Genomic DNA, 40,557 nt, shown 5'->3' on the forward strand with positions numbered 1-40,557 from the left:
TTGTCAAAGTGGCTGTCAGAGAGAGTCAGATGCTTCTCTTCGGTCGCGGTGCCAATCACGGCATAGGGGGCGCGCTCGCGCTCGCACAGCGCCTTGAACAGCGGCAACTTATCTTGCGCCACTGCCAGCACGTAACGCTCCTGGGATTCGTTGCACCAGATCTCCAGCGGGCTCATGCCCGGCTCGTCGCTTTGGATAGCACGCAAATCAAAACGACCGCCACGCTCGCCGTCGTTGACCAGCTCCGGCATGGCGTTGGAGAGACCGCCCGCCCCCACGTCATGGATAAAGACGATGGGGTTGTCGTCACCCAGCTGCCAGCAGCGGTCGATCACCTCTTGGCAACGGCGCTCCATCTCGGGGTTGTCACGCTGCACCGAGGCAAAATCGAGATCTTCGGCCGACTGACCGGAGGCCATGGAGGATGCCGCGCCGCCGCCCAGACCGATGTTCATCGCCGGGCCGCCCAGCACGATCAGCGCCGCGCCGACGGGGATCTCCCCTTTCTGGACATGTTCGGTGCGGATGTTGCCAATACCGCCCGCCAGCATGATGGGTTTGTGGTAGCCACGCACCTCGACGCCGTTGTGGCTCGGCACCTGCTCTTCGAAGGTACGGAAGTAACCGAGAATCGCCGGACGGCCAAACTCGTTGTTAAACGCGGCGCCGCCAAGCGGCCCCTCCTGCATGATGTCAAAGGCACTGACGATCCGGCTCGGCTTGCCAAAATCCTGCTCCCAAGGCTGCTCGAAGCCGGGAATGCGCAGGTTGGAGACAGAGAAACCGACCAGACCCGCTTTGGGCTTGGCACCGCGACCGGTGGCCCCCTCATCGCGGATTTCGCCGCCAGAGCCAGTCGCCGCGCCCGGGAACGGAGAGATGGCGGTCGGGTGGTTGTGGGTCTCCACCTTCATCAGGATGTCGACCTGTTCCTGGTGATACTGGTACTCGCCGTTGGCCGGGCTCGGGAAGAAGCGGCCCCCCTGGCTCCCTTCCATCACCGCAGCGTTGTCTTTATAGGCAGAGAGGACATGATCCGGCGTCTGCTCGAAGGTGTTCTTGATCATCTTGAACAGCGACTTGGGCTGCTGCTCGCCATCGATGGTCCAGTCGGCATTGAAGATCTTGTGACGGCAGTGCTCGGAGTTCGCCTGGGCGAACATGTAGAGCTCGATGTCGTTGGGGTTGCGGCCAAGCTTGGTGAAATTCTCCACCAGATAGTCGATCTCGTCGTCGGCCAATGCCAGACCGAGCGCCACGTTGGCCTCGGCCAGCGCGGCGCGGCCACCGCCCAGCACATCCACTTGGCTGAAGGGGCGCGGTGAGTGCTGAGTAAACAGGGCGGCCGCCTCGCTCATCTGGGCAAACACCACCTCCATCATCCGGTCGTGCAACACCGCCGCAATGGCGTTGCGCTGCTCATCGGTGAGCTCGCTTGGCCCCTGCACCCCTTTAATGGTCAGGTAATAGGCAATCCCGCGCTCTAACCGCTTGACCTTGCTCAGGCCGCAGTTATGGACGATGTCGGTGGCTTTGGAAGACCAGGGAGAGATAGTGCCTGGGCGGGGGGTAACGAGAAACAGCTGACCGCTGGGGGTCTGTTCGGTACTGACTGGGCCATCTTGTGCACCAGCCTGTAGACCCGAGTGCAGCAATTGGCCCAACCTCGCTCGTTCGGGTGGCGTTAACGGGCTCGTCAGCTCAGCAAAGTGCACATATTCGGCATAGACATCCTCGATCTCTATTACTCTTGGCACTCCCAGCTCTTGTTCAATCTGCGCGAAGCGTTGCAACAACTTTTGGACACGAAATTCCGACAATGCGGGGGCACCACGCAAGATATCCATATGACCTTTCTCACCAAATTGTAAAGTGGGGGGGAAATTGAGACGCGCGTATTATAGGGAGGGCACCCAAGACGGACAAACGTTTTTCTCTTTTTGCTAAATGTGACTCGCTGTGTGCTCTCTGGTATAAAGGTGCCTCCTTTCTGGTCAATGTCGATTTTTTCAACAAAGGCATCCACCCACTTGCACCTCATTTTTCAACTGTTTCTTGGGCTACTGCTGACCCTCAGTCTGGTGGGCTGCGAAGGGCGCAACACGCTCAACCAGCTGGAGCAGATCCGCCAGCGGGGTGAGATCCGAGTTGGCACCCTCTATGGTCCCACCTCTTATTACCAGCGTGATGAAGTCGCTCAGGGGTTTGACTATGAGCTGGCACAAAGTTATGCCGACTGGCTAGGGGTTACCCTGTCGATCGTGCCTGTTAACTCCACCCACGAGCTGCTCGATCTACTCCAACGCAATAAGCTCGATCTGGCTGCGGCCGCACTCATGGTGACCCCTGAGCGACGCGCGCATTTCCGCTTCGGCCCTGGGTTTTACCAAGTGTCACCCAAGCTGGTCTATCGCAACGGGAGTAACAAACCCGCCTCGCTGGCCGAGGTCAACGGCAACTTAATGGTCGCGGCAGGCTCAAGCGCTGAAGATCTACTCAAAGCGATCAGCAAGCAGCACCCTAGCCTTACCTGGCGCACTCACCCCGATGCCGATGTGGAAGAGCTGCTCAAGAAAGTGTCAGATGGCGAGATTGACTACACGGTAGTACAAGACACCGTGTTGGCCCGCACCCAACGCTATTACCCCGAATTAGCAGAAGGGCTGACGCTGGCAAAAAATCAAACCGTTGCTTGGGCGATGAATAGACGCGCCGATGACAGCCTCTATGCGAGCGTCATCGACTTCTTTGGCCAGCGTTTTATGGACGGTGCCATCGCCAAGCTCGATGAGAAGTACTTTGGCCATGTGCAAAACTTTGATTTCGTTGATACCCGCACATTTTTGCAACGCGCTAAAAGCCTGTTACCCAAATATCAGGCGTTGTTCCAAACCCATGCTCGGGAGATGGACTGGCGACTATTGGCGGCCATCAGCTATCAAGAGTCGCACTGGGACCCCCAAGCACGATCGGCGACAGGGGTGCGAGGCATGATGATGTTGACCAACCCAACCGCTAAAGCCATGGGGGTCAATGACCGAACCCACCCAGAAGAGAGCATCAAGGGGGGGGCCCTTTATCTGCAACAAATGATGGCGAAAGTGCCAGATTCGGTGCAAAACGATGAAAAGGTGTGGTTTGCCCTCACCGCTTATAACATCGGCTATGGCCACATGATGGATGCACTGCGCTTAACCAAAAGCCTTGGTAAAAATCCCGATGCGTGGAGTGACGTGAAAGAGGTGCTGCCACTGCTGCAACAATCGCGCTGGCACCGCAAAGTACGCTTTGGCTATGCCCGTGGCAGTGAGGCCCGTAATTACGTCAACAACGTCCGCCAGTACTATCAGAGCCTGCTATGGCTGGATAATGAACGGCAAAAAGCCCAGCAGCGGGAACGCTTGGATAACGACAGTGATCCAGAGAGCAGCACACCACCCGCACGCCCGACCGCGATTGCCGATATTGTTACCCAAATTACTCGGCGCTAATCGGTCATATCGGCCATTATGTTGCTGTTTTCAGTCTCTTTTCTCTGTTACCATCCAGCTCAAAGGAGCCTATCGGAAATCGCGTTGACCGCTATCACGACTCCTATTTCTGATGGGCTTCATTCGGCCTAATTGGCCACGTCATGGAGGAGACCACTATGCAAAAACGCCGAGGAGCCAGTCTGGTTAGAAAGTCAAAAATCAGATGGAGCCCAAGACGCAAGCTCAAGCTTAACGATGTGAAGCGTAAAATCTGGCGTAGGAACCGCTCCTATACCCTACTTATCGCAGAACACACAGCATAAACCCGGCATCAGCCGGGTTTTTTATCTTCAGAGATGCTTGATTACCGTCTTACACCAGCACAGCCTTGAACTGCACCGTCCGCTTGGAGATCAGCGAGTTGCAGTGGTTGCAGAAGTAATCCACCGCACCACACGCCCTGAGCCGTTCTAGCTCCTGCTGGCAGGTGGGGCAGATGGCCGTGATATGAACAGGGATCTGACACTGGCCACAGATTTGTTCGTTGCGGCGGGTGTCCAGTTCTGCTTGGCATGCTGGGCAAAGCAGCGCTTCCATTGTCGACTCCTCATAACGTCAACCCGCGATGGGCTTAACCATGGCGGGTTCCCCTCCCCGCCTGACATCACGCCACTGCTGGGGGAAATAACAAAACGGCTACCGCTGAGGGCAGCCGCTAGGGCTTATTGCTTCTTCATCTTCAGCAGGCGTTTGCGCTGCCGCTCTTGACTTAGGGTCAGGTTGTTCTTCTTGCCTTCAAACGGGTTGACCGACTCTTGGAACTCGACTCGGATCGGTGAGCCCATGATCTTGAGAGACTTACGGAAGTAGTTGATGAGATAACGCTTGTAGGAATCGGGCAGATCGTTGAGCTGATTGCCGTGGATCACGATGCGTGGCGGGTTGTAGCCACCGGCGTGGGCATACTTGAGCTTGACGCGACGCCCGTTGACCATCGGCGGTTGGTGATCTTCCTGCGCCATCTGCATGATCCGAGTCAGCATCGCCGTGCTGGTGCGGCGGGTGGCGGACTGGTAAGCCTCCTGAATGGATTCAAACAGGTGGCCCACCCCGCTGCCGTGCAGAGCGGAGATGAAGTGGACGCGGGCAAAATCGATGAAGCCCAGACGTCGGTCCAGCTCGCTCTTCACATCCTCTTTCACCTTTTGATCCAAGCCATCCCACTTGTTGACCACCAGCACCACCGAGCGGCCAGAGTGGAGCACGAAGCCGAGGATGCTGAGATCCTGATCGGTGATAGTCTCTTGGGCATCGATCACCAGCAGACAGACGTTGGCATCTTCGATGGCTTTCAGGGTTTTTATGACGGAGAACTTTTCCACCGTCTCGTGCACCTTGCCACGCCGACGCACGCCGGCGGTGTCGATGACCACATACTTCTGCTCGTCGCGCTCCATCGGAATGTAGACGGAGTCACGGGTGGTGCCGGGCATGTCATAGACGATGACCCGATCTTCACCCAGCATCCGGTTGGTCAGGGTCGATTTACCGACGTTGGGGCGACCGACGATGGCAAACTTGATGGGCAGGTCAGCAAAGGGGGTCTCTTTGGTATCTTCCTTGGTGTCCAGCTCACCGGCAGCGACCATGCGCAGCAGGGCCTCTTCGTCGAACGCCTCCTCTTCTTCATCCTGCCCATCTTCATCGACCGCCGCGTCGACCAAGGTCTCCAGATGGGGAGCTAGGGCCAGTTCCAGCAGGCTCAGCACGCCACGGCCGTGAGCCGCCGCGATCTGGTAAACCTCGCCGAGCGCCAGACTGTAGAACTCGGAAACCGCAGAGTCACCGTCAATACCATCGGTCTTGTTCGCAACCAGAAAGACCTTTTTGTGGGCCTTGCGCAGGTGCTCGGCGATAGCTTGATCCGCCGCGGTCAAACCAGCACGGGCATCGACCATAAATAACACCACGTCGGCTTCTTCGATAGCCAGCAGGGATTGCTCGGCCATTTTCAGCTCGATCCCCTCTTCCGTGCCATCGATACCGCCGGTATCGACCACGATAAATTCCAGCTCACCCAGCTTCGCCTGACCGTACTTCCGATCTCGGGTTAGGCCTGGGAAATCGGCCACTAACGCATCCCGAGTACGAGTTAAGCGGTTAAATAGGGTGGATTTCCCTACGTTGGGACGGCCCACCAGGGCTACTACAGGAGTCATAAAAGCCTCATTCTTAAGACGACAAAGGCTCCGGGTCCGAAGACCAGGAGCCGGATATTCACATTATCAGGCGATCAGGGACGCTTAAGAGCGTACAACTTGCCGCCACGGCTCTGCACATAGAGGGTCTCGCCATCCACCAAGGGGGCGGCATAAAGGCCACTACTGTCGAGCTGCTGCATCGCTTTGATGAACCCATCGGTACGATCCAGCCAATACAGGTATCCTTCCACATCGCCCACCACCACATAGTCACCGAAGATGACAGGGGCGGTGACGGTACGATTCTCCAGCTCAGTATTGGACCACAGCTCCAAGCCGTTGCGCCGATCAATGGCAAACAGATGGCTGCGACTGTCGGTTAAGACAATGGCATCACCGGTCACGGCCATATCACGATAACCAGTGTACTTACGCTTCCACACTTCATCGCCAGTCATCAGCTTACGCGCCATCAACTGCCCGTTATAAGCAATCGCGTAGAGTTCATCGCCAACAATTAAGGGGGTCGCATCCACATCCACCATGCGGTCCAACTCGGTGGCGCCACGGGGATCTGCCACCTTGGACTGACGCACCGGCTGACCGTTGCTGAGCAGCACAATGCCCACCTTGCCATCAGCACGGCCATAGATAACGGCACCATTGGTGATGACCGGTGCTCCCACGCTACGCAGCGTCAGCGGGGGTTGCTCCTCGGAGAGGGACCACTGAACGCTCCCTTTGTCAGTATCGAGCGCAATCAAGCGACCGGAGGTGGTCAGCACCACCACGCGGCCATCTTCCACCGCTGGGCTCGCCACCACTTCCCCTGGCACGGTGGTTTGCCACAGTACCTCACCGTTCTCCTCGTTCAGGGCATAGACGATGCCGTTCTCAGAACCGAGGAACAACTTGCCGTAACGGGAAACCAGACCACCGGACAGGCGAGGACTGCGCTGGGCCGCATTGATCGGTAGCTCCGCCAGATCGACGGTCCAAAGGCGTTCACCACTGGCACGGTCAAAGGCAGTGACATCACCGTCGCGGGCAGCGGCATAGATGCGGTTCTCTTCTACCACTGGTTTGAGCTGAGAGTAAAAATCGCCAATGCCATCACCCACGGAAGATGACCAGTCGGGGTCAGCAGTGAAAGCAGATTCAACCTGTGGCAACGGTGCCATTGGGTTGAGATCTTCTTCCGAACTAAACAGGGAACATCCCTGCAGGGCAAAAGATACCGCTACGCCGAGCGCTACCTTCTTGAATAGATTACGCATCCGGTGCCTCACCCGTCACAACAGCTGGCAGAGCCAGATTGTCCATTTTCATTTTTAGCTCTTGGCTAGTTTGCAGACCGCCGGCATCGGCTGCAGCCTGATACGCATCACGGGCCGCGTTGGTATTGCCTTGCTTGAGTAGAATATCGCCGCGCACTTCCGCTATCTGTGCGGTGAATCCGTCGGCGCTGAGCTTAGCAAGCTGTGCCAGCGCATCATCGGCTTTCCCCGCATCACTCAACACACGAGCTAAGCGCAGCAATGCGATAGGACGAACACTCTCATCCCCGGTATCCGTCACCAGCGTCAGCTGCTCAATCGCTAAGTCCAACTTGCCCGCTTTCACCGCAGCACTCGCCAGTTGCAGGGAGGCAAGGTCGGCATAAGCGCTGCCTTTATTGGCGGCGACAAATTGCAGGGTCTGTTTAAAATCAGCATCTTTATTGCTCGCCAGCAACTCAAGCACCTGGTTGTAAGACTGGGACGCCCCTTCCATCTGCGCCTGCTGATACTGATTGTAATAACGCCAACCAAACAAACTGGCCAGCCCGATCACAGTCCCAGCAAGCACTGATACCCCGTTCTCTTTCCACCAGCTTTTGATGACCTCAACCTGTTGTTCTTCGGTAGTATAAACATCCACAGCTTATTCTCCTTTGGCTGCCAGCAGGGCTATGGCGGCGTCAACCTTAACGGTCTGTTGTTCAGCCTGACCACGCAAATATTTGATAGTGACCTCCCCGTTTTGCATCTCGGTCTCACCAAGGATCAGGGCGATGGACGCACCGCTCTTGTCGGCACGTTTGAGTTGTTTATCGAATTTACCGCCACCACAGTGACTCATTAGGCGCAAAGTAGGCAAGGCATCCCGTAACTGCTCAGCGAGCGCAAAACCCGCCTGCTCGGTCCCCTCACCCACCATTGCCAGATAGACATCCACCGCTGGGCGAATGTCGGCGTTAAGCTCCAGGGTCTCCAGCATCAGCACCAGACGCTCTATGCCCATGGCAAACCCAACGGCAGGGGTCGCCTTACCACCTAGCTGCTCTACCAGCCCATCGTAGCGGCCACCAGCACAGACGGTGCCTTGGGCTCCCAAGCTACTCGTTACCCACTCAAACACGGTCAAGTTGTAGTAGTCGAGACCACGCACCAGACGCTCATTCACCTCGTACTGGATACCCGCAGCATCGAGCAAACGCTTGAGCCCCTCGAAGTGAGCCAGAGTCTCTTCGCTCAAATAGTCATACAGTCGCGGTGCATTCACTAAGATGGCCTGTACTTTTTCCACTTTGGAATCAAGCACTCGCAGCGGATTGCTGTACATGCGACGCTGGCTCTCTTCATCCAACTGATCTTTGTACTGCTCTAGATAAGCCACCAGCGCATCGCGGTAAGCGGCACGCTCGGTGCTCTGGCCCAAGGTGTTAAGCTGCAAAGTCACATGGTCACTGATGCCAAACAGACGCCACAGGCGGTGGGTTAGCATGATTAACTCAGCGTCGATATCCGGCCCATTGATGCCAAACAGCTCGACCCCAAACTGGTGGAACTGGCGATAACGGCCCTTTTGGGGACGCTCGTGACGGAACATCGGGCCCATGTACCACATCCGGCGCTCTTGGTTATAGAGCAGACCGTGCTCGATACCGGCACGCACACAGCTGGCGGTCCCTTCCGGACGCAGACTCAGGCTGTCGCCGTTGCGATCTGCAAAGGTGTACATCTCTTTTTCGACTACGTCGGTCACTTCGCCGATCGCACGTTTGAACAGATGAGTCTGTTCGACAATCGGCATACGCACTTCGCTGTAGCCATAGCTGGCCACGACTTGGCGCAGGATCTGTTCTACTTTCTGCCACACCGGACTCTGCTCCGGCAGGCAATCATTCATACCGCGAATCGCTTGGATCTGTTTTGCCACGTTGATACTCGAGAAAAGAGGTAAAATTTGGCCGCATTATAGAGATTTCCCCCACTAAGGTAAAATCAGGGGGTCCAGATACGGGTTGTAAAATCAGTCACCTGGAAAGAGGACCATCCCATATGGCCCCTTTCGCTTACTCTTTGCCTAGCAGGATCTGGTTGGCTGGGTCCAGCATGGCAGCCCGAGCACGAATCCGACGCTCCAGCACGGGGATCAGATCCTTGTTGTCGAGCCGATCGACCCGCTGACCCCCTTCGTAGAAGGCACTCTTGTTGGCGGCTCCCGCCAGACCAAGGTCAGAAACCAGCGCTTCGCCCGGGCCATTGACCACACAACCGATGATCGAGACATCCATCGGAGTAATGATATCTTCGAGCCGCTCTTCCAGTGCGTTGACGGTGGCGATCACATCGAACTCCTGACGGGAGCAGGAGGGGCAAGCAATAAAATTGATGCCACGGGAACGAATACGCAGGGATTTGAGAATATCAAATCCCACTTTCACCTCTTCCACCGGATCGGCGGCCAGCGAGATACGCAAGGTGTCACCGATACCATCGGCCAGCAACATGCCAAGGCCAATGGCGGACTTCACTGCACCAGCGCGGAAACCGCCCGCCTCAGTGATGCCCAAATGAAGTGGCTGTTCGATCTGTTTGGCCAGCAGGCGATAGGCACCCACCGCCAGAAACACATCGGATGCCTTGACACTTACCTTAAAATTTTGGAAATCGAGCCGCGTCAGGTAATCCACGTGACGCATGGCAGACTCCACCAATGCCTCTGGGGTTGGCTCGCCATATTTTTCCTGAATATCTTTCTCCAGCGACCCACCGTTGACCCCGATCCGAATCGGGATGTTCAAGTCCCGTGCACAGTCAACGACAGCACGTACTCGCTGCTCATTGCCAATGTTGCCTGGGTTGATACGTAGGCAGTCTGCACCGTACTCGGCCACTTTTAAAGCGATGCGGTAGTCGAAGTGGATATCGGCGACGATGGGAATACGGGTTTGCTGCTTGATGAGGCGAAAAGCCTCTGCGGCTTCCATGGTGGGTACTGACACTCGGACGATATCAGCGCCGACTCGCTCGATACGCTGAATTTGCTCGACAGTCGCGGCGACATCAGTGGTTTTCGTGTTGGTCATGGTTTGTACTGTGATGGGAGCGTCGCCCCCAACCGGTACTTTACCCACCATGATCTGCCTAGACTTTCGACGAACAATAGGGGATACGTGAGCGGACATAACGAGCAGATTACTCCTGCGGCAATGAGAAACGGGCAGTGCGGCCGTTATAACGACTCATATCAAATGCAGTGCCCTTGTATTCCAATTTGACCGCGATGGGGGCACCGACAATGAGTCGCAGAGGTTCTGCACCTTCGAGCAGGAGTTCATCATTAGCTCTTTTGAGCCCACTGAATAGCGTCTTGCCATTGGCATCTTTCACATCTAACCAGCAGTCAGCGGTAAAATTGAGTTTGAGCTGTGGCGTCGCCGCTGGTGGTACTGCAGCTGCTTCGGCCACCACTGTGGCTGATTGCGCCGCATCAGGTGCGCTGCTGCCCGCCTCACTGGCCGTAGTAGCAACGGTATTAACCGCACTGGAAATAGATAAGTCTGCTGCCTCAGTGGGCACACTCTGGGCATCTGCCGCCACAGGAGCAGGATTGGCAGGTAGGCTATCTACGGCCGATGTGTTCGAGGCCGCAGGCTCGCTTTGTGGCGTCGCCACCACATTCATCTCAGTGGCAGCCAACGCGACATCCCCCGCTGAGCGACGAGCCGTACTCTGCCACCACCACGCAACGGAGAGACCGATCAGTACGAGGATGACCAACCAAGTGACAACCTTCAACTTACTATCGTTGGCTTGCTGGCGAGAGCGACGAGAAAAAGTTTGCATATCTATGTTATCAGGAGGCGTCAATCCCAGTTTTTCATAAGCAGCTAAGATCGTCTCCTCTGGAATACCGACCAATTTGGCATAGGTGCGCAAATAGCCCCGAATAAAAGTATGCGAAGTGTGTTTATCGTATGTATCTGATTCAATTGCGGCGATCAGGGTCAGACGAAGGTGAAGGCGAGACGCAACTTGTTCCCGTGTCCAGCCAAGCTGTTCACGAGCATCGCGCAGCAACTGGCCTGGGCCTGCTGCCTGAGAATCGTCTTGAAAATCATATTGCTGTTCAGTAGTCATTGGCTAAATAACGCTTGGCTTGTTGCGAAGTGGGATATTGCCTTACCAGCTCAGTCCCGAATTTGTGAAGTAATGCTGGTTTGTCCATGGCCTGCGCTAACCGCAATCTCAACCAGAGACTGCTCTGCGTCTCAGCCGATACATCGGCAAAACGCGAAAGATAGGCTTCAACATCAGGTAGCTTACCATCTTTCATGGAAAGCTCAGCCAAGTCCAGCAATAACCTTGGATTAAGAGGATTATACCCCAAGGCCAAGCGATAATACTCATTTGCTTTATCATTTCTGCGATTTTGCAGCGCACAAAGTGCTGCATTTTCATAGGTATCGGCAATTTTGACATACCCAGGCTGGGCGACTGCGTTATTAAACGCTAAATCTGCCTCATCGAACCTACCGCGGTCACAAAGAAAAGCGCCATAATTATTCATCGCATCAGCATTGAGCGGATCAATATCAAGGGTTTTTTTATAACTCTCCTCAGCCGCTTTAAAATTCCCGACCTGTTGGTAAAAATAGGCAAAACCGATTTGAACGCGGGGGTTATTGGGATCGTATTGTAGGGCACGATCAAGGTTAAATTTGGCTTGTTCAGTGTTGCCTTGACGAAGATATTGAATCCCCAAATCAAGCCGAGTTTGAGCCGCAGCCTTAAGATCTGGCCCCACTTCACGCTGAGTTGAGTTTTGGCCAGTGTAAGTTGTCTCTGTTACACAACCGGGTAGCGCACAAAACACAGCCAAAACGATTAATGCACGTGTATTCATTCCCTGACTATACAATGGCTTAGCAATCAGACTATTTTGACGGAAATTCCATCCTGTTGCATCCGATTTTTAATAGTGCGTTTAGTCCGATCAATCACATCCCCCACCAACTGGCCACAGGCCGCGTCGATGTCATCACCCCGCGTTTTGCGTACGATCACCGTAAGCCCATACTCCATCAGCACCTTGGAGAACCGATCGATACGGCTATTACTCGGCTTACCATAAGGGTTACCTGGGAAGGGATTAAACGGGATCAAATTGATTTTGCTCGGGGTGTCTTTAAGCACCTTGGCCAGTTCATGGGCATGTTGCATATCATCATTGATGTGATCGAGTAGGACATACTCAACCGTCACTCGACCACCATTGGCGTTAGACTTACCAAGATAACGGCGCACCCCTGCTAAGAAGGCCTCAATATTGTACTTATCATTGATCGGCATGATCTCTGAACGCAATTTGTCATTTGGCGCATGCAAAGAGATAGCCAGCGCCACATCAATCTGATCGCCCAGCATATCCAGCGCAGGCACCACACCGGAAGTTGATATGGTCACGCGACGCTTGGAGATGCCGTAACCGAAATCATCCATCATCAGACGCATCGCGGGCACCACGTTAGCCAGGTTGAGTAACGGCTCTCCCATTCCCATCATGACCACGTTAGTAATAGGCCGTTTGCCTCCGACCACCTTAGCCGCTCGCCAGACTTGCCCAATGATCTCCGATACTTTCAAATTTCGATTAAAGCCCTGCTGAGCCGTAGAGCAAAATGTGCACGCCAGCGCACAGCCTACTTGAGAAGACACACACAGCGTGGCCCTGTCATCTTCAGGAATATAAACAGTCTCTACCTCTTGATCGCCTACCTGCAATGCCCACTTGATGGTGCCATCGCTAGATCGCTGCTCACGGCTGACGATAGGCGCCCGAATCTCGGCAATGGCCTTGAGACGTTCACGCAATACCTTGTTGACGTTATTCATCTGATCGAAATCATCACAACCAAAGTGATAGATCCATTTCATTACCTGATCTGCCCGAAACGGCTTCTCGCCTAATTCAACGAAAAAAGCACGCATGGCATCCCGATCAAGATCCAGCAGGTTGGTTTTTGTTTCGCTCATCAATGGCCTCAGTTCACACACTTCATGAATGATTAGCTGACGGTGTCAGGGGGCGGCATTGTACAAATTATGGACCTCCCTTGCTACCTAGAGAAGTGCCCTGCCGTGAATACCAAAAACAACAAGGGAGCCGAAGCTCCCCAAAACGGATATCACACTGACTCGATCAGCTACGTGGGCAAATCTCGTTGTCAGAGAAGAAATAGGCAATCTCACGAGCTGCCGAGGCGGGGGCATCAGAGCCATGGACCGCATTGCGATCGATGCTCTCGGCATAACATGCGCGTAATGTACCAGCCAGCGCCTCTTTAGGGTTAGTCGCCCCCATGATTTCGCGATGACGACGAATCGCATCTTCCCCTTCCAGCACCTGAACCATCACCGGGCCAGAGGTCATAAAGTTGACCAAGGCTTCATAAAAAGGGCGCTCTTTATGTTCGGCATAGAAGCCCCCAGCCTGCTCACTGGTCATGTGCAGCATTTTAGCGGCAACCACTCTTAATCCAGCACTTTCAAAGCGGCCATAGATGGCGCCAATCAAGTTTTTACTAACCGCATCCGGTTTAACGATAGAGAAGGTACGTTCGATGGCCATGGCGTTCTTTCCTTAACGACAGTATTTTATTGTTAAAATTGATGTTCGGCGGCGATTATACGTAAACAAGATTCGAAAAAACACACAATACAGTAACTTTTTATTAAAATCAGCCTCCTTCAAATCAACATCACAGCGCAGTTTAACTACACATCATGATAAAAATGTGCGCTTGAGCACGATTACGCATTGAGACCGTCGAAAAGACACATTTAGCTCACTATTTAAGCACCACAACGGCAAGGCTCAATGAGCCTTGCCGAGTCACATCAGTTGATCTCTGCCAGTAAGGTACGTGCGATGGTGCGCATCCCTAGGGTGTTAGCCCCAGGCGCCCAGCTCGCATCGCCGTTGTCACTGAAACAGGCGGCCAGATCGATATGTAGCCACCCCTGCCCTTCTTCACCGACGAAACGGGAGAGAAAACCCGCCGCATTAGAGGCGCCACCAGGCCCGCCACCCTTCACCGGCCGACTATTAGCCGTGTCAGCATAATGGGACGGGCACTGCTGGCGATGCCACGGCTCCAGTGGTAACGGCCAGGCGGGTTCATGTTCAGCCTCGGCATAGGCCATGGCCCGACTGACCAGCCCCTTGTCTAAACCAAACAGCGCATTATAACGCCCACCCAAGGCCATCACGGCGGCACCGGTCAGGGTCGCGGCATCGATGATGAGCGGCGCGCCCGATGCACTCGCCAGCAGTAAGCCATCTGCTAGCACCAGTCGCCCCTCGGCGTCGGTATTGACAATCTCGACCGTGATGCCGTTTTTATAGGTGAGGATATCCCCCAGCTTATAAGCATGACCGGACACCAAATTCTCGGCGCAGCAGAGAATGAGCTTCACTCGCTTGTTAAGTCCGCGCAGCATGGCCAGTGCCAGCGCGCCAGTCACCATGGCGGCGCCCCCCATGTCACATTTCATGGTGAGCATGCCCTCGGAGCTCTTCATGGAGTAGCCACCGGAGTCAAAAGTGATCCCTTTGCCAACTAAGGCTGCCGCCACTGGTGCCTTAGGATCACGGCTGGGGTTGAAATCAAGCTCCAGCAATACAGGCTCACGATCGCTGCCTCGGCCAACCTGATAGATCCCGACCCAACCGGCCTGCTGCAAGGCTTCCCCTTTCAAGATGCGGTGACTCACCTGATCGGGTGCCAGCTCGGTAATAAAGGCCGCAGCCTCAATCGCCAATTCGAGCGGTCCCAACTGCTCAGGCGTCGCGTTGGTCATCTCGCGCACCCAGCGCCCACAGAGCCAACGCGCTTCTAGCTCCTCTCGATCCGCTTCCGACGACATGGCCCACTGCAGTTGCACCTCTACTTTGGGAGTCTGGAACCCTTGGGCAAAAGCCCACTGCTGCTCCCGTTCCCAATGACCGGCGAGGCTGACCTTATGTAGCCCTTGCCCGCACAGACGACGAGCAGCCTGCTGGATGTCAAGCAACGGATGCGCGCTCACCAGATGGATCACCATGCCATCAGCCCGGTGCGAAAGCAGTGCTCCCTCGCCCCATTCCGCAGGGGCAAACTCACGGCTTAACCAGATGTTCATGCCGTCACCTCTTGCAGCCAACGTGCGATAGTGCGCAGACCATGGCCCTTGGCACCAGTGGCCCACAGATCGTTGCCCGATTTTTGATAGGAAGCGGCTAAATCCAGATGCACCCAGCCTCTGCCCTCATCACGGACAAATCGGGACAAAAACGCGGCCGCGGTGGTCGCCCCTGCGGTCCCTTCGGCAGAGGCAATGTTACCCAAATCAGCAAACGCCGAGGTCAGCTGACTGGTATGCCAAGGCTCCAGTGGCAGTGCCCACGCCTGCTCCTGTTCTGCTTTGGCAGCCGCTAGGGTGCGCTGCTGCTCGGCTTCATCGAGGGCAAAAACAGCGTTGTAATCACGCCCCAACGCCATTTTGGCCGCACCGGTCAGGGTTGCCGCATCGAGGATGTAGGCCGCGCCACTGTCTGATGCCGCCATCAAGCCATCAGCAAGCACCAAGCGTCCCTCGGCATCGGTATTTTGGATCTCCACCGACACACCGTTCTTATAGGTCAGAATGTCACCCAGTTTAAATGCGCTCCCCGAAATCAAATTCTCAGCGCAGCAGAGGATCAACTTCACCCGTTTATTCAACCCACGACTGATGGCTAGCGCTAATGCCCCTGTGACCATCGCAGCCCCCCCCATGTCAGACTTCATCGCCAACATGTTGTCAGAGGACTTTATCGAATAACCGCCAGAGTCGAAGGTGATCCCCTTCCCGACCAGCGCGGCGACCACTGGCGCGTTGCGATCACCGGTCGGGTTATAGTCAAGTTCAAGCAGTACCGGTTCACGCTCGCTACCCCGCCCGACCGACCAGATCCCAACATGACCCGCTTCCCGGAGCGCCTCGCCCGCCGTGATACAGGCTGTCACCTGGTCACCAGCCAGCGAACGGATCAGCAGCAGTGCCGACTCCGCTAGGCTCATGGGGTAGATCTCCTCAGGGGTACCATTAGTGATGTCCCGCACCCAACGCGTTGCCTTGAGTAACGCCTCCAGCTCGCTTGCCTGTGCGACGCTTTGTGCGCCGAAATCGAGTTCACGTACCCCTTTGGCGGCATAAAATCCCTGCGCAAACGCGTAGCGGCGCTCCAGATCCCACGCGTCCCCCACCAATGTCACCCGCTTGATGCCACTGGACTCAAGACGTCGGGCCGCCCGCTGCACAATACGTAATACCTCTTTTTCGTGGCGAGCTGAGCCTACGTGGATATGGCTCTGATCATCGTTGAAACTAAGCTGGGCACCGTTGCCCCAATGGGCAGCCGCAGCCTGAAGGGATAACCGAACGTTCATCATGTCAGCCATGGTCTCTTGCTTCCTTTTTAGTGGCATTTAAATCAATTTTTTGGGGGCAAAATAGCCATGAAAAAGGCCGTACCCCACTAAGGTTACGGCCTTCACCATATCACTACTGGCCCCCGAGATACTGCTCGCCCACGGTACTTATGTGTAATTAATGACGCTCAGAGGCGAGGTTTAGAGTGTACTTGGGTAGCTCGACCACCAGATCGTCGTCCGCCAACCTGGCTTGGCAGCTAAGACGCGATTCCGGCTCCAGCCCCCATGCCTTGTCTAACATGTCATCTTCCAACTCATCGCTCGGTTCCAGGGAGTCAAACCCTTCCCGCACGACACAGTGACAGGTCGTACAAGCGCAGGATTTCTCACACGCGTGTTCGATCTCAATGCCTGCGCGTAACGCCACCTCTAAGATGGTCTCGCCAGTTTCACCTTCGAGCGCCACCCCGTCCGGACACAGCTCGGGATGGGGCAGAATAATCAGTTTGGGCATATTACACCTTGTTGACGTTTTGTCCGGCCAGCACCTTACGAATGGATGTGTCCATCCGGCGGGCAGCAAATTCACCACTGGCAGCATCTGCTGCCTCAATGGCCGCTTTGATTTGATGAGTATTTCCCGCTTGGCGCATGGCCAGCAGATGGGCGATGGCGCCATCAATGGCGGCACGTTCAGTTCCATTGAGCAGGGCCTCACCATCCACAGCTAACGCCGCGTTAAGACTTTCAACGACCCGATCAGCCTCCACCTGTTGCTCTGCCAACATGCGAGCGGCCATATCTTGCTGAGCATGGGTAATGGACGCGCTGAGCATGGAGAGAATGTCATCCTCCCCTAAGCCATAGGAGGGCTTGACCTGGATCTCAGCCTGTACCCCAGAGGATTTTTCCATGGCACTCACTGACAGCAGCCCATCGGCATCGACCTGAAATGTCACACGAATATGGGCAGCACCCGCCACCATGGGAGGAATACCGGTTAGGGTAAAACGTGCTAATGAGCGGCAATCCGCCACCAGCTCACGTTCCCCTTGCACCACGTGAATGGCCATCGCCGTCTGGCCGTCCTTGAAGGTGGTGAACTCTTGAGCCCGCGCCACCGGAATAGTGGTATTGCGCGGGATCACCTTCTCAGCGAGGCCCCCCATGGTTTCCAGACCAAGGGAAAGCGGGATCACATCCAGCAACAGCATCTCAGCATCCGGCTTGTTACCCACCAGAATATCGGCCTGAATGGCGGCACCGATGGCGACCACCTTGTCCGGGTCTATGCTGGTCAGCGGTGTGCGCTGAAAAAACGCCCCCACCTGCTCACGCACCAAAGGAACACGGGTGGAGCCGCCCACCATCACCACCTCTAACACCTCCTCATGCTCAAGCCCAGCGTCGCGCAGGGCGCGGCGGCAGGCCAGCAAGGTCCGTTTCACCAGTGGGGTAATGAGTGCATCGAACTGTTCGCGCGCAACCGTACCCTGCCAGCCGGCGAAGCTGGATACAACCTGCTCGGCATCGGTCAGACCGTGTTTGACGGCAGCAGCCACATCCAGCAGCTCACGCTGCAGATGGGCATCGAGATCACCAGAGAGGCCCGCCTGCGCCTTGACCCAGTCCGCCAGCAGGTGATCGAAGTCATCGCCGCCGAGGGCCGAATCACCACCGGTTGCCAATACCTCAAAAACGCCGCGATGGAGCCGTAAGATGGAGATATCGAAGGTTCCACCGCCCAGATCATAAACCGCAATCACCCCTTCCTGACCGGAGTCGAGGCCATAGGCAATCGCGGCCGCAGTCGGCTCATTGAGCAGCCGCAGCACATGCAGACCGGCCAGACGAGCCGCATCTTTGGTGCCTTGGCGCTGGGCATCATCAAAATAGGCAGGCACAGTGATGACCACACCGTCGAGATCGCCCCCCAAGGTCTGGGCGCCACGTTCGGCCAGTTTTTTGAGAATTTCGGCCGAGACCTGCACCGGATTGACCAGCCCCTGACGGGTTTGCAGTTGTGGCATGCCATTGTCGGCGGCAACAAACTGGTAAGGCTGCTGGCGGGTATCGATATCGATCAGCGCCTTGCCCATCATCCGTTTGACCGAGACGATGGTGTTGTGAGGATCACGTGCCGCTTCGCGCTTGGCATCAACCCCAACTCGAATCGAGCCGCCTTGATAGTGCACCACTGACGGGAGCAGGTCGCGTCCTTGTTCATCGCAAAGGGTGTCGGCGTGACCGCTGCGAACCGCAGCAACGAGAGAGTTGGTGGTGCCGAGATCGATGCCGACGGCACGCTTATGCTGATGGGGAACTGCGCTCTGACCGGGTTCGGCGATTTGCAATAATGCCATGGGTAATCAAACTTCCAGCGTTAAAGGATCAAGACTCAAAAAGTGAGTCTTCGAATCGTTCCAGCTCTTCGAGGAGCTTGTCGATAAACTTGAGTTTGCGGACGTAATCTGCCGCTCGCAGCTCATCGCCAGTGGCGAGCATCTGGGTCAGCTGCTGCATCAACAGCTGATGATCATGCCTGATTTCTTGGCGAAAATCCTTGATGGCTCGCTCAGGTTCCGGCTCCTCTTTCAGGTCAGCCAGCCGTTCACGCCACATCAATTGTTGCATCAGAAAGGGGGTATCTTGCAGTGTTTGCTGCTCACCACGAAGATCGGTGCCACGCAGTGAGAGCAGATATTCGGCCCGAGATAACGGCGCCTTGAGGGTGGTGAAGCCATCGTTGATCCGAGCCGCACGCTGCACTGCCGCTAACTGCTCGCCCTCAGGGGCAGTAGCAAAGCGGTCGGGGTGATACTGGGATTGCAACTGGCGGTAAGTTTGCGCCAGTTGCTGGGTGTCGAGCTCAAAGCATTCAACCAGCCCAAATAGCTCGAAGTAGTTCATGACATCCTCTTAGACACTGAAACTTTCGCCGCAACCACACTCGCCTTTGGCGTTGGGATTGTTAAATTGAAAGCCCTCATTGAGGCCCTCTTTGACGAAATCCAGCTCGGTGCCATCTAGATGAATCAAACTCTTAGCATCGACAATGACTTTGACGCCGTGTTGCTCAAATACCTTGTCTTCCTCCGCCAGTTCATCCACAAACTCAAGCACATAGGCTAAGCCAGAACAACCGGTGGTTTTGACGCCGAGGCGCAGGCCAATGCCTTTGCCTCGGTTAGCCAGAAAGGAGGAGACCCGCGCGGCGGCGGCATCTGTCATGGTAATGGCCATACTGCGCTCCTGACCTTAGAGACCTTTCTTCTGCTTATAATCGGCAATCGCCGCCTTGATGGCATCTTCAGCCAGAATCGAGCAGTGGATTTTTACCGGTGGCAACGCTAACTCTTCGGCAATGTCAGTGTTCTTGATGCTCGCCGCCTCATCTAACGTCTTACCTTTGACCCATTCGGTCACCAACGAGCTAGAAGCAATCGCAGAACCACAGCCATAGGTCTTGAACTTGGCATCTTCGATAATGCCATCATCGCTGATTTTCAGTTGCAGTTTCATCACATCGCCACAGGCGGGCGCTCCCACCATGCCAGTGGCGATATTTGGGTCATTCTTGTCGAAGCCGCCTACGTTGCGAGGATTTTCGTAGTGGTCGATCACTTTTTCACTGTAAGCCATATCTCACTCCTTTAATGCCGTTGTTCACCGACCCAGTGGGATCAGTGATGAGCCCATTCGACCGTATTTAGATCGACACCATCCTTGTACATCTCCCACAGCGGAGACATCTCACGCAGGCGGCCGATGGAGTCACGGATAAGCTGGATTGCATAATCAATTTCAGCTTCAGTGGTAAAGCGTCCCATGCTGAAGCGGATCGAACTGTGGGCCAATTCGTCATTGAGACCCAGCGCCCGCAGTACATAGGAGGGCTCTAAGCTGGCAGAGGTACAAGCAGACCCAGAGGAAACAGCCAGGTCCTTGAGCGCCATGATGAGGGACTCCCCTTCTACATAGGCAAAGCTGACGTTAAGGTTGCCCGGCACCCGCTGCTCTAGATCACCATTAATGTAAACGGCTTCAATGTCTTTAATGCCGTCCCACAAGCGTTGCCGCAGGGCCATGACACGCGGACCTTCACTGGCCATCTCTTCGTTGGCAATACGAAACGCTTCGCCCATGCCAACAATCTGATGAGTCGCTAAGGTGCCAGAACGCATACCACGCTCGTGACCACCACCATGGATCTGCGCTTCCAGACGAACACGGGGCTTACGACGGACATAAAGAGCACCAATGCCTTTGGGCCCGTAGACCTTGTGAGCGGACACAGAGAGCAAATCGACCTTCAGAGCCTCTACGTCTACTGGGATTTTGCCGACGCTTTGTACCGCATCCACATGCAGCAGGATTTTGCGTGAACGGCACAGCTCACCGATGGCCGCGATGTCTTGCACCACACCGATCTCGTTATTGACGTGCATGATGCTGACTAAAATGGTGTCATCACGCAGGGCTGCGGTGATCATCTCAAGGGTGAACAACCCATTTGGCATGGGTTCGAGGTAGGTGACTTCATAACCTTCACGTTCCAGCTGGCGGCAGGTGTCGAGTACTGCCTTGTGCTCAGTTTTGGAGGTGATGATGTGTTTGCCCTTACCGGCGTAGAAGTGTGCAATCCCCTTGATCGCCAAGTTATTAGACTCGGTCGCTCCCGAGGTAAACACGATCTCGCGCGGGTCAGCACCGATGAGCTCTGCCACTTGATTACGGGCCAGGTCTACCGCTTCTTCGGCTTGCCAGCCAAAACGGTGGGAACGAGAAGCAGGATTACCAAACAGCCCATCCATGGTCAGACACTGCATCATCTTTTCTGCGACACGGGGGTCTACCGGACAGGTTGCCGAGTAATCAAGGTAAATAGGCAGTTTCATGTTTTTCTCCGTTACAGCTAACGCCACACATCGGCAAGCTGTGGAAAGCACGTTTGTTTATAGTTGGACTTTTAAGCTCACATCGCCGCGTTCTGCCCGTTCAACCAGGGACAACACGGTTTTCATCTGTTCATCTTGCTTACCAGCAATCCGGCGAACATCGGCCTGACTCACTAATTCCGCCAATGTGATGTCACCCAAAAAGCTAGAAATGCGCTCACTGAGATCCCGCCACAGGGAGTGTGTGAGACACTGGGTGCCACCATGACATCCCCCTTTACCGAGGCATTTAGTGGCATCTACCGACTCATCAACGGCGGTGATCACCTCACCTACAGAGATAGCGTCTGGCGCTAATCCAAGGCGATAGCCACCACCTGGGCCTCGTACGCTGCTCACCAGACCATGCTTACGTAGGCGGGCAAATAACTGCTCCAGATAGGATAACGAGATGCCTTGGCGCTCGGAAATATCAGCCAAAGGCACGGGCCCCTGCTCTGCATGTAATGCCACGTCGAGCATGGCAGTCACCGCGTAACGTCCTTTTGAAGTCAGTCTCATATGCCTTACCATTTTGCGAACCAATCAACACGGTGGCATGGTCACATACCCGACTAATTCAGTCAAGTATATAGTTGACTCGTTTAGTCGGGTTTATCCTGCGGTCTCTGTTTTTGCACCGACGTTAAAATTCCACGCAAAATATTGAGCTCTGCCGTCTGTGGACGAGCACGGTTGAATAAGCGACGTAATTTACTCATTACATGACCAGGATGGTCGTCACTGATAAACCCTGTTTGAAGCAGCGTCTGTTCAAGGTGCTGATAAAACCCAGCCAATTGCTCAGCGGTAGGGTAATCAAAAACGCTTTCTATGTTTTCTTCATCAGGTTGGCGTTGCAGCCAGTGCATCCTTACTTCGTAGCAGAGGGTCTGTACCGCCATGGCGAGATTGAGGGAGCTGTACTCAGGATTAGCAGGAATCGCCACGTGGTAGTGGCACTTTTGTAGCTCATCATTGGTAAGACCGGTGCGTTCACGGCCAAATACCAACGCAACCGGGTGTCGCGGCGCCTCAGCGACCAACTTCTCACCCGCTTCGCGCGGCCCCAGCATAGGCCAGCTCAACGTACGAGAACGAGCACTGGTACCAATCACCAGACCACAATCGGCAATCGCCTCGTCGAGCGTGGATACGATACGACAGTTGGCCAGCATCTCACTGGCACCTGCGGCTAGGGCGTAAGCACTGTCATCCGGCAAGGCTTGCGGGTCAACCAACACCATGTGACTCAGTCCCATGGTCTTCATAGCGCGCGCTGCAGACCCCATGTTGCCGGTATGAGAGGTGTTTACCAATACAATTCGTATCTGATCCAGCATGCCTCATCAATCTTCAGTCAAAAATGGCGCGCAATTGTAACATAGGCCATGGTGATTTTGGCACCGTTAATGGTGCTTGATAGCCCGATAAAAGTCTGATACTTGGTTACTGCGTAGCCGAAGGAGTGACAAAGCCACGTTACACTCATTGATGAGCCGCCAGATCAGCAAGGAGCCAGCACATCGTGTTGCCTAGCCCACTTTATGAGTTATTGCCCAGCCTATATTTGGCTGTGGCCTGCACCATCTTACTACTGGGTGAAGGACCACTGCTTTGGCTAGCGGGAGGACTCCTGTTCATCGCGGGGACCTTGACTTGGATCATGCGCTCCCGTTATCGGCGCACTGATTTAGTGATTTTACCCGCCAAACGCTGGTTGCTGCCGATGTGGCTTTATGAAGCTCAGCCCTTTGGCTGGTTGTTGCTTGGGTTAGGATTGTCGCGCTTATCTGGCCTACACGCTTTATGGGCTATCCTCCCTTGCTTGTGGGCCTGCCGCTGTCTGTACACCCGCCACCACTATCGCCGCCCATGTGTTGCTCGGGCGGACAAATTAAGAGATCGAACGCCCCGACGTCGTTGCCACCGCAGTTGGCACTGAATGAGCGCGGGCCTGTTCAATGAGGCCCGCTAGGTCCATCAATGGATACTTCATTAAGCTGGGCAAACCATCAAGGTCCAGACTGTCCATCAGGTTTTTCACCTCAAGGCCCAGTTCGGTATCCCCTTCTATCTTCAGCTTGCGCTGGAAAAAGAGCGAATCCGGATCCTCTTTGCGACCGGCAATCAGGATCAGGTCGTTGGCGGTGCCGCTAAAACAAACATCGGCCTTGGCACACTCGCGCGCCACCACCAATTGACCGTTCTGCTCACTGATATACCAGCACAGCGCCAGATCGGTGACCTTTACTTTCAGCCACTTGCCTGCCAGAAATTCGAAATCGCCATCCGCGATAGCTTCCTTGAATACCCGTGCCAGCAAGCCCTCCATCAGCTGCTTTTGCAGATTGAAAGGAACCAATTTGAGGGGATGGCGCAAGAAGCGCGGAGCCTGTTCGACCAGGCGGCGTTGCAGTTGTTGAAACACGATAGACTCCCTTTTTTGCGCATTCAAACACAGGGAGAGTGGCAAGATCCTGTTGGAAATCAAACTTGTGCAGGGTTACCTCAAGAAGGGTAAAACCACACAAAACTGCCTCAGGTCAAAAAGCGGGTGTGCGTGGCTGCATACAATCAGGGCTCGTTTGCCCTTCATATGCACTCTCGGAGCGTACCAATGGAATTACTCTGTCCGGCAGGCAGTTTGCCGGCACTGAAAACCGCCGTGGATAACGGGGCTGATGCCGTTTATATCGGTTTCAAGGATGACACCAATGCCCGCCACTTTGCCGGTCTCAACTTTACCGACCGCAAACTGGAGAAGGCGGTGGATTATGTGCATCAACATGGTCGCAAGCTGCATATTGCCATCAATACCTTTGCCCATCCCGGGGCCGATGCGCGATGGAAACAGGCGGTTGATCGCGGGGTGGCCCTCGGCGCCGATGCGTTAATCATCGCCGATCTCGCCGTGCTGGAATATGCCAGCCGCCACTACCCCGAGATGGAACTCCATGTCTCGGTGCAGGCCAGCGCTACCAATGCCGCCGCCATTCGCTTCTATCAGCAGCAATTCAATGTTACACGGGTAGTGCTGCCCCGGGTGCTCTCCATGCATCAGGTCAAGCAACTGGCCCGTGAGACCGATGTTGGCCTCGAGGTATTCGCCTTTGGCAGCCTCTGCATCATGGCCGAGGGGCGCTGCTATCTCTCCTCCTACCTGACTGGCGAGAGCCCCAACACCGTCGGCGCCTGCTCACCGGCCAAGTTCGTCCGTTGGGAAGAGACCCCTAGCGGTCTCGAGTCGCGGCTCAACGAAGTGCTGATCGACCGCTACGGCCCGGGCGAAAATGCCGGCTATCCAACCCTCTGCAAGGGGCGTTTCGACGTGGATGGCCAGACCTACCATGCATTGGAAGAGCCGACCAGTCTCAACACTCTGGGTCTCTTGCCCGAGCTGTTCAAGACCGGGATCCAGTCGGTCAAGATTGAAGGGCGCCAGCGCAGCCCCGCCTATGTGGAGCAAGTGACCCGGGTATGGCGTGCAGCCATCGATGCCTATCAGGCCAATCCCGAGTCCTATCAGGTCAACGCTGAGTGGGATGCCCAGCTCGCCCGCGTCTCCGAAGGCAGTCAGACTACCCTCGGCGCCTACCATCGTCAGTGGCAATAAGGAGCCCATCCATGCAATTTTCTCTCGGGCCTCTGCTCTTCTACTGGCCCAAAGCCGATACCGACGCCTTTTATCATGCTGCGGCCGACAGCCAGGCCGACATCATCTATCTGGGAGAAACCGTCTGCAGCAAGCGGCGCGAACTCAAAGTCGATGACTGGATTGCGCTGGCCCGTCAGGTGGCCAACTCCGGCAAGCAGGTGGTGCTCTCGACCCTCGCCCTTATCTCCGCCCCCTCCGAGCTCAAAGAGGTGAAGCGGCTGGTCGACAACGGCGATTTGATGGTCGAAGCCAACGATCTCGGTACGGTGCAACTCGCCTGGGAAGCAGGGATCCCCTTTGTCTGTAGCCCCGCCATCAACGCCTATAACGCCGATGTGCTGCGGATGCTGCTCAAACAGGGGATGAAACGTTGGGTCATGCCGGTGGAGCTCTCCCGTGACTGGCTGATCCAGCTCACTCAGGATCTGGGCCCCCTGCGCGACCAATTTGAGGTGGAGGTGTTTGCCTACGGCCATCTGCCACTCGCCTACTCGGCGCGCTGCTTCACCGCCCGCTCCCTCGACAAGCCCAAGGACAACTGCGAGCTCGCCTGCATCCACTACCCCACCGGACGACTGGCCAACAGCCGCGAGGGGCAGCGGGTGTTCAATCTCAACGGGATCCAGACCCAGTCCGGCTACTGCTACAACCTGGGTAACGAGCTGACTGGTATGGAAGGTCTGGTGGATGTGGTCAGGCTTTCGCCGCAAGGGATGGAGACGCTGGCGATGCTGGCCCGCTTCAAAGCCAACCGGCAGGGCAATCAGCCCCTCGTTCTGCAGCAGGATCGCGATTGCAACGGCTACTGGCGCCAGATCCCCGGCATGAGTCTGGTAGAATAAGCCCGCCATTCGCCCAACAAAAAGGCCTCATCGCGAGGCCTTTGTATTCAAGAAGATGCGCTGCTCTTCGCTGGCTCATTACTCTGAGCCCCCGGTGGCAACGGCTTGCGGGCCATCAGCTCCAACTCAAGCAGGGCGTACCGATGCTCGATAAAATCATACACATTATTGGAAAGCGCTAATTTGAAGTAGCTGATAGCTTCTTTGCGATTACCTTTACCCAGCTCAAATTTGCCCAGATAGAAGTAGGTTTCGCACAGCCGCTCAGCCAACTCCTTATTATCCTTTACCCCTTTGACAACATTAGCCATCAGTTGCGAGGCATTGATTTCACCGAGGTAAAGGCGAACTAAGTCCCAGTTCCATGCCCCATCATCATGCTGGTTTAGCCGCTCGCGCATCCGACTCATCGCCGCTGCGGCATTAATCTTCTGCTCGGCCAAATAGAGCCAGATCACTCGGTAAGGGTCTTCCGGTTGCACTTCATAGACACGCTTAATATCCGCTGCGGCTAGCTCAGGACGGTTACCATAGTAGAGTGCAATACCACGATTGAAGTAGGCAAAGTCGTAATCGGGGGCTAATTCAAGAGCAGAATCGAACGCCTCGTAGGCTTCATCATAGTTCTGCTGCTGTACCAGATAGACACCGATAAAGTTATAAGCCTCTGCAAAACTAGGCTTTTCCCGCAAAGCACGGTTGAAATCAAGGCGCGCAAGTGAACGAAGGCCAACCCGATCAAACACCACCGCACGCTCATAAAAAAGCTCAGCCCGCTGCTCGCTAGTCAGCTCAAGCTCGGTGAGCATTTGTCCAAGTCGCGCCAATGCGAGCTCGCTTTGGTAAGAGACTTGTAACGGTGTCGCTAGCACAAGCGATGCTGGCTGCGGTTTCAGTGCCTTAGCATCACCCATTTGATTCGTGCTACTGCAACCCCACATTGCTGACAGCAGCAAGATACCGAATAAGTATCTCATCCCTTTCCTGACGTTCAATGAACACTCCGACACTGAGGCTTTATCGCCCATATGGTAAAGGCCAACCCGCGCTTTGTCATGTAGTGCAACTCTTCCACTACAAATAAATCAAGATTCGACAGGATATCCCGCCTCTAACCAGCCGCGAAAGCCGCCGTCAACACTGATCACCTTGTGATAGCCCATCTGTTGCAGATTATCCGCCGCTAAAATGGAACGAAAACCGCCGCCGCAATAGAGGTAAAGCTCAGTAGCACAGTCTGGATAACGGGTTTCAATATCCCGCTCAATGATGCCACGCCCCAAATAAACTGCACCGGGCAAATGTCCTTTGGCCCATTCACTCTCTTCACGCACATCGACTAAATGAAATATCCGGCCTTCATCCTGCCAGCGCTTGATTTGATGGACATCGGTTTCGTTAACTCGAGAACGGATCATCTCAACCAATGCTAAAAAACGGGGATTATGGTGCATGTCACTCGCCTCCTGCTGACTCTGCAATGAAAAAAGAGCGCCCTTAGGCGCTCTGCTGTTTACGGTAATATCTCTTGCTGATCTTCACCCTCTTTTTCTACCTGAGCCGGCAGCATATGTTCACGCTTAACGCCAAGGAACATGGCACACGCACTCGCGACATAGATAGAAGAGTAAGTACCAAAGGCAACCCCAATAACCATCGCCACAGCAAAACCGTGGATCAGTGGTCCTCCTTTGAGCAGCAGTGCCAGCACCACCACAAAGGTAAGACCCGAGGTGATGATGGTACGACTCAGGGTCTCGGTCATAGAGAGATCCAAGATATAATCGGTATCCCCTTTACGTACCTTGCGAAAGTTCTCCCGCAAGCGGTCGAACACCACGATGGTATCGTTCAGCGAGTACCCCACCAACGTCATCAATGCTGCCAGCACGGTCAGGTCAAACTCGTACTGGAAATAGGCGAACACACCGAGGGTGATCACGACGTCATGGACGAGCGATATAATCCCCCCCACCGCAAGACGCCACTCAAAACGCACTGCCACGTAGATCAAAATACAGATGATCGAGGCAAGCATTGCCAGTGCGCCATCGGTCGCCAATTCATCGCCGACCGAGGGCCCAACAAACTCGACACGTTTAAGCACAGCGGCAGGGTCAATCAGCTTAGCGGCGGCTAATACTTCATTCCCCTGCTGCTCCACCTTCACTCCCTCTTTGGGCGTTAGGCGTACAAGCACATCACGAATGGAGCCAAAATGTTGCAGGGTTGCCCCTTCAATCTTTTGCTCATCCAATACTTTATGCATTTCATCGAGATCAACCGATTGCTGGAACCCCACCTCAATCGTGGTGCCACCCGTAAAGTCGAGCCCCCAGTTCAATCCTCGATCGAACAGGAAAAAAAGCGCAATCAGCATCAGCAAGGTAGAGAAAACCACACCCGGCTTGGCATAACGCATAAAGGGGATGGGTTTTTCAAAATGTAGAATCTGAAACATCGTCTCTATCCTCAGATCGGCAGCTTGTCGAGGCGCCGTCCACCCCAAGCCAAGTTGATAATGGCGCGGGATACCGTGATGGCGGTAAACATAGACGCACTCAGACCGATACCCAGCGTCAGGGCAAAGCCCTTGATGGCGCCGGTGCCAATACCAAATAGGATCACACAGGTAATGAGTGAGGTAACGTTGGAATCTGCGATGGTCGAGAAAGCCCGGTCAAAGCCCAGATGGATGGCTTGCTGGACCCCCCGCCCGTTGCGGATCTCTTCGCGGATACGCTCGTAGATCAACACGTTAGCATCCACCGCCATTCCTAGCGTCAGGACGATACCCGCAATACCTGGCAGGGTCATGGTCGCGCCTGGGATCATCGACATAATACCGACGATCAACACCAAGTTCATACTGAGTGCTAAGTTGGCGACCCAACCAAACGCGCGGTAGTAGATCCCCATGAACAGCACGATCACCAGCATGGCCCAGCCGATGGCTTCCATCCCGCTGTCAATGTTCTGCTGACCGAGGCTCGGGCCGATGGTGCGCTCTTCCACGATCTGGATCGGCGCGATCAGGGCACCGGCACGCAGCAGCAGTGCCAGATTATGCGCTTCGTTGGCGTTGTCGATACCGGTGATCCGGAACTGGCTACCAAGGCGCGACTGGATAGTGGCGACGTTGATCACCTCCTCCTGCTTGCGGAACTTACGCTTGCCATCGGGTCCTGGCTGGCCAACCGGTTTGTACTCGATGAACACGGTGGCCATCCCTTTACCCACGTTATCCTTGGTAAAGTTGGCCATCTTGTTGCCACCCTGGCCATCTAGCTTGATGTTCACCTGAGGACGACTGTATTCATCAAAACCAGACTGAGCACCCACGATGTGGTCACCGGTTAAGATCACCCGCTTTTGCAAGACAACTGGGCGGCCATTGCGATCGTTGTAAACCTTAGAGCTAGGCGGTACACGGCCATCAGCTGCGGCCTGAATATCGGCCGTCTCATCCACCATGTGGAACTCTAACGTTGCCGTTGCCCCCAAGATCTCCTTGGCTCGAGCGGTGTCTTGGATACCCGGCAGCTCAACCACAATGCGCTCGGCACCTTGCTGCTGCACTAACGGTTCAGCGACACCCAACTCATTGACCCGGTTACGGATGATGGTGATGTTCTGCTCAAGGGCATACTTCTTCACCTCTTTGATCTTGGCTTCGGTCAATGCCGCCAGCAGGATCAACTCATCCCCTTTTTGCTCGGTCGTAAAGGCCAAGTCCGGGTTCTGGCGACGCAGGTGAGAGAGCGCACGCTCTTGATCTGCCTCATCACGGAACAGCACCTGTACTTGATCACCGACCCGACGCACGCCGGAGTAACGGATCTTCTGAGTACGCAACTCCGAGCGGAAATCTTGCACCATCTGCTCTTGCTGCTTGGTCAGCGCCTCGGCCATGTCCACCTCCATCAGGAAGTGCACACCACCACGTAAATCGAGACCGAGTTTGAGCGGCGCAGCACCTATCGCGTTGAGCCAAGCGGGCGTAGCAGGCGCCAAATTGAGGGCAGTAATAAAATTATCACCCAGCTTAGTGGCAACCACGTCACGGGCTTTGAGCTGATCTTCGGTGTTCTTAAAACGCACCAGAATAAAACCGTGCTCAAACGCGGCATGCTTGACTGGGATCTTGGCCGCATTTAGCGTCTCGTTCACCAGATCAAGGGTCTCTAGCTTGACTTCGGCGCCGCGGCTAGCAGAGACCTGTAACGCTGGGTCTTCACCGTAAAGATTGGGGGCTGCATATAGAAAACCGATGGCGATCACCACGATCACCATCAGGTATTTCCACAGCGGATAGCGATTTAACACGCTGTGCTCCTTGGCGGATTAAAGGGACTGGATAGAACCCTTGGGCAACACGGCAGACACAAAGTCTTTCTTAACCGTGACTTGAGTCTGGTCGTTGAGGGCGATCACCAAGTAATCGTTGTCGGCCGCCACTTTGGCGATCTTGCCAATCAAACCACCAGAGGTCAGCACTTCATCGCCCTTGGAGAGTGAGCTCATCAGATTACGATGATCCTTGGCACGTTTAGCTTGCGGGCGGTAAATCATGAAGTAGAAGATGAGACCGAACACGGCCAGCATGATGATCATTTCCATACCACCACTCTGTGCTGCCGGAGCCGCGCCTTGTGCATATGCCTGGGGGATAATACTCATTTAACAACCTCTTATTGATGTAGATTAGGTAACTAGATTATAACTCGTTGTTATTTCACGTCATTTTCAGCTAATGGGGGCACAGGCTTCCCTTGCCGACGGTAAAACTCTGTCACAAAGTCGTTTAATTTACCCTGCTCGATCGCGTCCCGCAAACCTTGCATCACCCGCTGGTAATAACGCAGGTTATGAATCGTATTCAGACGGGCGCCGAGGATCTCGTTGCATTTGTCCAGATGGTGCAAATAGCTACGGCTGTAGTGCTGGCAGGTGTAGCAATCGCAATCAGCATCCAAGGGGCTGGTGTCGCTGCGATATTTCGCGTTACGGATCTTGACCACCCCATCAGTGGTAAAAAGATGGCCATTACGGGCGTTGCGGGTCGGCATCACACAATCGAACATATCGATACCACGGCGCACCCCTTCCACCAGGTCCTCCGGCTTGCCAACCCCCATCAGGTAGCGCGGCTTGTCGGCGGGAATCTGCGGGCAAACGTGCTCAAGGATGCGGTGCATATCCTCTTTGGGCTCACCGACCGCTAGACCGCCGACCGCATAACCGTCGAAGCCGATCTCCAGCAATCCATTGAGCGACACGTCGCGCAGTGGCTCGTAGACAGATCCCTGAATGATGCCAAACAGCGCATTTTTATTGCCAAGCGCATCAAACTTGTCACGGGAGCGCTTAGCCCAACGTAGCGACATCTCCATCGACTTACGCGCTTCTTCATAGGTAGCTGGATATGGGGTGCACTCATCAAAAATCATCACGATGTCAGAGCCCAAATCGTATTGGATCTCCATCGACTTCTCGGGGTCGAGGAAGATTTTCTCGCCGTTGATGGGGTGGCGAAAGTGCACCCCCTCTTCGGTGATTTTACGAATGTCACCCAAGCTGAACACTTGGAAACCACCGGAGTCGGTCAGGATCGGACCTTGCCAGTTCATGAAGTCATGCAGGTCACCGTGGGCGCGCATCACTTCCTGACCCGGCCGCAACCAGAGGTGGAAGGTATTGCCGAGCAGGATCTGGGCACCGCTCTCGCGCACCTCTTCTGGGGTCATCCCCTTGACGGTGCCGTAGGTGCCAACAGGCATAAACGCAGGGGTCTGTACTACGCCGCGATCAAACACCAGCTGGCCACGACGGGCTCGGCCATCGGTGGTTTTCAGTTCAAATTTCATTACAACCTCTCTGTGGGTCAGAGAAACAGTCTGACCATGAAGGGCCATCCGGCCCGATATCAGCGGCGATACTTACGCATCGCCCCGGCGACGGGTGACAAACATCGCATCCCCGTAGCTAAAAAAACGATACTGCTCGGCCACCGCAGCCTGATAGGCCGCCATCACCTGATCGTACCCCGCAAAGGCGCTGACCAACATGATCAGGGTCGACTCCGGCAGATGGAAGTTGGTGACCATGGCATCAACAAGCTGAAACTCATACCCTGGGAAGATGAAGATGTCAGTGTCGCCGAAAAAGGGCGCCAGCGGCTTGCCTTGGGCCAACGTCACCTTGGCGGCACTCTCTAAAGAGCGCACCGAGGTGGTCCCCACCGCAATCACTCGGCCACCACGGGCACGGGTCGCGGCGATGGCCGCCACCACCTCTTGCGGCACTTCGGCATACTCGGCATGCATGTGGTGATCTTCAATCTTCTCCACCCGCACCGGCTGGAAGGTCCCCGCCCCTACATGCAGGGTGACGAAGGCCGTTTCAACCCCTTTGGCCCGAATTTTCTCAAGCAGCGGTGTATCAAAGTGCAGACCCGCGGTCGGCGCAGCGACAGCGCCCGGCTTCTGGTTGTAGACCGTCTGGTAGCGCTCTTTATCGGCATCCTCATCGGGCCGATCAATATAAGGGGGCAGCGGCATGTGGCCGATGGCCTCCAAAATCTCCAGCACCGGACGCGGGTCAAGGAAGTGGATCTCGAACAGGGCATCGTGACGGGCACGCATCTCGGCCTCGACGCTCTTGCCGTCAGGCCCCGCCGCCATGATCAACCGGGTGCCGGGCTTGGGCGCCTTGGAGGCACGGACATGGGCCAACACGCTGTGCTCGTCCAGAATGCGCTCAACCAATACCTCCAACTTGCCGCCGCTGGCCTTCTGGCCAAACATCCGCGCCGGAATGACGCGGGTGTTGTTGAACACCAGCAGGTCACCTGGGTTGAGCTGATCCAGCACATCGACAAATTGACCGTGGCGCAGAGCACCAGTTTGGCCATTGAGCTGCAACAAGCGGCTCGCCGTCCGCTCTGCCATCGGATAACGGGCAATCAGCGCATCTGGCAGATCAAAATGGAAATCGGATACTTGCATCTTTCACCTCGGGGGAATCGGCGGCTAGTCTAGTTATCCCCCTTGGCCAAGGCAACCCAAAAACCCTATCCCGATAAGGCATAGCGCCCAGATTTTATCTTTACCCCACCATGAGTGGTGATTTAACGAGCAGCGTTGACCCGGATCATGTTTTGCCAGCGCCCCCTAGGCTAGGGTAATGGTCAACACAGTGAAAGGAGGCTTTTATGATCACCATCTTAGAGATAATGACTAAACACCCTTTTACGCTGGGGCCCAGCAACAGTGTCAAGCAAGCGATGGCGTTAATGCAGCAAGAGCGGATCCGTCATATTCCGATTGTGAATGACCGCCACCACCTACTTGGTCTGGTGACCCTCTCCGATATTTTGGCTACTCAGGAATCGAAGTTGTTGCTGATCAGCCCAGAACAAGAAGCTGAGTTTACCGACAGCATCCAACTCGATGAGATCATGACTCACCACGTCGCCACCGTGGCGCCGCAGGCGAGCATCAAAGAAGCCGCACTCTATTTGCAGCGTCATAAATATGGCTGCCTACCGGTGGTGAAGAACCATCAATTGGTCGGGATTGTCACCGAGTCGGATTTTATTGCTGTGGCCATTAATTTGCTTGAGCTGATGGAGCAACAAGAGCCCCTCACTGATTTCTGATGTCACAGCCCCTCGCAGGGGCTTAGAGCCTGCTCTATTGGCCATTGCAAGTACGCACACGGCAATATCGGCATCGCCAACACACTTAAGTTGCCCGCATTTTGATGCGTTGCGCCCAGCCCATAGCCAACCAGCAGCAATGGGATGGGCGTTAACACCAGCAGCATCAACCTCATTACCCACCCGCTAAGCGCAGACGTTGGTGCTGTCCCGGTGCGGGGTGCATTCCTTTGTCACTGGGTTTTATCTCGCTCACTGTCTTTTTTGTTAAAAACAACCAGCGAAATCGCACCACTCCCCTTGAAAAAGGGATGACCCGCACCGATGTTGAACCCCGACAACGAGTTATCTCAGAAGACCTGAGAAATTCATGTTAATGACCGCAACACTGGCAATCTATTAAGTAGATTTAAGCGATTCAAAATTGTGGCTTTAATCGATTAGATTGACCCTCTATGATGCATTCATCGAAAGTCAAACGCCTCGTCAGGTCTGGGTCATTCATATCAGACGGGCACATGTACATCACAAGGAGCTAATACATGTCTACCTACATCAATACTGAAATCAAGCCGTTCAACGCCACCGCTTACCACAATGGCAAGTTTGTTCAGGTGTCTGACGCTGACCTGAAAGGCAAGTGGTCTGTGGTGTTCTTCTATCCGGCTGACTTCACTTTCGTGTGCCCGACTGAACTGGGCGATCTGGCTGATAACTACGCAGAGTTCCAGAAGCTGGGCGTTGAGATCTACGCTGTCTCTACCGATACCCACTTCACTCACAAAGCATGGCACGACACCTCTGACACCATCAAAAAACTGCAGTACCCGATGGTAGGTGACCCGACTGGTACCATCACCCGCAACTTCGGTGTGATGATCGAAGAAGCTGGCCTGGCTGACCGCGGTACTTTCGTGATTGACCCACAGGGTGTTATCCAGATCGTTGAAATCAACGCTGGCGGCATCGGCCGTGATGCCCTGGAGCTGCTGCGCAAAGTCAAAGCCGCTCAGTACGTTGCATCCCACCCGGGTGAAGTATGCCCAGCTAAGTGGAAAGAAGGCGAAGCCACTCTGGCCCCGTCTCTGGATCTGGTAGGCAAAATCTAAGCCTCCCGCCTCCAAGACCGGCCCGCTTCAGGGCCGGTTTTCTTTCCGGATCACAGAATTTATGTCGGTCTGTTGCCGGCACCACCATGCCACCGATCCGCCATTATTAAGAAGGAATTCGACCATGTTAGATACCACTCTCAAACAACAGCTAAACACCTATCTGCAGTACATCGTCAATCCCATCGAGATCAGCGTATCCGGCAATGACAGTGACAAATCCGCAGAGCTGCAGGCACTGGCCAGCGAAATTGCCGAGATGTCCCCCAAGATCACCCAGACCTCTGGCACTGCCGCTCGCAAGCCTTCCATGAGTGTCGCACCGCAGGGCCAAGCCCCACGGGTTCACTTTGCCGGCATTCCCATGGGTCATGAATTTACCTCGCTGGTGCTCGCCTTGCTGCAAAGTGGCGGTCACCCCTCCAAGGCTGATGCTGCGGTACAAGAGCAGATCAAGCAGCTAAAGGGCGAGTTCCATTTCGAAACCTATATCTCCCTCACCTGCCACAACTGCCCAGACGTGGTCCAGGCCCTCAACCTGATGGCGACCCTCAACCCTGGCATCACCCACACCATGATCGACGGCGCCCTGTTTCAGGACGAGGTCAATGAGCGCCAAATCATGGCGGTGCCGAACGTCTATCTCAACGGCCAACCCTTTAGCCAAGGCCGAATTTCGCTAGAAGAAATCGTCGCCAAACTCGACACTGGCGCCAGCGAGCGCAAAGCCGCCGAGCTCAGTGACAAAGCCCCCTACGACGTATTGGTGGTCGGCGGTGGCCCCGCTGGCGCTGCTGCTGCCATCTACGCTGCTCGTAAAGGCATTCGCACCGCTATCGTCGCCGAGCGTTTTGGCGGCCAAGTGATGGATACGGTCGGCATCGAAAACTTTATCTCCGTGCCCTATACCGAAGGCCCGAAGCTGGCTGCAAGCCTAGAACAGCACGTCAAGCAGTATGGCGTTGAGGTGATCACCGAACAGCGCGCTGCCGCCATTAGCAAAGATGGCTATGTCAACGTGGCTCTGGCCTCCGGTGCCACCTTGAAGAGCCGTGCCGTAATCCTAGCGACCGGTGCCCGCTGGCGCGACCTGAACGTGCCGGGCGAGATCGAGTACCGCACCAAGGGCGTAGCCTACTGCCCACACTGTGATGGTCCCTTCTTCAAAGGCAAGCGGGTGGCGGTGATTGGGGGTGGTAACTCCGGTATCGAAGCCGCCATTGATCTGGCCGGTATTGTTGAACACGTCACCGTGGTGGAGTTTGCCGATACCTTGCGCGCTGATGATGTCCTGCAGAAAAAGGCCCGCTCCATGGGCAATATCGACATCATCATGAGCGCCCGCACCACCGAAGTGATCGGTGATGGCAGCAGAGTGGTCGGCATGGATTACGAAGACCGTACCACCGGTGAAATCAAGCGTTTAAACGTGGCGGGTATCTTTGTTCAGATTGGCTTGGTGCCAAACACCGAGTTCCTCAAAGGGAGCGAGATTGCCCTGACCCGTACGGGCGAGATCGAGATCGATACCAAAGGGGCCACCTCCTTGCCCGGCGTCTACGCCGCAGGGGATGCGACCACGGTGCCGTTCAAGCAGATCATCATCTCCATGGGGGCAGGGGCGACCGCTGCGCTCGGAGCCTTTGATTACCTAATCCGTCATCAGGCACCAGACGTGGCCGAGATAGCCTCCGCGACAGCCTAAGCAGGCTCCTGCTAACCAAAAGCCGACTCAGGTCACCCTGAGTCGGCTTTTTATATGGCGCTATACCCAGCACCGTAGCAGCACGGTGATGGATAAGTGTAAATTGCGAGAAATAACGATAATGAGATACTGGATTGTTGGCAGCGAATATGGCTTGCAGAATGGTTTACCCATCACTCCAACAAAAAAACCGCCTCAACATTATCGGTGACCGTTATCTGCTGTTGCTGATAACTGTTTTCGACCGCCGCAGAGGCATCCGCCATCGCTAATGCCTTCAGGTTACGGCTGTACAGCGGCATCGCTGACCCATTGCGATACTCGACGCGATAAACCTTGCCGAGCTTCATGCCAAATGCCTTAGACAAGGACTCCGCTTTACGCTTCGCATCCTCCACCGCCCCTAACCGGGCTTGCTCCTTGATGGTTTGTGGTGATTTCAAGCCATATTCAATCTCTGACACTGACTCAAGCCCAGCTTGAAGCGCGGTATCCATCAACTGACTTAACTTATCGAGTTGATAGAGCTTCACTGCCAACTGCCGCTGAGCACGATACCCCATCAACAGCGGCTTCTTATTGTCACTGTATTGATATTCAGGGGAGACCATGAGATTACCGGCCTCGACATCACTGCGCTTGATGCCAAGCCCTTCGAGCTGACCAAAAAACGCAGCGACCCGAGTATCGACCTGTTGTTTGGCCTTAATACCTTGTTTTTCAAGGGCAGTGACCGAGACATTAAGGGTCAGCATATCGGGCTCTACTCTTTGTTCAGACATTCCACTCACTACCAAATGGGGCACTTCAGGGATATCAAGCGCCAACAGTGGGGAACTGATGGCTAACAAAGAGAGGGTAAAAAAGGGACGCCACATAGCAAAAGACCTCATCAAGTAAAAAGTGAGGCGATTATGCCCTTGGCTAAGCAGGATTCATATCTCGTGCAGTGGCGGCAGCTGGTCAAATACCTGATTGGTTAATTCAAGGCTGATCATGACAATTGGCTCGCTCAGTGGCGGCACATGTGTCGAACTCGGCACCCCTTCAATAGCGGGCAGCAGTGACTCATCTTCAAAATGAAACGAGTCCCATGACAACACTTGGCTAGTCACCGCCACATGTTGGTGAGCATCTTGGGGAAATTGCCCCGTTTGCTCCATGATCGGGCTCCACGCCAAAGGATCAGATTGCTCTAACAAATTGTGTAATGAGTCACCCCCTAAGCTGCTTAATGGATACTCTTGCTGCCCCTGCTGATGACCGACCAAGATCATGGCATGGGCATGTTCAGTCCCCGCAACCGGCACATATGCAGCGGTTGCCGTCGCAAAATCGATATACAGCCCTCCGGCTACTTCACCGGCTTCATTCTCAATCTCTAATCCATCCAGCCGATCGCCTGCGATAGTGGCGTGATAACCAAAACGCCCCGCACAACTAATGCTGCCTTGCCCATCCCAGCTATAACGAATGCCATCAATGTCGACCCAATTAAACGGCTCCATCATCCCCCCTTACCAGCCCTCCCCATTGAAACGGCCACTATCTTAGCCGCCCATGGCGTAAAAAAGTAGGGACCGAATCAATCGGTCCCTACCTGCGACTATGGATCAACCTTGAGATTACCCTGAGTCAGTAGATCCTCAATGATCTGTTGATCTGCCCGCGTGCCTCCTGCGGTTAAGTCAATGTTATCAAAGAGAATCGTGTGGGTTGTGCCGCCAGACGTCCCATCCAAATCAATCGTCAGGGTCGATTTACCTGTCCCTGGGCCACTACTGAAGTTGAGATAGGCATCCAGTGATGTTTTATTTGCCTGTTCGCCACTGAGCAGCTCGCTCAGATCCAGAACATCTCCACCTGAACCGGTGGTAAAGTCTTTGATAATGTCGCTACCACCGACATCACCCGCAGCCCACTTGAAGGTATCCTTGCCGCTTTCCCCAGTCATGGTGTCAGATCCCAGCCCACCGATTAGGATGTCTTCACCGATACCACCATCCAAGATGTCGGCATCGACGCCGCCCAGTAAGATGTCATTGCCATCGCCGCCATAGAGGGTGTCATTGCCAGTACCGCCTTCAATGTGGTCATTGCCACTATTACCATTAATAGTGTCATTACCACCATTACCCAACAGGACATCATCCCCTGCTGTTCCATTGATGATATTATCGTCAGCCGCTCCTTCTATTGGTGTAGGCACCGTTACTGGCGTCGCACCAATGTCAATGGTCAGCTGAGCTGTGTCCTGATCCCCATCATTTTGTACGACCTGATAGGTGAACACATCCGATTTACCCTGATTGGCCAAGTTCGGATTTGGAGTGTAAATGTAAGAGCCATCGCTTTGGATCACGAGGGAACCATAAAGCCCTGCTATCGTCTGACTGGTCGTGACTGCGCTATAACTGCTGCCGTTCCAGATCTTAAGCACAGAGACCTCACTGCCAAGTGCATCGATCGCCCCCCAAGGATCGCTACTCATCGGGTTAAAGTTAAGATCTGTCAGCACATTCCCCTGAGCCGCCACAACTGACACGGCAGTGGTCGCGCTAGCGGTAACGTTAAGTTTGATGTTGTCCAAATCAAGGCGAGATGCTGAAGCCCCCCCACCATCGTTAACCGAGAAGTAAACACGATATTTAGTATTCGTGGCCAGTGTCCCTGTCGTGATCGTTGTCAATGGCCCCGGATCTGCAGCCAGACTGCCACTGAAACCGGCACCACTGAGTTGCTCCCAAGTGCTCCCATTGAACTGATAGAGGCTCCAAGTAACAACATCACTAGCATTTACGTTGCTTCTGTCATAGTCGAAACTCAGTGTGGTTGCCCCACTTGCGCTGGTCGTGAACTCTGGCGTGAGCAGGGTCGCGGCCCCAGTAGATGTCCCATTGTTGTCAACAAGCCGTAAGGTGCCACTAGTCACTGCGCCGTCAAATGTAGTGTTATTGAGGGTACTGGAAATCCACTTATCTCCATTAGTGGCCACTGCTGTACCTATCGTATTGCCGCCCAAATCGATCACGCTGATACCGGTACCGGACGAATCATAAACCCAAGGGTTATAATTTGAGCCGCTATTCGCTGAATTGCTGGTAGTAGTGAAGTCGCTCAATGGAACACTCGTTATGGCGCCCGGCACTGTAATCTCGTAGACCAACGCATGATTACTGTTGTCATAAACAGTCACCTCGCTGGCATCTGTGGTGATAAGTTTCAACTCCCCACTCTTCACATCACCATCAGCATCAGTGATGGTGTAATGGAATGTCTCCATGTAGTCATTCGCCACATCTAGAGACAGACTGTAACTGTAATCCCCGGTCAGCAAGTTGACCGACAGTGTGCCACCACCATGAGTTGGGATCGTCAGCACATTGTTAGCTGCGTTGTAACCAGAATAAGCCGTGGTATAGATCACATCAGGAGTAGCTGGATTGCCGTCGGCATCGTGGGAAATACTGGTAATGGGCAACGTAGCTGGGCCATCAGCACCAAAGATCACCCCTGTATCTACCAGCAAATTACCTGTGGTTGGTACCTGCACAGTCGCGGACAAGGTACTGGCCAACTGGCTCAAATCCGTCACAATGACGGCAGGCAAGTCTGTGCCCGACTCACCATTGTAAGAGATTGGCTCCAATGCCGGCGCCGTTGCGCCAGTTCCCATGCCAAGAGCATAAGCCTTAATATCATTGTTGGTCAGGAAGGTTTGCCAAGCTGACTGCTCGGCTCCATTGATACCGTTATTACCTGATCCAGCCACACCGGACCAAGTTGTACTTTCGGTCGGTTCCCCATCAGAAAGGAAGTAGAGAACATTCTGGCCACCAATTATCTTTCCTACAGAGTCATAGGCAGATATGGCCTTGATCAGCGCATCGTCATAGTCTGTACCGCCACTGCCCAGTGTATCGGTAATGGTATTGATGACATTCAATGCTTGGGTAGCCGTCAACCAGATATCCCCTGACCCCAAGAAATTGGTCGTCGCTGTACTGGCAAATCCCACAAGTCTAACCATGACGTTGCCGACGTCATCATAGCCATTAATCAACTGCAAAATAGATGCTTTGGCAATAGCCATTCGACTTGTATAACCTGCAACACCAGAGGCGTAATCCATGCTGCCCGAGGTATCTAGGATAATCATCAGGTTGGTACCCGGATTCGAAAACTCCTCAACTCTCGTATTAATTTCAGTAGGCTGCACCGGCACGTCATCGACCACCTGCACGCT

General features: G+C 54.7%; 39 protein-coding genes. 7 read left to right on the forward strand and 32 right to left on the reverse strand.

Annotated features, from left to right (window positions below; genetic code table 11):
* Nucleotides 1-1,847: phosphoribosylformylglycinamidine synthase (gene purL, locus CUC53_RS07145; protein ID WP_100293517.1), on the reverse strand; the 1,847-nt coding region annotated here is incomplete at its 3' end.
* Between the two features lie 150 nt (nucleotides 1,848-1,997).
* Here purL and mltF point away from each other — a divergent pair.
* The gene (mltF, locus tag CUC53_RS07150; RefSeq protein ID WP_100293518.1) at nucleotides 1,998-3,491 is read left to right on the forward strand and encodes a membrane-bound lytic murein transglycosylase MltF; all 1,494 of its coding nucleotides are present in this window, start codon (nucleotides 1,998-2,000) and stop codon (nucleotides 3,489-3,491) included.
* A gap of 354 nt (nucleotides 3,492-3,845) precedes the next feature.
* Here the strand turns inward: mltF and CUC53_RS07155 are convergent, their stop codons facing one another.
* The 20 genes from CUC53_RS07155 to trmJ form a co-directional block, all read right to left on the reverse strand.
* The gene (locus CUC53_RS07155; protein ID WP_100293519.1) at nucleotides 3,846-4,070 is read right to left on the reverse strand and encodes a zinc ribbon domain-containing protein; all 225 of its coding nucleotides are present in this window, start codon (nucleotides 4,068-4,070) and stop codon (nucleotides 3,846-3,848) included.
* A gap of 125 nt (nucleotides 4,071-4,195) precedes the next feature.
* On the reverse strand, nucleotides 4,196-5,692 hold the full coding sequence (der, locus tag CUC53_RS07160; protein WP_100293520.1) for a ribosome biogenesis GTPase Der: 1,497 nt from the start codon (nucleotides 5,690-5,692) through the stop codon (nucleotides 4,196-4,198).
* A gap of 74 nt (nucleotides 5,693-5,766) precedes the next feature.
* Entirely contained in the window at nucleotides 5,767-6,951 is a 1,185-nt protein-coding gene (bamB, locus tag CUC53_RS07165) for an outer membrane protein assembly factor BamB (RefSeq protein ID WP_100293521.1), read from the reverse strand.
* A complete protein-coding gene (locus tag CUC53_RS07170) occupies nucleotides 6,944-7,594 on the reverse strand; it encodes a YfgM family protein (RefSeq protein WP_100293522.1) in 651 nt (216 codons plus the stop codon). Before CUC53_RS07170 ends, bamB begins: the two co-directional genes overlap by 8 nt.
* A 3-nt stretch (nucleotides 7,595-7,597) precedes the next feature.
* Nucleotides 7,598-8,875: a histidine--tRNA ligase gene (hisS, locus tag CUC53_RS07175; RefSeq protein WP_100293523.1), complete on the reverse strand. Its 1,278-nt coding sequence runs from the start codon at nucleotides 8,873-8,875 to the stop codon at nucleotides 7,598-7,600.
* A gap of 136 nt (nucleotides 8,876-9,011) precedes the next feature.
* A complete protein-coding gene (ispG, locus tag CUC53_RS07180; protein WP_100293524.1) occupies nucleotides 9,012-10,127 on the reverse strand; it encodes a flavodoxin-dependent (E)-4-hydroxy-3-methylbut-2-enyl-diphosphate synthase in 1,116 nt (371 codons plus the stop codon).
* Between the two features lie 10 nt (nucleotides 10,128-10,137).
* Entirely contained in the window at nucleotides 10,138-11,082 is a 945-nt protein-coding gene (gene rodZ / locus CUC53_RS07185) for a cytoskeleton protein RodZ (protein ID WP_100293525.1), read from the reverse strand.
* Nucleotides 11,072-11,863, reverse strand: coding sequence for a PilW family type IVa pilus biogenesis/stability lipoprotein TapF (gene tapF / locus CUC53_RS07190; protein ID WP_100293526.1), 792 nt, complete (start codon nucleotides 11,861-11,863; stop codon nucleotides 11,072-11,074). Before tapF ends, rodZ begins: the two co-directional genes overlap by 11 nt.
* A gap of 11 nt (nucleotides 11,864-11,874) precedes the next feature.
* Nucleotides 11,875-12,978, reverse strand: a complete 1,104-nt coding sequence (gene rlmN, locus CUC53_RS07195) for a dual-specificity RNA methyltransferase RlmN (protein ID WP_100293527.1) — start codon at nucleotides 12,976-12,978, stop codon at nucleotides 11,875-11,877.
* Between the two features lie 166 nt (nucleotides 12,979-13,144).
* The gene (ndk, locus tag CUC53_RS07200; protein WP_100293528.1) at nucleotides 13,145-13,573 is read right to left on the reverse strand and encodes a nucleoside-diphosphate kinase; all 429 of its coding nucleotides are present in this window, start codon (nucleotides 13,571-13,573) and stop codon (nucleotides 13,145-13,147) included.
* A gap of 269 nt (nucleotides 13,574-13,842) precedes the next feature.
* Nucleotides 13,843-15,126 carry an aminopeptidase PepB gene (gene pepB, locus CUC53_RS07205; protein ID WP_100293529.1) on the reverse strand — a complete coding sequence of 428 codons (1,284 nt, stop codon included), beginning with the start codon at nucleotides 15,124-15,126 and terminating at the stop codon, nucleotides 13,843-13,845.
* Nucleotides 15,123-16,427 (reverse strand): aminopeptidase PepB, encoded by a 1,305-nt coding sequence (pepB, locus tag CUC53_RS07210; RefSeq protein WP_100293530.1) that lies wholly within the window; start codon nucleotides 16,425-16,427, stop codon nucleotides 15,123-15,125. The genes pepB (CUC53_RS07205) and pepB (CUC53_RS07210) overlap by 4 nt, the downstream gene beginning before the upstream one ends.
* A gap of 148 nt (nucleotides 16,428-16,575) precedes the next feature.
* On the reverse strand, nucleotides 16,576-16,914 hold the full coding sequence (fdx, locus tag CUC53_RS07215) for an ISC system 2Fe-2S type ferredoxin (protein ID WP_100293531.1): 339 nt from the start codon (nucleotides 16,912-16,914) through the stop codon (nucleotides 16,576-16,578).
* 1 nt (nucleotide 16,915) lies between these two features.
* Nucleotides 16,916-18,763: a Fe-S protein assembly chaperone HscA gene (gene hscA, locus CUC53_RS07220; protein ID WP_100293532.1), complete on the reverse strand. Its 1,848-nt coding sequence runs from the start codon at nucleotides 18,761-18,763 to the stop codon at nucleotides 16,916-16,918.
* A 28-nt stretch (nucleotides 18,764-18,791) separates the two neighbouring features.
* Nucleotides 18,792-19,310 carry a co-chaperone HscB gene (gene hscB, locus CUC53_RS07225; RefSeq protein ID WP_100293533.1) on the reverse strand — a complete coding sequence of 173 codons (519 nt, stop codon included), beginning with the start codon at nucleotides 19,308-19,310 and terminating at the stop codon, nucleotides 18,792-18,794.
* 9 nt (nucleotides 19,311-19,319) lie between these two features.
* On the reverse strand, nucleotides 19,320-19,643 hold the full coding sequence (gene iscA, locus CUC53_RS07230; RefSeq protein WP_100293534.1) for an iron-sulfur cluster assembly protein IscA: 324 nt from the start codon (nucleotides 19,641-19,643) through the stop codon (nucleotides 19,320-19,322).
* A 15-nt stretch (nucleotides 19,644-19,658) separates the two neighbouring features.
* A complete protein-coding gene (iscU, locus tag CUC53_RS07235; protein WP_100293535.1) occupies nucleotides 19,659-20,042 on the reverse strand; it encodes a Fe-S cluster assembly scaffold IscU in 384 nt (127 codons plus the stop codon).
* Nucleotides 20,043-20,083: 41 nt separating this feature from the next.
* Nucleotides 20,084-21,298: an IscS subfamily cysteine desulfurase gene (locus tag CUC53_RS07240; RefSeq protein ID WP_100293536.1), complete on the reverse strand. Its 1,215-nt coding sequence runs from the start codon at nucleotides 21,296-21,298 to the stop codon at nucleotides 20,084-20,086.
* A 57-nt stretch (nucleotides 21,299-21,355) separates the two neighbouring features.
* Nucleotides 21,356-21,859 (reverse strand): Fe-S cluster assembly transcriptional regulator IscR, encoded by a 504-nt coding sequence (gene iscR / locus CUC53_RS07245; protein ID WP_100293537.1) that lies wholly within the window; start codon nucleotides 21,857-21,859, stop codon nucleotides 21,356-21,358.
* Between the two features lie 83 nt (nucleotides 21,860-21,942).
* Nucleotides 21,943-22,680, reverse strand: coding sequence for a tRNA (cytosine(32)/uridine(32)-2'-O)-methyltransferase TrmJ (trmJ, locus tag CUC53_RS07250; RefSeq protein ID WP_100293538.1), 738 nt, complete (start codon nucleotides 22,678-22,680; stop codon nucleotides 21,943-21,945).
* 185 nt (nucleotides 22,681-22,865) lie between these two features.
* Between trmJ and CUC53_RS19490 the strand changes: the two genes are divergently transcribed.
* Nucleotides 22,866-23,282, forward strand: a complete 417-nt coding sequence (locus tag CUC53_RS19490) for a hypothetical protein (RefSeq protein WP_420808047.1) — start codon at nucleotides 22,866-22,868, stop codon at nucleotides 23,280-23,282.
* Here the strand turns inward: CUC53_RS19490 and ubiT are convergent.
* Nucleotides 23,235-23,768 carry a ubiquinone anaerobic biosynthesis accessory factor UbiT gene (ubiT, locus tag CUC53_RS07260; protein WP_100293539.1) on the reverse strand — a complete coding sequence of 178 codons (534 nt, stop codon included), beginning with the start codon at nucleotides 23,766-23,768 and terminating at the stop codon, nucleotides 23,235-23,237. The genes CUC53_RS19490 and ubiT overlap by 48 nt on opposite strands.
* Before the next feature lie 189 nt (nucleotides 23,769-23,957).
* On the opposite strand from ubiT, the gene ubiU reads away from it, so the two are divergent.
* The gene (gene ubiU, locus CUC53_RS07265; RefSeq protein WP_100293540.1) at nucleotides 23,958-24,953 is read left to right on the forward strand and encodes a ubiquinone anaerobic biosynthesis protein UbiU; all 996 of its coding nucleotides are present in this window, start codon (nucleotides 23,958-23,960) and stop codon (nucleotides 24,951-24,953) included.
* An 11-nt stretch (nucleotides 24,954-24,964) separates the two neighbouring features.
* Nucleotides 24,965-25,837: a U32 family peptidase gene (locus CUC53_RS07270; RefSeq protein WP_100293541.1), complete on the forward strand. Its 873-nt coding sequence runs from the start codon at nucleotides 24,965-24,967 to the stop codon at nucleotides 25,835-25,837.
* A 47-nt stretch (nucleotides 25,838-25,884) separates the two neighbouring features.
* On the opposite strand, the gene nlpI is transcribed toward CUC53_RS07270, so the two are convergent.
* From nlpI to queA, 7 genes are all read right to left on the reverse strand, one after another.
* Nucleotides 25,885-26,832, reverse strand: a complete 948-nt coding sequence (gene nlpI / locus CUC53_RS07275; protein ID WP_338027655.1) for a lipoprotein NlpI — start codon at nucleotides 26,830-26,832, stop codon at nucleotides 25,885-25,887.
* Nucleotides 26,833-26,922: 90 nt separating this feature from the next.
* Nucleotides 26,923-27,291, reverse strand: a complete 369-nt coding sequence (locus tag CUC53_RS07280; RefSeq protein ID WP_100293542.1) for a rhodanese-like domain-containing protein — start codon at nucleotides 27,289-27,291, stop codon at nucleotides 26,923-26,925.
* Between the two features lie 59 nt (nucleotides 27,292-27,350).
* Entirely contained in the window at nucleotides 27,351-28,298 is a 948-nt protein-coding gene (secF, locus tag CUC53_RS07285; RefSeq protein ID WP_100293543.1) for a protein translocase subunit SecF, read from the reverse strand.
* 11 nt (nucleotides 28,299-28,309) lie between these two features.
* Nucleotides 28,310-30,163 carry a protein translocase subunit SecD gene (gene secD, locus CUC53_RS07290; protein ID WP_100293544.1) on the reverse strand — a complete coding sequence of 618 codons (1,854 nt, stop codon included), beginning with the start codon at nucleotides 30,161-30,163 and terminating at the stop codon, nucleotides 28,310-28,312.
* An 18-nt stretch (nucleotides 30,164-30,181) separates the two neighbouring features.
* A complete protein-coding gene (gene yajC, locus CUC53_RS07295; RefSeq protein ID WP_100293545.1) occupies nucleotides 30,182-30,517 on the reverse strand; it encodes a preprotein translocase subunit YajC in 336 nt (111 codons plus the stop codon).
* 50 nt (nucleotides 30,518-30,567) lie between these two features.
* Complete coding sequence (tgt, locus tag CUC53_RS07300) at nucleotides 30,568-31,704, reverse strand: tRNA guanosine(34) transglycosylase Tgt (RefSeq protein WP_100293546.1); 1,137 nt, start codon at nucleotides 31,702-31,704, stop codon at nucleotides 30,568-30,570.
* Between the two features lie 72 nt (nucleotides 31,705-31,776).
* Nucleotides 31,777-32,844 (reverse strand): tRNA preQ1(34) S-adenosylmethionine ribosyltransferase-isomerase QueA, encoded by a 1,068-nt coding sequence (gene queA / locus CUC53_RS07305; protein WP_100293547.1) that lies wholly within the window; start codon nucleotides 32,842-32,844, stop codon nucleotides 31,777-31,779.
* 206 nt (nucleotides 32,845-33,050) lie between these two features.
* On the opposite strand from queA, the gene CUC53_RS07310 reads away from it, so the two are divergent.
* From CUC53_RS07310 to ahpF, 3 genes are all read left to right on the forward strand, one after another.
* Entirely contained in the window at nucleotides 33,051-33,497 is a 447-nt protein-coding gene (locus tag CUC53_RS07310; RefSeq protein ID WP_100293548.1) for a CBS domain-containing protein, read from the forward strand.
* 542 nt (nucleotides 33,498-34,039) lie between these two features.
* Nucleotides 34,040-34,606 carry an alkyl hydroperoxide reductase subunit C gene (ahpC, locus tag CUC53_RS07315; protein ID WP_100293549.1) on the forward strand — a complete coding sequence of 189 codons (567 nt, stop codon included), beginning with the start codon at nucleotides 34,040-34,042 and terminating at the stop codon, nucleotides 34,604-34,606.
* Between the two features lie 124 nt (nucleotides 34,607-34,730).
* On the forward strand, nucleotides 34,731-36,311 hold the full coding sequence (gene ahpF / locus CUC53_RS07320; protein WP_100293550.1) for an alkyl hydroperoxide reductase subunit F: 1,581 nt from the start codon (nucleotides 34,731-34,733) through the stop codon (nucleotides 36,309-36,311).
* Nucleotides 36,312-36,484: 173 nt separating this feature from the next.
* Here the strand turns inward: ahpF and CUC53_RS07325 are convergent, their stop codons facing one another.
* From CUC53_RS07325 to CUC53_RS07335, 3 genes are all read right to left on the reverse strand, one after another.
* Entirely contained in the window at nucleotides 36,485-37,189 is a 705-nt protein-coding gene (locus CUC53_RS07325) for an SIMPL domain-containing protein (protein ID WP_167386711.1), read from the reverse strand.
* Between the two features lie 57 nt (nucleotides 37,190-37,246).
* On the reverse strand, nucleotides 37,247-37,819 hold the full coding sequence (locus CUC53_RS07330; protein ID WP_100293552.1) for a hypothetical protein: 573 nt from the start codon (nucleotides 37,817-37,819) through the stop codon (nucleotides 37,247-37,249).
* 98 nt (nucleotides 37,820-37,917) lie between these two features.
* Nucleotides 37,918-40,557: type I secretion C-terminal target domain-containing protein (locus CUC53_RS07335; RefSeq protein ID WP_100293554.1), on the reverse strand; the 2,640-nt coding region annotated here is incomplete at its 5' end.

Origin of the sequence: Aeromonas cavernicola (assembly GCF_002795305.1) — a bacterium.
In the GTDB taxonomy this organism is placed as follows: domain Bacteria; phylum Pseudomonadota; class Gammaproteobacteria; order Enterobacterales; family Aeromonadaceae; genus Aeromonas; species Aeromonas cavernicola.

Excerpts from the sequence above, each read along its gene's own strand:
- secF (WP_100293543.1), bottom strand. The coding sequence starts at position 28,298 with ATGTTTCAGATTCTACATTTTGAAAAACCCATCCCCTTTATGCGTTAT.
- ispG (WP_100293524.1), bottom strand. The coding sequence starts at position 10,127 with ATGTCCGCTCACGTATCCCCTATTGTTCGTCGAAAGTCTAGGCAGATC.
- CUC53_RS07330 (WP_100293552.1), bottom strand. The coding sequence starts at position 37,819 with ATGGAGCCGTTTAATTGGGTCGACATTGATGGCATTCGTTATAGCTGG.
- bamB (WP_100293521.1), bottom strand. The coding sequence starts at position 6,951 with ATGCGTAATCTATTCAAGAAGGTAGCGCTCGGCGTAGCGGTATCTTTT.
- CUC53_RS07325 (WP_167386711.1), bottom strand. The coding sequence starts at position 37,189 with ATGTGGCGTCCCTTTTTTACCCTCTCTTTGTTAGCCATCAGTTCCCCA.
- ahpF (WP_100293550.1), top strand. The coding sequence starts at position 34,731 with ATGTTAGATACCACTCTCAAACAACAGCTAAACACCTATCTGCAGTAC.
- ahpC (WP_100293549.1), top strand. The coding sequence starts at position 34,040 with ATGTCTACCTACATCAATACTGAAATCAAGCCGTTCAACGCCACCGCT.
- yajC (WP_100293545.1), bottom strand. The coding sequence starts at position 30,517 with ATGAGTATTATCCCCCAGGCATATGCACAAGGCGCGGCTCCGGCAGCA.
- ndk (WP_100293528.1), bottom strand. The coding sequence starts at position 13,573 with ATGGCCATCGAACGTACCTTCTCTATCGTTAAACCGGATGCGGTTAGT.
- pepB (WP_100293529.1), bottom strand. The coding sequence starts at position 15,126 with ATGAACATCTGGTTAAGCCGTGAGTTTGCCCCTGCGGAATGGGGCGAG.
- iscU (WP_100293535.1), bottom strand. The coding sequence starts at position 20,042 with ATGGCTTACAGTGAAAAAGTGATCGACCACTACGAAAATCCTCGCAAC.
- iscA (WP_100293534.1), bottom strand. The coding sequence starts at position 19,643 with ATGGCCATTACCATGACAGATGCCGCCGCCGCGCGGGTCTCCTCCTTT.
- CUC53_RS07240 (WP_100293536.1), bottom strand. The coding sequence starts at position 21,298 with ATGAAACTGCCTATTTACCTTGATTACTCGGCAACCTGTCCGGTAGAC.
- CUC53_RS07155 (WP_100293519.1), bottom strand. The coding sequence starts at position 4,070 with ATGGAAGCGCTGCTTTGCCCAGCATGCCAAGCAGAACTGGACACCCGC.
- tgt (WP_100293546.1), bottom strand. The coding sequence starts at position 31,704 with ATGAAATTTGAACTGAAAACCACCGATGGCCGAGCCCGTCGTGGCCAG.
- rodZ (WP_100293525.1), bottom strand. The coding sequence starts at position 11,082 with ATGACTACTGAACAGCAATATGATTTTCAAGACGATTCTCAGGCAGCA.
- CUC53_RS07270 (WP_100293541.1), top strand. The coding sequence starts at position 24,965 with ATGCAATTTTCTCTCGGGCCTCTGCTCTTCTACTGGCCCAAAGCCGAT.
- queA (WP_100293547.1), bottom strand. The coding sequence starts at position 32,844 with ATGCAAGTATCCGATTTCCATTTTGATCTGCCAGATGCGCTGATTGCC.
- der (WP_100293520.1), bottom strand. The coding sequence starts at position 5,692 with ATGACTCCTGTAGTAGCCCTGGTGGGCCGTCCCAACGTAGGGAAATCC.
- CUC53_RS07310 (WP_100293548.1), top strand. The coding sequence starts at position 33,051 with ATGATCACCATCTTAGAGATAATGACTAAACACCCTTTTACGCTGGGG.
- rlmN (WP_100293527.1), bottom strand. The coding sequence starts at position 12,978 with ATGAGCGAAACAAAAACCAACCTGCTGGATCTTGATCGGGATGCCATG.
- fdx (WP_100293531.1), bottom strand. The coding sequence starts at position 16,914 with ATGCCCAAACTGATTATTCTGCCCCATCCCGAGCTGTGTCCGGACGGG.
- ubiU (WP_100293540.1), top strand. The coding sequence starts at position 23,958 with ATGGAATTACTCTGTCCGGCAGGCAGTTTGCCGGCACTGAAAACCGCC.
- hscA (WP_100293532.1), bottom strand. The coding sequence starts at position 18,763 with ATGGCATTATTGCAAATCGCCGAACCCGGTCAGAGCGCAGTTCCCCAT.
- hscB (WP_100293533.1), bottom strand. The coding sequence starts at position 19,310 with ATGAACTACTTCGAGCTATTTGGGCTGGTTGAATGCTTTGAGCTCGAC.
- mltF (WP_100293518.1), top strand. The coding sequence starts at position 1,998 with ATGTCGATTTTTTCAACAAAGGCATCCACCCACTTGCACCTCATTTTT.
- iscR (WP_100293537.1), bottom strand. The coding sequence starts at position 21,859 with ATGAGACTGACTTCAAAAGGACGTTACGCGGTGACTGCCATGCTCGAC.
- CUC53_RS07280 (WP_100293542.1), bottom strand. The coding sequence starts at position 27,291 with ATGCACCATAATCCCCGTTTTTTAGCATTGGTTGAGATGATCCGTTCT.
- trmJ (WP_100293538.1), bottom strand. The coding sequence starts at position 22,680 with ATGCTGGATCAGATACGAATTGTATTGGTAAACACCTCTCATACCGGC.
- pepB (WP_100293530.1), bottom strand. The coding sequence starts at position 16,427 with ATGGCTGACATGATGAACGTTCGGTTATCCCTTCAGGCTGCGGCTGCC.